Annotated in this window: 54 protein-coding genes (2 of these 54 only partly in view); 22 read left to right on the top strand and 32 right to left on the bottom strand. The window is 43.4% G+C overall.

Going from position 1 to position 57,671, the window contains the following annotated elements; genetic code table 11:
- Window positions 1–2,073 carry the 5' portion of an alpha-2-macroglobulin family protein gene (locus GJV22_RS16715; protein WP_163716457.1) on the bottom strand. 3,489 nt of this gene lie to the left of the window's left edge, so 2,073 of the gene's 5,562 nt are visible here — the first part of the coding sequence; the start codon lies at window positions 2,071–2,073; the stop codon falls past the left edge of the window.
- A gap of 141 nt (window positions 2,074–2,214) precedes the next feature.
- Window positions 2,215–3,753, bottom strand: a complete 1,539-nt coding sequence (locus tag GJV22_RS16710; protein ID WP_163716454.1) for a YifB family Mg chelatase-like AAA ATPase — start codon at window positions 3,751–3,753, stop codon at window positions 2,215–2,217.
- A gap of 150 nt (window positions 3,754–3,903) precedes the next feature.
- Here GJV22_RS16710 and GJV22_RS16705 point away from each other — a divergent pair, with 150 nt between their 5' ends.
- The 5 genes from GJV22_RS16705 (at window position 3,904) to GJV22_RS16685 (ending at window position 8,793) form a co-directional block, all read left to right on the top strand.
- A complete protein-coding gene (locus tag GJV22_RS16705) occupies window positions 3,904–4,710 on the top strand; it encodes an ion transporter (protein WP_163716451.1) in 807 nt (268 codons plus the stop codon).
- A gap of 119 nt (window positions 4,711–4,829) precedes the next feature.
- A complete protein-coding gene (locus GJV22_RS16700) occupies window positions 4,830–5,126 on the top strand; it encodes a hypothetical protein (protein WP_163716448.1) in 297 nt (98 codons plus the stop codon).
- Window positions 5,127–5,135: 9 nt separating this feature from the next.
- Window positions 5,136–7,013: a DNA mismatch repair endonuclease MutL gene (gene mutL / locus GJV22_RS16695; RefSeq protein ID WP_163716445.1), complete on the top strand. Its 1,878-nt coding sequence runs from the start codon at window positions 5,136–5,138 to the stop codon at window positions 7,011–7,013.
- A 79-nt stretch (window positions 7,014–7,092) separates the two neighbouring features.
- A complete protein-coding gene (locus tag GJV22_RS16690; RefSeq protein WP_163716442.1) occupies window positions 7,093–7,833 on the top strand; it encodes a rhomboid family intramembrane serine protease in 741 nt (246 codons plus the stop codon).
- 87 nt (window positions 7,834–7,920) lie between these two features.
- Entirely contained in the window at window positions 7,921–8,793 is an 873-nt protein-coding gene (locus GJV22_RS16685) for a rhomboid family protein (protein ID WP_163716439.1), read from the top strand.
- A 17-nt stretch (window positions 8,794–8,810) separates the two neighbouring features.
- Here the strand turns inward: GJV22_RS16685 and GJV22_RS16680 are convergent, their stop codons facing one another.
- Window positions 8,811–9,815, bottom strand: coding sequence for a YihY/virulence factor BrkB family protein (locus tag GJV22_RS16680; protein WP_163716436.1), 1,005 nt, complete (start codon window positions 9,813–9,815; stop codon window positions 8,811–8,813).
- Window positions 9,816–9,817: 2 nt separating this feature from the next.
- Window positions 9,818–10,210, bottom strand: coding sequence for a DUF4783 domain-containing protein (locus GJV22_RS16675; protein WP_163716433.1), 393 nt, complete (start codon window positions 10,208–10,210; stop codon window positions 9,818–9,820).
- A gap of 211 nt (window positions 10,211–10,421) precedes the next feature.
- Here GJV22_RS16675 and rlmH point away from each other — a divergent pair, with 211 nt between their 5' ends.
- Together rlmH and GJV22_RS16665 are read left to right on the top strand one after the other, a co-directional pair.
- A complete protein-coding gene (rlmH, locus tag GJV22_RS16670) occupies window positions 10,422–10,895 on the top strand; it encodes a 23S rRNA (pseudouridine(1915)-N(3))-methyltransferase RlmH (RefSeq protein ID WP_163716430.1) in 474 nt (157 codons plus the stop codon).
- A gap of 9 nt (window positions 10,896–10,904) precedes the next feature.
- Window positions 10,905–14,567, top strand: coding sequence for a sensor histidine kinase (locus GJV22_RS16665; protein WP_163716427.1), 3,663 nt, complete (start codon window positions 10,905–10,907; stop codon window positions 14,565–14,567).
- Between the two features lie 30 nt (window positions 14,568–14,597).
- Here the strand turns inward: GJV22_RS16665 and GJV22_RS16660 are convergent, their stop codons facing one another.
- The 5 genes from GJV22_RS16660 to GJV22_RS16640 form a co-directional block, all read right to left on the bottom strand.
- Window positions 14,598–15,263, bottom strand: a complete 666-nt coding sequence (locus tag GJV22_RS16660; RefSeq protein ID WP_163716424.1) for a hypothetical protein — start codon at window positions 15,261–15,263, stop codon at window positions 14,598–14,600.
- A 113-nt stretch (window positions 15,264–15,376) separates the two neighbouring features.
- Window positions 15,377–16,018, bottom strand: a complete 642-nt coding sequence (locus GJV22_RS16655; protein WP_205461918.1) for a YiiX/YebB-like N1pC/P60 family cysteine hydrolase — start codon at window positions 16,016–16,018, stop codon at window positions 15,377–15,379.
- Window positions 16,019–16,022: 4 nt separating this feature from the next.
- Window positions 16,023–16,439 (bottom strand): alternative ribosome rescue aminoacyl-tRNA hydrolase ArfB, encoded by a 417-nt coding sequence (gene arfB, locus GJV22_RS16650; protein ID WP_163716421.1) that lies wholly within the window; start codon window positions 16,437–16,439, stop codon window positions 16,023–16,025.
- A gap of 55 nt (window positions 16,440–16,494) precedes the next feature.
- Complete coding sequence (locus GJV22_RS16645) at window positions 16,495–18,387, bottom strand: DUF294 nucleotidyltransferase-like domain-containing protein (RefSeq protein WP_163716418.1); 1,893 nt, start codon at window positions 18,385–18,387, stop codon at window positions 16,495–16,497.
- Window positions 18,388–18,447: 60 nt separating this feature from the next.
- Window positions 18,448–19,149: a 3'-5' exonuclease gene (locus GJV22_RS16640; RefSeq protein ID WP_163716415.1), complete on the bottom strand. Its 702-nt coding sequence runs from the start codon at window positions 19,147–19,149 to the stop codon at window positions 18,448–18,450.
- Between the two features lie 332 nt (window positions 19,150–19,481).
- Here GJV22_RS16640 and GJV22_RS16635 point away from each other — a divergent pair, with 332 nt between their 5' ends.
- Complete coding sequence (locus GJV22_RS16635) at window positions 19,482–20,249, top strand: TIGR00266 family protein (RefSeq protein WP_163716413.1); 768 nt, start codon at window positions 19,482–19,484, stop codon at window positions 20,247–20,249.
- 65 nt (window positions 20,250–20,314) lie between these two features.
- On the opposite strand, the gene GJV22_RS16630 is transcribed toward GJV22_RS16635, so the two are convergent.
- From GJV22_RS16630 to era, 3 genes are all read right to left on the bottom strand, one after another.
- Complete coding sequence (locus tag GJV22_RS16630; RefSeq protein WP_163716410.1) at window positions 20,315–21,913, bottom strand: SulP family inorganic anion transporter; 1,599 nt, start codon at window positions 21,911–21,913, stop codon at window positions 20,315–20,317.
- Window positions 21,914–22,180: 267 nt separating this feature from the next.
- The gene (der, locus tag GJV22_RS16625) at window positions 22,181–23,491 is read right to left on the bottom strand and encodes a ribosome biogenesis GTPase Der (protein WP_163716406.1); all 1,311 of its coding nucleotides are present in this window, start codon (window positions 23,489–23,491) and stop codon (window positions 22,181–22,183) included.
- Window positions 23,492–23,685: 194 nt separating this feature from the next.
- A complete protein-coding gene (gene era / locus GJV22_RS16620) occupies window positions 23,686–24,570 on the bottom strand; it encodes a GTPase Era (protein WP_163716402.1) in 885 nt (294 codons plus the stop codon).
- 201 nt (window positions 24,571–24,771) lie between these two features.
- On the opposite strand from era, the gene GJV22_RS16615 reads away from it, so the two are divergent.
- The 5 genes from GJV22_RS16615 to GJV22_RS16600 all read left to right on the top strand — a co-directional run bounded on the left by GJV22_RS16615 (window position 24,772) and on the right by GJV22_RS16600 (window position 29,347).
- Window positions 24,772–25,440: a metal-dependent transcriptional regulator gene (locus tag GJV22_RS16615; RefSeq protein WP_163716400.1), complete on the top strand. Its 669-nt coding sequence runs from the start codon at window positions 24,772–24,774 to the stop codon at window positions 25,438–25,440.
- A gap of 132 nt (window positions 25,441–25,572) precedes the next feature.
- Window positions 25,573–26,613 carry a metal-dependent transcriptional regulator gene (locus GJV22_RS16610; protein WP_163716397.1) on the top strand — a complete coding sequence of 347 codons (1,041 nt, stop codon included), beginning with the start codon at window positions 25,573–25,575 and terminating at the stop codon, window positions 26,611–26,613.
- A 4-nt stretch (window positions 26,614–26,617) separates the two neighbouring features.
- Window positions 26,618–27,409, top strand: coding sequence for a FeoB small GTPase domain-containing protein (locus GJV22_RS22200; protein ID WP_205461917.1), 792 nt, complete (start codon window positions 26,618–26,620; stop codon window positions 27,407–27,409).
- Between the two features lie 10 nt (window positions 27,410–27,419).
- A complete protein-coding gene (locus tag GJV22_RS22195) occupies window positions 27,420–28,853 on the top strand; it encodes a ferrous iron transporter B (RefSeq protein ID WP_205461916.1) in 1,434 nt (477 codons plus the stop codon).
- A 239-nt stretch (window positions 28,854–29,092) separates the two neighbouring features.
- Window positions 29,093–29,347, top strand: a complete 255-nt coding sequence (locus tag GJV22_RS16600) for a hypothetical protein (protein WP_163716395.1) — start codon at window positions 29,093–29,095, stop codon at window positions 29,345–29,347.
- Window positions 29,348–29,354: 7 nt separating this feature from the next.
- On the opposite strand, the gene GJV22_RS16595 is transcribed toward GJV22_RS16600, so the two are convergent.
- The 7 genes from GJV22_RS16595 to folK form a co-directional block, all read right to left on the bottom strand.
- A complete protein-coding gene (locus tag GJV22_RS16595) occupies window positions 29,355–30,011 on the bottom strand; it encodes a hypothetical protein (RefSeq protein ID WP_163716391.1) in 657 nt (218 codons plus the stop codon).
- A gap of 1 nt (window position 30,012) precedes the next feature.
- Window positions 30,013–30,501, bottom strand: a complete 489-nt coding sequence (locus GJV22_RS16590; RefSeq protein WP_163716388.1) for an RNA polymerase sigma factor — start codon at window positions 30,499–30,501, stop codon at window positions 30,013–30,015.
- A 38-nt stretch (window positions 30,502–30,539) separates the two neighbouring features.
- On the bottom strand, window positions 30,540–31,358 hold the full coding sequence (locus GJV22_RS16585) for a pseudouridine synthase (RefSeq protein ID WP_163716385.1): 819 nt from the start codon (window positions 31,356–31,358) through the stop codon (window positions 30,540–30,542).
- 110 nt (window positions 31,359–31,468) lie between these two features.
- Window positions 31,469–32,227, bottom strand: coding sequence for a hypothetical protein (locus tag GJV22_RS16580; protein ID WP_163716382.1), 759 nt, complete (start codon window positions 32,225–32,227; stop codon window positions 31,469–31,471).
- Window positions 32,228–32,359: 132 nt separating this feature from the next.
- Window positions 32,360–32,971: a MarC family protein gene (locus tag GJV22_RS16575; RefSeq protein ID WP_163716379.1), complete on the bottom strand. Its 612-nt coding sequence runs from the start codon at window positions 32,969–32,971 to the stop codon at window positions 32,360–32,362.
- A gap of 85 nt (window positions 32,972–33,056) precedes the next feature.
- Window positions 33,057–34,286, bottom strand: coding sequence for an LL-diaminopimelate aminotransferase (locus GJV22_RS16570; RefSeq protein ID WP_163716376.1), 1,230 nt, complete (start codon window positions 34,284–34,286; stop codon window positions 33,057–33,059).
- A 122-nt stretch (window positions 34,287–34,408) separates the two neighbouring features.
- Window positions 34,409–34,897 (bottom strand): 2-amino-4-hydroxy-6-hydroxymethyldihydropteridine diphosphokinase, encoded by a 489-nt coding sequence (gene folK / locus GJV22_RS16565; RefSeq protein ID WP_163716373.1) that lies wholly within the window; start codon window positions 34,895–34,897, stop codon window positions 34,409–34,411.
- A gap of 91 nt (window positions 34,898–34,988) precedes the next feature.
- Here folK and sppA point away from each other — a divergent pair, with 91 nt between their 5' ends.
- The 5 genes from sppA (at window position 34,989) to GJV22_RS16540 (ending at window position 40,076) form a co-directional block, all read left to right on the top strand.
- The gene (gene sppA / locus GJV22_RS16560) at window positions 34,989–36,755 is read left to right on the top strand and encodes a signal peptide peptidase SppA (RefSeq protein ID WP_163716369.1); all 1,767 of its coding nucleotides are present in this window, start codon (window positions 34,989–34,991) and stop codon (window positions 36,753–36,755) included.
- A 141-nt stretch (window positions 36,756–36,896) separates the two neighbouring features.
- Window positions 36,897–37,994, top strand: coding sequence for a tetraacyldisaccharide 4'-kinase (gene lpxK, locus GJV22_RS16555; RefSeq protein ID WP_163716366.1), 1,098 nt, complete (start codon window positions 36,897–36,899; stop codon window positions 37,992–37,994).
- Window positions 37,939–38,751 carry a purine-nucleoside phosphorylase gene (locus GJV22_RS16550; protein WP_163716363.1) on the top strand — a complete coding sequence of 271 codons (813 nt, stop codon included), beginning with the start codon at window positions 37,939–37,941 and terminating at the stop codon, window positions 38,749–38,751. The genes lpxK and GJV22_RS16550 overlap by 56 nt, the downstream gene beginning before the upstream one ends.
- A 24-nt stretch (window positions 38,752–38,775) precedes the next feature.
- Complete coding sequence (locus GJV22_RS16545) at window positions 38,776–39,063, top strand: putative quinol monooxygenase (RefSeq protein WP_163716360.1); 288 nt, start codon at window positions 38,776–38,778, stop codon at window positions 39,061–39,063.
- Window positions 39,064–39,119: 56 nt separating this feature from the next.
- The gene (locus GJV22_RS16540; protein WP_163716357.1) at window positions 39,120–40,076 is read left to right on the top strand and encodes a pyridoxal-phosphate dependent enzyme; all 957 of its coding nucleotides are present in this window, start codon (window positions 39,120–39,122) and stop codon (window positions 40,074–40,076) included.
- Window positions 40,077–40,109: 33 nt separating this feature from the next.
- Here the strand turns inward: GJV22_RS16540 and rimI are convergent, their stop codons facing one another.
- The 3 genes from rimI to cls form a co-directional block, all read right to left on the bottom strand.
- Window positions 40,110–40,565, bottom strand: coding sequence for a ribosomal protein S18-alanine N-acetyltransferase (gene rimI / locus GJV22_RS16535; RefSeq protein ID WP_163716354.1), 456 nt, complete (start codon window positions 40,563–40,565; stop codon window positions 40,110–40,112).
- The gene (locus GJV22_RS16530; RefSeq protein WP_163716351.1) at window positions 40,562–42,034 is read right to left on the bottom strand and encodes a RimK family protein; all 1,473 of its coding nucleotides are present in this window, start codon (window positions 42,032–42,034) and stop codon (window positions 40,562–40,564) included. Before GJV22_RS16530 ends, rimI begins: the two co-directional genes overlap by 4 nt.
- Before the next feature lie 259 nt (window positions 42,035–42,293).
- A complete protein-coding gene (gene cls / locus GJV22_RS16525; protein WP_163716349.1) occupies window positions 42,294–43,760 on the bottom strand; it encodes a cardiolipin synthase in 1,467 nt (488 codons plus the stop codon).
- 91 nt (window positions 43,761–43,851) lie between these two features.
- Here cls and GJV22_RS16520 point away from each other — a divergent pair, with 91 nt between their 5' ends.
- Window positions 43,852–44,256, top strand: coding sequence for a DUF6146 family protein (locus tag GJV22_RS16520; RefSeq protein WP_163716345.1), 405 nt, complete (start codon window positions 43,852–43,854; stop codon window positions 44,254–44,256).
- A gap of 12 nt (window positions 44,257–44,268) precedes the next feature.
- On the opposite strand, the gene ribD is transcribed toward GJV22_RS16520, so the two are convergent.
- Window positions 44,269–45,309 (bottom strand): bifunctional diaminohydroxyphosphoribosylaminopyrimidine deaminase/5-amino-6-(5-phosphoribosylamino)uracil reductase RibD, encoded by a 1,041-nt coding sequence (gene ribD / locus GJV22_RS16515; protein ID WP_163717008.1) that lies wholly within the window; start codon window positions 45,307–45,309, stop codon window positions 44,269–44,271.
- Window positions 45,310–45,348: 39 nt separating this feature from the next.
- On the opposite strand from ribD, the gene prmC reads away from it, so the two are divergent.
- Both prmC and GJV22_RS16505 read left to right on the top strand, forming a co-directional pair.
- Window positions 45,349–46,206: a peptide chain release factor N(5)-glutamine methyltransferase gene (gene prmC, locus GJV22_RS16510; RefSeq protein WP_163716342.1), complete on the top strand. Its 858-nt coding sequence runs from the start codon at window positions 45,349–45,351 to the stop codon at window positions 46,204–46,206.
- A gap of 106 nt (window positions 46,207–46,312) precedes the next feature.
- Window positions 46,313–47,374, top strand: a complete 1,062-nt coding sequence (locus tag GJV22_RS16505; protein ID WP_163716338.1) for an endonuclease/exonuclease/phosphatase family protein — start codon at window positions 46,313–46,315, stop codon at window positions 47,372–47,374.
- Here GJV22_RS16505 and GJV22_RS16500 read toward each other — a convergent pair whose 3' ends face one another.
- The 5 genes from GJV22_RS16500 to GJV22_RS16480 form a co-directional block, all read right to left on the bottom strand.
- Window positions 47,375–48,307 carry a DUF58 domain-containing protein gene (locus GJV22_RS16500; RefSeq protein WP_163716335.1) on the bottom strand — a complete coding sequence of 311 codons (933 nt, stop codon included), beginning with the start codon at window positions 48,305–48,307 and terminating at the stop codon, window positions 47,375–47,377.
- A 117-nt stretch (window positions 48,308–48,424) separates the two neighbouring features.
- Window positions 48,425–48,961 (bottom strand): dihydrofolate reductase family protein, encoded by a 537-nt coding sequence (locus tag GJV22_RS16495; RefSeq protein WP_163716332.1) that lies wholly within the window; start codon window positions 48,959–48,961, stop codon window positions 48,425–48,427.
- A gap of 69 nt (window positions 48,962–49,030) precedes the next feature.
- Window positions 49,031–49,348: a thioredoxin gene (gene trxA / locus GJV22_RS16490; protein WP_163716329.1), complete on the bottom strand. Its 318-nt coding sequence runs from the start codon at window positions 49,346–49,348 to the stop codon at window positions 49,031–49,033.
- Window positions 49,349–49,477: 129 nt separating this feature from the next.
- Entirely contained in the window at window positions 49,478–53,116 is a 3,639-nt protein-coding gene (dnaE, locus tag GJV22_RS16485; protein WP_163716326.1) for a DNA polymerase III subunit alpha, read from the bottom strand.
- A gap of 250 nt (window positions 53,117–53,366) precedes the next feature.
- Window positions 53,367–53,840: a regulatory protein RecX gene (locus GJV22_RS16480; RefSeq protein ID WP_163716323.1), complete on the bottom strand. Its 474-nt coding sequence runs from the start codon at window positions 53,838–53,840 to the stop codon at window positions 53,367–53,369.
- A 68-nt stretch (window positions 53,841–53,908) separates the two neighbouring features.
- Here GJV22_RS16480 and GJV22_RS16475 point away from each other — a divergent pair, with 68 nt between their 5' ends.
- The gene (locus tag GJV22_RS16475; RefSeq protein WP_163716320.1) at window positions 53,909–54,703 is read left to right on the top strand and encodes a class I SAM-dependent methyltransferase; all 795 of its coding nucleotides are present in this window, start codon (window positions 53,909–53,911) and stop codon (window positions 54,701–54,703) included.
- Window positions 54,704–54,751: 48 nt separating this feature from the next.
- Here GJV22_RS16475 and upp read toward each other — a convergent pair whose 3' ends face one another.
- The 4 genes from upp to GJV22_RS16455 form a co-directional block, all read right to left on the bottom strand.
- Complete coding sequence (gene upp, locus GJV22_RS16470; RefSeq protein ID WP_163716317.1) at window positions 54,752–55,414, bottom strand: uracil phosphoribosyltransferase; 663 nt, start codon at window positions 55,412–55,414, stop codon at window positions 54,752–54,754.
- Window positions 55,415–55,552: 138 nt separating this feature from the next.
- The gene (locus tag GJV22_RS16465; protein WP_163716314.1) at window positions 55,553–56,590 is read right to left on the bottom strand and encodes a GNAT family N-acetyltransferase; all 1,038 of its coding nucleotides are present in this window, start codon (window positions 56,588–56,590) and stop codon (window positions 55,553–55,555) included.
- Between the two features lie 26 nt (window positions 56,591–56,616).
- On the bottom strand, window positions 56,617–57,561 hold the full coding sequence (locus GJV22_RS16460) for a polysaccharide deacetylase family protein (RefSeq protein WP_163716312.1): 945 nt from the start codon (window positions 57,559–57,561) through the stop codon (window positions 56,617–56,619).
- Window positions 57,558–57,671, bottom strand: the end of a protein-coding gene (locus GJV22_RS16455) for a hypothetical protein (RefSeq protein ID WP_163716309.1). It continues 795 nt past the right edge of the window; only the last 114 of its 909 coding nucleotides appear in the window; its start codon lies off the right edge, out of view; its stop codon occupies window positions 57,558–57,560. The genes GJV22_RS16460 and GJV22_RS16455 overlap by 4 nt, the downstream gene beginning before the upstream one ends.

Below are 57,671 nucleotides of genomic sequence, written 5' to 3'. Positions count from 1 at the left end.
CGCTTCAGGTTCGGTTGCTGTGGTAAAACAATAGAACCCGCTGGTGCCGGAGGTTTTCACCTGCCGGCTAATTGTTTGTCCTTTGGGGTTGATCAGCTCAAAAATGACCGGGTGACTATCCGGCAAATTATTTTGTTTATCTTCTAAAATGAAGGTGAGAAAAATCTGATCACCGGGACGCCAAACACCCCGTTCACCATATACATAGCCTTTAATTCCTTTCTGAACCACACTTCCGGTCACATCGAAATTACTGAGCGACAACGAAGAACCATCATCCAGTCGCAGATAGGCAAACTGTCCGTTTCTCTCGGCGACCAACAAGAAGGGCTTGTTTTTCAATTTTACTTTAGCCAAACCATTCGCGCCAGTTGTCAGCGTCTCCATCAGCTGCTTCTGAAAGTTGTATATCTTGAGCGTAACGCCGGATTCCGGCTCAGTCGTTTTCAAGTTGGTCACTGCGAAGTTCATCGTTTCATTTGATCCACTCTTAGCAATCACTGCCAAGTTGGTCGCAAACAGATTTCGGGCAACAAACCGACGCGAATTGAAATATGAAACGTGATCCGGATTTTCGCGTTCGCGCCATTCATAGCCATCCGGGTAATAATAATCCGAGTACCATCCCGGTTGATCCCACTCTGCCATCTCCTCATTCTGCTCCTGCTCCGCCTTCCACTGGTCAACCGGCGAAACCTGTGTAGCTTCAGACATTTGTTCCAAGCCATATAGCGAATAATCTTTATTGAAACGCAACTGCACCCGGTAGATGGCTCCCTGTTCAATCTGGATGAGTTTGGTCAGATCAACATGATAGGTACTCCAGTTTTTCAGTTCGGCGAACGATGCAACATTCAAATCAATTCGTTGTTGGTAAACCAACCGCCCAACCTGTTTAAGTTCCGAATTCTCGCCGTAATTATTTTGCTGAAAAAACTGGTGGATATTATTGGTGAAAATCTTAATAATACGAAGATCAACGGCTTTCAGATTGACAGCTTCAAAAGGAAAAATTAACTCATTCGATGACGGCACGATCGTTCCCTTGCCAACAAGGCGAACAGCAGGGTTCAAATCTTCGAACCGTATTTGCATGCTGGTCGACTCCTTCAACTTAAAGTTTAAGGCATTGCGAATTCCTCCCGAAATATAGACTTCATGATCGCCTGCCAACCGCGAAGGCAAATATACTTTCAGTTCGTTGTTTTCGAGTTGGAAACGTAATTTGTCAATCTTATCAATAGTAACCAGTCCTTCCATATTCTGATTAGCCAACAGCGGATCGGAAAAGCGCACCAACAGATATTGCTCGGGTTGCTGAATTACCCGAACGTCCACAACTTTAAAAACATCCAAAGCCGGCAATTCGACTTCTTCTTCACCTCGCTTATCATCTCCAATCGATTGACCATCCCACTTCACCAAAAGCTTCTGAGCATTAGCTGTTCTAACCAGACTATCCGCCCGAAAAGTATGTTTCTTTCCGTCGGCATCATGCTCCCAAATTACCGGTATTGACTGACCGTCCTTTTTAATCCGAACAATTGATTCAATGCTTTTTTGATCGCCATAATCTGCCGTGTACACAACACCAGACAAATATTGGATTTTAAGATTCTGATTATCATATGCCTTAACACCCAGACTGTTTAAACTGAAAGACTGCTTGATGGTTTTCACAACAAATTGCATTGCCTTATATTTTTCGGGCACCGCCAGCACTTTGCTCAGAGCAACATTCACGGTATATTCAGCATCCGATTTCATTCGTTCATCGGGCAGGAAAGCCAGCGTATGATCATCAACCCACTGAACCCGCCCCTTCACGTTCGGTGAAAGACTGATTAAATCGCCTGATACATCGACACCCGGCTGCTCCGGATGTAATGGATCTTGATTAAACTCGACCAGAATTGGAGCTTTGCACGAAATAACCCCGCTCGTATAACTCCGAACAAACTGTGTGTAGCCACTATCAACCGTCGCAGATTGCTTTGATTTTTTCTCGCCGCAAGAGGCAAATAAGATTAAAAAAATGGATAAAATAAGGGGATAGCGAATGATACGATTCATGGCAATTTTATTTGGCTTGGGTGATACTATTTTTTAGATGCACTAAAATATAAATATTAACAATGATGTAAACTAATTACTATCAAAAATTAGACCGAATTGGAAATCTCGCTCAGCTGCTTTTCACATAGCACTGAACGACTAACTTCCCCAGCTCTCCCTGTCAAGACTGCGATACTGAATTGCTTCGGAAATATGCGGGCTTTCGACTGTTTCGGAATTCTCCAGGTCGGCTATGGTCCGGGCTACCCGTAAAATGCGATCGTAAGCACGAGCCGATAAGCCAAGTCGCTCCATCGCATTTTTCAACAAAGTATTGCTGGTTGAATCCAAGTGCACATAGTCCCGAATTTGGCGCGACGACATTTGCGCGTTGCAAAAAATACCGTCCATTCCGTTATAGCGTTCTGATTGAATTTGACGGGCATGAATAACCCGCTCCCGAATAACCTGACTCCCTTCCGTCTCATTAAGTTCAGACAACTTTTTAAACGGAACGGGCACTACCTCCAGATGAATATCGATTCTGTCCAACAATGGACCCGAAATTTTATTCAAATACTTTGGAACCATGCCGGGGCCGCAAACACATTCTTTGGTTGGGTGATTGTAATAGCCACAAGGGCAGGGATTCATTGAGGCGACCAACATCAGGCTGGCTGGATATTCCACTGAAAACTTCGCTCGTGAAATGGTTATCTTCCGATCTTCCAAAGGCTGTCGCATGACTTCCAAAACCGTTCTCTTAAATTCCGGCAACTCATCTAAAAATAACACTCCATTATGAGCCAATGAAATCTCCCCCGGCTGCGGATAAGTGCCGCCACCAACAAGCGCAACGTCTGAAATCGTGTGGTGCGGGCTTCTAAATGGCCGTTCAGTCATTAGCGAAGTCTCCTTGTCTATTCGCCCAACCACCGAATGAATTTTGGTTGTCTCCAATGCCTCATGAAGCGTGAAAGGCGGCAAAATGGTTGGTATCCGTTTTGCCAACATGGTTTTCCCCGCACCAGGAGGCCCAATCATGATCACATTATGCCCACCGGCAGCGGCAATCTCCAATGCCCGCTTAACATTCTCCTGCCCTTTCACATCCGAAAAATCAACATCAGATGCATTCAACATCTTGTAAAACTCCTCCCGGGTATCGACGACCGTCTCTTCCAGTTCGCTTTCCTCATTGAAGAAATCGACAACCTGCGTAATGTTCTCAACTCCATAAATCTTAAGTTGATCAACGACTGCTGCTTCGCGCGCATTTTGCACCGGCAGGATAAATCCTTCAAAACCCTCTTCCCGTGCTTTTATCGCGATTGGCAAGGCACCTTTAATGGGTTGGAGCGTGCCATCCAGCGACAATTCGCCCATCAACACAAACTTTTCCAATTTTTCGGAAGATATTTGCTCTGAAGCAGCCAAGACGGCAATGGCCAGCGGTAAATCGTACGATGATCCTTCCTTACGCAAATCGGCAGGAGCCATGTTGATAATAATTTTTTGACGTGGCCATTTGTAACTATTCAAGCGCAGAGCTGCTTCAATGCGTTGCTGGCTTTCCTTGACGGCATTATCGGGTAGCCCGACAAGCGAAAACCGGATCCCTTGAGAAACGTCGGTCTCAACCGTAATAGTAGTCGCATCAATCCCGTGAACGGCCGAAGCAAAAGTTTTGATCATCATGAGTTTAGGAGTTAGGTTGAATCAGTTTATTTAAATTTACGTCGATTAACAATAAATAGCAAGTCCTTCGCCAAAAGAAGCTTTTTTGCTGATCTCTAATTTTAGAGCTGATTTCTTATCTTTAAGCATTCAACCCGATCCAATCTATCCATGAGTCTCAGAAAAAAACTTTACGAAATTATTTTTGAAGCCGACACACCTGCCGGAAAAGCATTCGACGTAGTGCTTTTACTCATTATTTTAGCCAGCATCGTTTTGGTTATGCTCGAAAGTGTTGTCGGTATTAATCAGCAATACGGTGAAACCCTGCACATACTGGAATGGGTCATCACTATCTTTTTTAGTATCGAGTATATTTTACGGATTGCAGTTGTTCGAAAACCATGGACTTACATCCTCAGCTTCTATGGTATTATCGACTTGCTTGCTGTTTTACCGACTTACCTGAGTCTAATCGTCGTTGGCAGCCATAGCCTGATGGTGATCCGTGCAATTCGTTTGTTGCGGGTGTTTCGGATTTTAAAGCTCAGTCGTTTCACGCAAGCCGGTCAAAACCTGGGCAAAGCACTCTGGTCTAGTCGCGAAAAAATATTTGTCTTCTTCTTTTTCGTGGTCAATCTAGTCATTATTGTTGGAACACTGATGTATCTGATTGAAGGACCAGAACACGGTTTTAAAAGCATTCCAGCGAGTATCTACTGGGCTATTGTAACCATGACAACGGTTGGCTACGGCGATATATCTCCCGAAACCCCGACAGGACAATTACTGGCCAGCTTCGTTATGATTGTTGGATACGCTATAATTGCCGTCCCTACAGGCATTGTAACCTCTGAGATCATACGGGGTTCCCGTGATACAAACACCCAGGTTTGTCCGCACTGTTTGTACGACCAACATGACAACGACGCCCTCTACTGTAAGAAATGTGGAGGCAGGCTGAACGAAGATAACTGATTGCCCGTAAAACCATTTGAAGGACAACAGGTAAAAAGTTGACATCCTTTAACAATTAGGACTTCTTGATCTGTTGTGATTTTTGTACTTTTGCGGGTCACTCTAATAAACTAGAAACTATGATTGGAAAGTTTTTCCATACACCCAGGGCCAAAAGGTTTAATATCACCACGCGGTATTATGACCAGGAAAAGGAGGAGCTGAAAGATCGGGAAGATCGCATTAAGGCTGAGTTGGGAATGAATGAAAAAAAAGAATGGGATCCGAATCACCGGGCTAATATCCGCGGTCAATTTCGTAATACCATGGGCGGTTTTTCAAAATCAGCGGAAGAATCGCGTCGCAAGTCGAACACACGGCTGATTTTCTTTATTCTGATTCTGTCGCTTGCTGTTTACCTGATTTTAAAATTTTAAAGCAACTCTGTGCCTGATATTATTCAACTGCTCCCCGACGCGGTAGCCAACCAAATTGCAGCGGGTGAAGTAATCCAACGACCTGCGTCTGTAGTCAAAGAATTGGTTGAAAATGCGATCGATGCCGGAGCAACCCAAATAACCATAAATATCAAAGATGCCGGCCGCACACTAATTCAAGTGAGCGACAACGGCTGTGGCATGTCTGAAACAGATGCCCGAATGGCTTTTGAACGCCATGCAACCTCAAAAATACGGTCAGCAAACGACTTGTTTTCAATTCGGACAATGGGATTTCGTGGCGAAGCACTCGCTTCGATTGCCGCCATTGCCGATGTTGAAATACATACCAAACAACACGAAGCTGAAGTTGGAACTTACATCAACATTGTCGGTTCCAAAGTTTTGAAACAAGAGCCAACCCAAAGTGCCAACGGAACAAATTTCCTGGTGAAGAACTTGTTTTTCAATGTTCCCGCCCGCCGGAAATTCCTGAAAGCCAATTCAACAGAACTAAAGCACATTATCAATGAAATTCAGCGCATTGCAATGGCCAATGCGGAGATTGGCATTTCATTGATTCATAACCACGACACCATTTACGAAATGGCTAGTGGTGACAATACCCGGAAACGAATTGTCGCAATTTTTGGCAAAGCCATCAACCAAAACCTTGTTCCGGTCAATACCGAAACAAGTTTGGTGAAAATCAAAGGATTTATCGGCCAACCCAAGTATGCCCGGAAAACTTACGGGGAGCAGTTTTTCTTCGTGAACAACCGCTTTATGAAACACCCGTTTTTCCACCGCGCCATTATGCAGGCCTACGAAAAAATTCTGGCTCCGGAAAGTTACCCATCCTATTTTCTGTACCTGGATGTCGATCCGGATTGCATTGACATCAATATTCATCCTACAAAAACGGAGATCAAGTTCGAAAACGAGTCAGCTATTTGGCAGATTATTCAAGCCTCGGTTCGGGAGGCTTTGGGCAAGTTCAATGTTATGCCTTCCATTGATTTCGATCAGGCGGGAAGCATTGATATTCCAATTGCCCCAAAAAGCAGTGAAGGTATCGAAATGCCAAGGATTCATGTTGATCCGTCCTACAACCCGTTCAATGTTGAAGTGAGAAATATCCCCGGTAGTAGCGGAGGTGGCCCGATTCATCCTCATTCAAGCAGTAAGCACGAACAAGTACAACACTGGGAAAAGCTTTACCGTGACTTCGAAAACCCAAATCATGAAACCAGCATTCAACCTCCGGCTAAGCAAGAAGAAGAAGAATCTGAAAATCTGCAAATCAATCAGGCTGATTTCTTCTCCGGGAGAACATGTTTTCAGTTTAAAAATAAATACATCCTCACACCGGTTAAGTCGGGCTTGATGGTAATTGACCAGAAACGGGCACACGAACGCATTCTTTTCGAGAACTTCATGGCCATGTTGGCGAACCAGCAAATAGCCAGCCAGCAAATTTTATTTCCGCACAACTTCGAACTGGAAGCATCGGATGCAGAACTTTTGCGCTCGGTACTGAGTGACTTGAGAGCTTTGGGTTTTGAGGTGAAAGAGCCCACTGCCAATAACTTTGTCATCAACGGAATTCCGGGAATCCTCGAAAACCTGTCTCCAATGGAAATTATTGAAAGCCTTTTGGATGACCTGAAAAATACCGCCGTTGATATGCAGCTGAAAGCAAAAGAACAGATTGCAGCTTCGCTGGCAGGCGCTTCGGCTATTTCATACGGACATGTTTTGAAAACTGAAGAGTTGAACCAACTTATTGACCAGTTGTTTGCGTGTACAACACCTAATTTTTCCCCAACCGGGAAACAAGTGTTAACAATTATGCCAGTCGAGCAATTTGAAAAACTGTTAAAGTGACATTTTGGCCTGTATTCATTTTCTTTGTAAGAAATAAGCTTTTGGCAAGGCTCTTGTAACATCCACATAAATTTTGACTATGAACAACATTCGATCCCCGTTTGCCAACATACCACCAGTAGTAAAAAACCTGATCATTATTAATGCACTGATGTTGCTGGCCACCTATATCCTTCAAATGCGCGGCATTAATCTGACCTCCATACTGGGATTGCATTACATCGGATCTCCGGCTTTTAAACCCTACCAATTAGTGACCCACCTGTTCATGCACGGTGGAGTTATGCATTTAGCTTTCAACATGTTTGCCTTGTGGATGTTTGGCCGTGTATTGGAAAGTGTTTGGGGGCCGAAACGATTTTTCATCTATTATTTTGTAACCGGTCTGGGTGCTGCGGCATTGCATACTTTCGTTAATTATATCGAATTTAGATCTGTCGCGTCCCAAATGAGCCAGGCAAATATTGACCTTGTGATGCAACAAGGTGTTGAAATATGGCAACAAGGGAAAAACTATACCGACCCGTTAATGGGACAGCTAAATGCGATTTTAAATGTCCCGACCGTTGGTGCATCCGGTGCTGTATTTGGTGTTCTGCTAGGCTTCGGAATGCTTTTCCCCAATACGCAATTGATGTTACTTTTTCCACCAATACCAATCAAAGCCAAGTACTTTGTTATCGGTTACGGTTTAATTGAATTATACTTGGGATTAGCTCGTCCGGGAAGCAACGTTGCGCACTTTGCACACCTGGGTGGAATGTTATTTGGGTACTTGTTGATTAAGTACTGGAATAAAAACAGCAGCCACTTTTATTAAGATTTCAAACCTACTGAATATTGGAAAAAGATCTGATTGAGGAATAAGAAGAGTAAAATTGAGAACAAAAAGTTTAGTTAGCGGATTATGAGCATTACTGATGAAATAAAAGAATCGTTTCGAAAGGGATCAGTACTCACAAGATTGATTTATGTGAACATCGGCGTTTTCGTACTGATCCGTTTAATCAATGTGGTTTTCTTCTTGCTTGGCAAAGATCTTCCGATCCTCCCATGGTTGGCACTTCCGGCCGATGTGAGCGTACTGGCGACGAGGCCATGGACGCTTTTTACTTACATGTTTCTGCACTTCGATTTCCTGCATATACTTTTCAATGTCCTTTGGTTGTATTGGATGGGACGGATTTTCCTGACCTATTTCGACCCGAAAAAATTATTGGCTATTTATATCTTGGGAGGTTTGGCTGGAGGAGTCTTCTTTTTGCTCGCCTACAACCTATTCCCGGCTTTTAGCGACATTGTTCAGTTTTCACGTTTGCTGGGTGCTTCGGCCTCGGTATTGGCCATTATTGCAGCTGTCGCAACCTATGCGCCTAATCACCCAATAAATCTGCTGTTTATTGGGCAAATTAAGATGAAACACCTGGCTTTATTCAGCATTGTGCTGTATGTCATTGGTATTGCCGGCTCGAATGCGGGTGGAAATCTGGCCCATTTAGGCGGAGCATTCCTGGGTTTTATTTTCGTTGTTTTTCTTCGGAAAGGGACAGACATCACAACGGGATTTAGCAAATTAGTTACCGGCGGAGAAAAACTATTAAAGCCCAAACAACACGTTAAGGTTAGCTACCGCGGATCATCCGACCCGGATATTGAATACAACCGCAAGAAAAATGTGAAACAGGAAGAAATTAACCGGGTGTTGGACAAAATCAGTAAATCAGGCTATGATTCGTTAACAAAGGAAGAAAAAGAATTGCTCTTCAAAATGGGGAAATAGCGGCGATCAAAAGAATTTCACGATTCGTGTATCTTCCTCTTCTTCAAACCTAAATGATAACGCAATCGGCTTTTCCCTTTCTTTTTACTACGGCGAACAATTCGCTTTTTACCTTGTCTGCGCGCAGCGTTCAAACTGGCATTCAACTCGAAGCCAAACAACAGTACCAGGGAAAATAAATACAACAACAACAACACCACCAGCAAAGCTCCAATTGAGCCGTAAAGCTTATTGTATTGGCTAAAGCGGGTAATGTAATAGTTGAATCCGGCTAGAATTATCAAACTCAGAATGGTCGACATGGTGCCACCAACCGAGATAAATCGCCAACGGGTCTTTTTGGCTGGTGCCAGGTAGAACAAAAAGGAATAGGCAAAGAAAAACAGGGCAATAATAACAATCCATTTACCGAAGGTTAGCAGGTAATAGGTAAAATCACTTCCCAACAGATCTTTGGCATCGAGGTAATTAATCATCACTTGGCCGATGGTTATCAAACCGACTGCAATCGTCAGCAAAAAAGCCAAAATGATGAGCAATACGATAGCCATCAGGCGCTGCATATACCAGGGACGACTCTCGAAAATATGCAACGACGCATCAAAAGCATTCATCATCGACACCAGCCCGTTAGTCGAGAAAATAAGCCCCATGAAAAAACCAATTGACAGCAAACCGCTACGAGGCTGTGTCAATACTTCCTTGATTGTCTCGTCAACAGCTTGAAAAGTATGTGGCGGTAAAACTCCCTGGATCAACAAAAAAAGCTCTTCCTGAAAATTTTTAATCGGCACATATGGAATCATGGTGAACAGGAAAATCAGCGTCGGAAAGACCGCCAAAAAGAAACTAAAAGCAACTGCCGACGCACGGGTCGTTATCGCTCCGTTTTGAATACTCCGAAAGAAAAACAACATCACATCGTACAACGGAATTCTATCGAACCCCGGAAGGGTAACCTTCCTTGCACGAATCATCCAGCCCAGAAAAAAGCGCTTTAACCGATGATACCGGTTGTTCATCCTTATTGTTTTTCAATTCTCAATTGATGAATGACAGGTTTGCCCTTGTCATTTTTTACTAAAAAAGAAACCCGGTAAACGCCCTTATTGGTCGTTAATTTACCAATAGCATACTTCGTATCTTCCTTTCCACTTTGGTGAATAATGGAAAATCCGCTTGCCTTATTCTGATTGAAAAAATTAGACACGATTTGCTGGGCCTGGGCCCGACTGTACACATCATCCTGATCGACAACAAACAGTTCAATATTCTGATTGAAGTAGCTTGACAATGTTGAAGCATTTCCGGTTTTAAAACTTAAAATAAGCTCATCGGGAATTTGAGCCATTCCCAAATATCCTGTTAATACAAAAGCCAGTGAAACAAGTAACGTTTTTATAAAATTCCGTTTCATTTAATTTCTAATTACAATTAATCACCAGATGTTGCTTCTTTAAATTATTCAAGATAATCGCCAAACATCACTATTGAATAAACTCCCTTAGAATCGCTTCATCCGTGATAATACCACGCAGTAGAAACATAAATTGTACCAAATAGCCGAAAAATACTAATTTTGGACATATAACCTTGTAAAGTTAACAATTTTCCAACGCGAACACCCTATGAAGATTAAGCTGGTGGTTATTGGTAAAACCGATAAAAAATATTTACAGGAAGGGCTTGAACTGTTTCAAAACCGCATACCACACTATCTACCTTTTGAATATCAAATCATTCCGGATATAAAAAACACGAAAAGCCTGTCGGAAGAACAGCAAAAAGAAAAAGAAGGAGAATTAATCTTAGCCCAGCTAAAAGCAGGTGACGAATTAATTTTGCTGGATGAACGTGGAAATGAATTCCGATCGGTTGATTTTGCGGGATTCCTGGAAAAGAAGATGCTTGGTGGCATTAAAAATCTCATTTTCTGTATTGGTGGCCCCTACGGATTTTCGGCCAAAGTGTACCAAGCAGCTAATGGGAAAATCAGTCTGTCGCGGATGACCTTCTCCCACCAAATGGTTCGGCTCATTTTTTGTGAGCAGCTCTACCGGGCACTAACCATCCTGAAAGGTGAACCCTATCATCACGAATAAAGCGCCATTATGAAGATTCTGAAACACTATGCTTTTTTACTGTTATCTCTTGTCCTGATTTCAATGGGCATTTTAACCGAAAGCATTGCTTTTCAGAAAGATCATGAAACAACACTTGAACGGAAATTTGAGAAAGTTTTCCAGGAAAAACAGGCAAAACTGCAACAGTACCTCGATGGAATCAGTGAAACCATTGAGTCGCCCGATTTTGACGGGAATTTCCAAAACAACTTCAACGATCTGTTCCCGACCTATCAGGAACAAGGACTTGGCTTTTTGGTCACCAATCAAAGAGAGTTAGTTTTTTGGACTGGAAATCACTTTGCGTTTTCAGGCATCTTTGCAGAGGACCACAACACAAACCTGGTTTACCTTCCGAACGGAATTTTTTATATTGAAAAAAGGGAATGTGCGCCATACACCATTTATGGCTTAATCCACTTAAAGGACAATTACGCACTCGAAAATGAATTCATTCAAAATAAGTTTGATGACGATTTTGACGTACCCGATGATTACTTCATAAAGACAATCAAAACATCGGTTGGCCTCCCGGTTCACGACAAAAATGGGAACTTCCTGTTTTCACTCGTTCCCGGAAACGCCAACTTTATCCGAAAATCGACCTTGATCTGGCCGTCTGTATTTTATGGTCTGGCCCTTTTGATGTTTTTAATTTTCGCCCGGATAGTCTTTAAACGTCATCAACACGAACATTTCATCCTCCGGGTGCTCATTCTGGGAATGGTTTTATTCGCCCTCTACTGGATCAGAATACTTTTTCATGCTCCCGGATTTTGCATGTTTTTTGAACTATTCGGCCCTTCGCTTTACGCCTATTCCTACTGGCTTCCATCACTGGGTGATTTACTGTTGCTCACTGTTTTTATCTTTTTCTGGAGCTTCAATTTCTCCAAGGACTTTGTGCTCAGCAAGCAGAAAAAGCCCTACGAGTTGATTTTAGCATTCAGCTTTATCATGACGTTTTATCTGACGATCAATTTTCTGATCCAGAACCTGATCCGAAATTCCAGTTTTTCGTTTCAACTCAACCGGATTGACGACATTAATATGTATAGCATTATTGGCTATGTCATCATCGCTTTACTTTTCTTTTCCGCCTTCATTATCAACCTGAAAGTTGTTGAAACTGCCGATCGATTTATCCGTCGCCGCATGTTCTTTTTGATTCACATTTCGTCGATTGCGGTGATGGTCCCCTTGTGTTTCTTTTTCAAAAACACCAACCTGTTTATGTTTACGCTATACCTGGTAACCAATTTATCGGTATTCGTTTTACAGAAAACACAACTAAAGCGGGTTTCCCTGTCCTTCATCATCTATTTTGTATCCTTGTACACGTTCTTTTCGCTCGTCATCATCCAGTCGAATAATAATGCCAGGCGCTTACAGGTCCAAAAGTTGATGGCCATTACACTTTACTCCGAGCACGACCCCGCCGCTGAAGTTTTCTTAAAAGAGATGCAACAGCAAATCAGTGTCGATTCGATTATACCGGCACTATTGGAAGCCAAAGAATACGAGCGCGTAGAGGACTATATCAACCGGAACTATTTCGGCGGTTATTTTCGAAAATACGACAGTTGGGTGACCGTTTGCGACGGAGGCGACAGCCTGTTTGTCCAACCCGACAACCAGCTGGTACCTTGCTACCCTTTCTTCGAGCAAATGATTGAAGAATCGGGAACTGAAATTCCGGGCACCAGCTTTTACTACATGGACAATATGAACGGTAGAATCTCCTATTTCGGGCGATTCACCTACCCGCTCGTGTCCAATCCGTTGGGACAATCGGTTTTCATCGAATTAAAGTCGAAACTGTTACCTGAGGGGGTCGGATTCCCGGAACTTTTACTGGACAAATCGCTGCAGGAGCCAACTCGCTATCGCTATTTTTCCTACGCCAAATATTATAAAAATGAGCTGGTCTACCTGAGTGGCGACTACCAATACAATTATTATATCAGTACCTACGACATTGGAAGTAGAGAACGGGGACTAACCGAAAAAAGCTGGGACGGTTACGACCATTTGATTTATAGCCTCGGGAATGACAACTACATCATTGTGAGCACCAAATCGTTCAAGTTTGTTGCCTATCTTATTTCCTTTCCGTACCTGTTTGTTTTCTACTTCGTTTTTATTTTGCTGATTGTTTTCATCGGCAATGCCAACTACCGGACACAGGCGCTTGTTTACGACCTGAAATTCCGCATTCAGGTTTCAATTATTGCGATCGTCCTCTTTTCGCTTTTGCTGGTTGCCTCGGGAACAATTTATTACAACCTGCGCGAGTACGAAAACAAGCACCAGTTTGACCTGAACGAGAAAATGAAATCGATCGCCGAAGAAATCAACCTTCGCCTAAAAGATGTCGACGCGTTTACGCCTGACATTCTGGACTGGCTCTGGCAAGATCTGGGTGAGCTCTCTAATATCTTCAGAACAGATATTAATATCTACAGTTTTAATGGTGAATTAATTGCTTCGTCAAGACCGGAGGTTTTCAACCGGGGCATTATTTCGACCCGAATGAATGCGCAAGCTTTCTATGAGTTAACCGAGAATTACCAGATCAGCATCATTCAACCGGAGAAGATCGGCAACCTTTCGTTTCTGTCTATCTACGAACCGATTATTAACAACCGCGGAGAATACCTGGGCTTTATCAACCTGCCTTATTTCACCCGTGGCGATGAGCTGCGTCAGGAAGTAACGACCTTCATTGTTGCCTTCATCAACCTGTATGTGTTGCTCTTTTTTATTAGTGTAGTTGTGGCACTTTTACTGGCTAACCAGATCACCCGCCCATTGACCCTGATTCGGGAGCGCCTGAAAGGGATGCAGCTTGACAAGCAGAATGAACAAATCAGCTACAATGCCGATGATGAAATTGGCGCTTTAGTGCGTGAATACAATCGTAAAGTGGAAGAACTGGCCGACAGTGCCGACATGCTTGCCCGAACACAGCGTGAGATGGCCTGGCGCGAGATGGCGAAGCAAATCGCCCATGAGATTAAAAACCCACTCACGCCGATGAAACTGCATATTCAACACCTGCAACGGGCGAAAGAAAGTGATAGCGATCAATACGACGAGATCTTCAAGCGTGTGACCGCTACGCTGATTGAACAGATTGATAACCTCTCGAATATTGCAACTGAGTTTTCGAATTTTGCCAAGATGCCGAATGCTCAAAATGATGTCTTCAACCTTGTTGATCGTCTGAAGCAGGTTGTTAATCTTTTTGAGTCGTCGAAACAAATGAAAGTTGAATTTGCTTCGTGTACCCAAAATGAAGTTGCCATTTATGCCGACAAAGAACAAATATCGCGGGCAGTTATTAATTTGATTAAAAACGCAATGCAATCAATCCCTTCGGGGAAAAAAGGGCTGGTCGTTGTACGCTTAAATTGCACCGACACGCATGCAACCATCGCGGTGAAAGATAATGGAAGCGGAATTTCGGAAGACATCAGGCAGCAGCTTTTTCAACCCAATTTTACGACTAAAACAAGTGGTATGGGGCTCGGTCTGGCCATTGTGAAAAAAATTGTGGAATCGTCAAACGGTAAAATCTGGTTTGATTCCGAACTCAACGAAGGAACAACCTTCTACATCGAGATTCCACGCTACATCGATGTTGAATAAGATTCACCAAAGAACAATTGCCCTAAAAATTTAAGGCATGACTACAGTTCCCGCACCAATCATCAAGCTGTGGATCTGCTCGGCTTGGTAGTAATATTTGCGTTTATACTGCAAATATTTCTCGTTGGCTTGCGATTCGTGAAAAACATAGTCGGCAAAAGCTGCCAATTGATTTCCTAATCCCCGATGAATGGTAATCTCATCAATCTGGTTTTCCAGTTGATGGCGGTAAGCCGGGAATAAGTACCCAAATCCTGTTCCAATCAATCCCCAAATACTTTTCCCTTCGTAGTCGATCACATGCCCCAACTCATGCCCAATCACACCAATTTGCGCATTGAAAGGCACATCAGCTAACAATACTCCTTCGTTGTTTTTTAGTTTATTGTCAATTCGGATAACGTAAGTCCGGTTTGCCTTTTTCCGAAACAAAAAATCCCATCTTGGGATGCAGGACATGGTCGTCTTCTGGTTCTTAAATTTGAATTTTAGCTTTTTGCCTTTTAGCTCCGGGTAATACGACAAAGCAACATAAGCTTGCTCCCGAAATTCATCCGGGATTTTATAGACTGTCGTATCTACTCCTTCCAAATATTTTGAGACGTTGTTTTTGTTGAATGAATCGACTGGAATCGGATCATTTGAAAGGGCTGAAAAACCGACTAAAACGAATGGGATAAAAAAAATTGACTTCATTTCACCCAAGTTATAAAATCCAGGAGGAGCATTGCCATTCAACTGAATAGCTGATCAAGATTTAAAACAGAGGAAATATTCGTATAAAAAATAGTGCATTTGAGAAGTCGGACCTAGTCTTCGACTATCCCCAAACATTCCAGTTTGTCGGATGCTGCCATGCCATTCGGATTACACCCCAGCTCCCCCTCCGGAATCTCAATGCCTTGCCTCTGATAATAGTCAACCCATGTCGGGAAAAAATCACCCGTTACAGGATCCTTGAAGGTCATTGGGTTCAGCCTGAAAACGGAATCCTGTTCAAACGCTCTGTAAATAAATTCCGAACAATAATGCGTCGAATCGGACAATACATAGCTGAAGTTATAGGGTTTCCCCAGCATTTCCTTTGCAACGGCGATTGCAGCCGGAATGGTATTCTGCCAAGGTTGTTTTAATCGGTAAGCAACAGTCTGAATGGAATCTCCTTCAGGCTTGAGAAAATCAGTCAAAGGAAGGCGGCAAGTCCCCCCTTCTGAGTCCGCATGCAATACAAACGCGACGCCGTCTTTTTCAATTTCAAGCAGCCCGACATGCGAGAAGTGGGTCGCTGAATCTGTCTGGGTAACCTTATCAATAGCCTCTGAAAGCTTGGTTGAACTCACGCCCTGAAAAAGCAGGTCGCCCGATTGCAACTGTAGAGGTTTCTCCTGACTAGCACAAGAAAAACAAAGAACACTCAGAAGCATAACTGTTATTTTTTGTTTGAATTTCATCCGATTAAAAGTCTATTTTCCCCCTTGATGATTTGCGTTCCGCCCTGATTTTTTTGGACTGAATTCGACGTTCAACAGAACCTTTGGTTGGCCTCGTTGCTCGCCTATTCTTCTGTGGTTTCAATGCATGAGCCAGCAACTCATAAAAGCGTGCAATCACCAGTTCCTTATTTCGCAGTTGCGAGCGATTTTCCTGACTTGCCAAAAGCAGCACGCCTTCCGTTGTCAGTCGACTCGCAAGTTTCCGGCAGATAATTGCTTTCTGTTCCTCGTGTAGCAGAGCCGAATTTATGACGTCAAAACGAAGTTCCACCCGCGAATTCACTTTGTTCACATTTTGGCCTCCGGGGCCGCTGCTCCTCGACGTTTGAAATACAAATTCACTGCTTAGGTCCGGAATATTTTGTTGCCAACTGTCCATAGGCTTCAAAGTTAATCGAATATTCTTCTTGAATACAAATCACAGAGCAAGTCGATTACACTTTAAACTCCATTTTAATTGTAGTCTGGAAGTCTTTGATGAATTTGAAAATCTCGCGCAAGGTCATCTGTTCAACCTTCGTCAGATTCTGTGGTTCTACTAAATTACTCGGTTCAATAAACTCATGCAGAATATGATTGGTCTGTTGTTTCAGCCGCATCCCCATCAAATAATAATAGGCGTGCATTAATTCTTTATATTGCTTGTCGGTCAGAAAATTCCCTTCCTGCAGTTTCTGCATTCGCCTACCGGTATTCGTTTCAATTACCCTGTTCTTCAGCGCAAGCATCCGAACCAAATCAACAATAGGAGTCATGCTTTTCTTAATGTCGAATACCTTTCGCTCGTCGCGCGAAAACGTACGAATGGAATTAAATAAAGTCAGCTGTGGCTCGAAGTGGAGTGCGTTTGAGGCCAGACTGTATAAGAATTTCGAGGTTGATTTCCCCAGGCATTCCACCATATATTCTTTCAATTCGTTGAAGAGCTTCTTCTCGCCATACACAAAGCGACAGTCAAAAAAAGTGGAAAATTTAATCACTGTATCCGGTATCGATTCATTGATCCATTGGTCGTAATTGCCCTTCCAGTGCGATAGCGAGTGGGTCCATTTCGGATTTTTGGCCATGAAACCGCCATCGCAATAACTAAATCCAATTTCGTTCAGATTGGTTGAAATCCGGTTCGCAAAGTCGAGGAAGTATTCGCGCACTTCTTCCCGATGCTCATTCGCTTTATCTTCGTAAATAATCGCATTATCCTGATCAGTAACCAAAGTCTGTTCCTGCCGTCCTTCACTTCCCATTACCATAAACGCGTAACGAGCCGGAGCCGGAGGCATTTCATTTTTGACGCCTTCAATGACCTGCAGCAAAATCTCATCGTTGATTGTTGTCACAATTCTGTTGACAATTTCAGCATTCACACCACGTTCCAACAACTTCGAAATAAGTGCCGGGACTTTTTGCCATTTATCCTTCAGTTCGTCAACGGTATTCGACAGTTTGACCGACTGAATAAACACCAAGGGAGATTGGGCATGCTCTGTGAGCAAACGATATCGGCTGATATAACCCAGATTTCGTTCACCATCGGTAACCATTACAAATTCAAGTTTGCTTTGGAAAATTGCCAGTAAAGCCTCGTAAAGCAACGCGTCTTTATGGATGGTTACGAACTTTTTACGAGCTACCTTCCGCACCGGAACCGATCCTGGCTTACCGGCAGCCAACACTTTTTTTATTAGAATATCTTTGGTGATGATTCCCTTAATCTCTCCTTCATCTTCAACAAACATGCAGTTCAACTGCTTTTCGACCATCGTGGCAGCGACTTCATGAACCGGGGTTTCCGGCGGACAGGTGACCAATTGCCGGGGAAAAATTGTACTCAGCCGGCGTGTAAAGATCAAGTCCGCATCAATGAAGTTTCCTTCGCGCGTACTGTTCCGTTTGACAAAATGAGCATACTCATCGTTCATCATTTTTTGGCCAAACTGCTCTGTAAAATGATGAAAAAAATCGTCATAGCTTCGACATAAAGCTTTGAACTCCTCTTTGTCTAAACTTAAAACTACAGTGGCTGTTTTTGCAACTACCGTCCGGATTGACTTCTTCTTATTCAGCAATGCCGAACTCGCACCGTAAATAGATCCGGGATCGTAATGTTCCTGCAGCTTCAACACCTTCTCCGAATCGTAGAAACAAGCATCGTACTGACCTTCAACGATCACGTCGATACTTGTCACATCCGAATGATCCTGCGTGTAAACTGTTGTCCCGGGGCCAAGCTCTTTCCGCTCCATCATTCGGGTAACGTCACCCAAAACTGTTTCGGGTAATAAATCAAAGGGACTAACTGTCCTCAAAAATGCTATTTGGTTTTCCATTCCTGCTCTTAATTGGAGCTTAGGTGAAGTTCAGTAAGTGTTAGTAAAGCGATGTCGTTCTTAAATGAGAAACACCAAAAGATAGAATAATCCGCCACCTATTAAAATGGAGAACAGGACGACCATCCATATTGGCAGCTCCCACCGTCTGCCAGTTATTCGTTTCTGCTTGGCAATAGTTTGATCGGTAACTTCCCCCCGCTTTACCAACTCAAAAAAGCAATCTTTTGTGGCTTCGGCATCAGCAAGGGCATTGTGTTGATCGGATAACTTTTCCCCAAATAAGGATTGGTACAGTTCATTCAACCGCATATACGATCCTCCTCCAAAAATATCTTTGGGCTTGCGGGTGTAAAGCATGGTACAAAACCGGGGTAGCTGATCGAAATTACGAACGATATCCTCACGCGAAAAGCCAACTTCGAGCATCCGTTTGTCGAATTCCAAAAAATGACCGACAATCATGGGCTTATACAGTTCAAGATCGGCAGCAAGGGTGTTCAACACAACTCTTCGTTCTTCACCTTTTTCTTCCAAAACGTCTACTGTAATTCCGTGCAATCGGGAAGCTACTTCGCCAATCGGTATATCTTTCTGCTTCACATAGAAATCTCTCTTTGCAATAAGCTCACCACCTTTTTTACAAACCACCCAGGCAATTTGCAGTATAAAAGGCCATTCGTCCACTTTTGCTGTTGGAGCATTCCAGCGTTTTGGCATATCCGACGTCTCAATATCAATGAACAAAATGTAATTATTCATAGTCATCCCTTTTCATTATTCACCTAAAGTACAAAGTATCAAACTGCCTAACACGTGCCTGCATCATATTGATTGCAATCGATAGCCAAACGTAAATTTTTATTAATATTTGCCCTTTTGCGATGAGTATTTGTTCACATTTTATTTACAAACGAGTCAAAACGTAATCGAAATCTGTTCAAAAATCGTGATTGTTGGACTCATTCAGAATATATTTTCACCCTCTAAAAATTCCGTTCACCTGTCTGTTACGTACATTTATCGAAAACAACGAGACAACGAAAGCTGTTTTTGTAAATTCGTCGAAAGAAAACATCAAAATTTCAAATATCATGCAATCACACGAAATTGACTACAAAATTATCGGACACGATGTCCAGCTGGTAGAAATTGAACTTGATCCCGGAGAAACTGTCATCGCGGAAGCGGGCGCGATGTTGTATATGGAAGACGGTATTAGCTTTGAAGCAAAATTGGGAGACGGTTCAAATCCACGGGCCGGATTTTTTGACAAGCTACTTAGTGCCGGCTCCAGAATAATAACCGGAGAATCGCTATTCCTTACGCACTTTGCCAACCAGGGATGGGGGAAAAAACATGTTGCGTTTTCGGCTCCTTATCCCGGAACAATTATTCCGATTGATCTGGCTCAGAAGGGAGGACGCATCATTGTGCAAAAAGACGCGTTTCTATGCGCAGCACTCGGGACAAAAATATCAATCACCTTCAACAAACGGCTCGGTGCCGGATTTTTCGGCGGTGAAGGTTTCATTATGCAGCAATTACAAGGCGATGGCAAAGCATTTATTCATGCTGGCGGAACGGTGATTGAACGACAGCTGAACAACGAAGTATTGCGTGTCGATACCGGCTGTATCGTTGCTTATGAAACAAGCATCGATTTTAGCGTGGAACAAGCCGGTGGATTGCGATCGATGGTGTTTGGCGGCGAAGGAATTTTTCTGGCAACATTACGTGGAACCGGGAAAGTTTGGTTGCAATCAATGCCAATTCGGAAACTCATTGCGGAGCTTTCTCCCCGGGGCGGTAACCAACGAAAAGAGTCGGGTGGTTTGCTGAACCAATTTCTGCAGGATTAGAACCTTGAAATAAAAAGCCCGGCCTGTCGAACGATAAGCCGGGCTACAAAAATATTTCTTAATAACTATGATACAGCCTTTTGGCCTGTTAGTTTATTGTAATTGTCGATCGCCACAAAATAATTCGGGTCCTCAATCATATTCACATCACAAATTTTTTCTGCTTTCTGAATCAATCGGGTACAGTCTCGGCTTAAGTGACGAATGTGGATATTTTTACCTTCTTTCTGGTAGCGCTCAGCCACTTTATTAATCGCTTCAATAGCCGACTGGTCCATAATACGCGACTCCTGGAAGTCAATAATTACCTCATCCGGATCGTTTTGCACGTTGAACTTCTGATTGAACAGGGTTGTAGATCCAAAAAACAGCGGACCTACAATTCTATAGTGCTTAATGCCGTGCTCATCAACCGATTCGTTGGCACGGATACGTACTGCATTTTCCCAGGCAAATACCAAAGCTGAAACAATGACTCCGGCAAATACAGCAATTGCCAGGTCGAAAATCACCGTCAAGGCCGTCACTAAAATAATGACAATTAAATCGGCCAACGGAATCTTATCCATAATTCGGAACGTGTTCCAGGCGAACGTACCGATCACCACCATGAACATCACACCAACTAAAGCCGCAATTGGAATCATTTCAATATAAGTTGAAGCAAAGAGGATGAAAACCAGCAGACAAACGGCAGCAACAATACCGGACAAACGGTTACGACCGCCGGATTTAATGTTGATGATACTTTGACCGATCATCGCACAACCGCCCATTCCACCAAACATACCATTCACAAAATTAGCTGCTCCCTGAGCCGCACATTCCCGGTTACCGCTTCCGCGGGTTTCGGTCAGTTCATCCACCAGGTTCAGCGTCATTAGTGACTCAATCAACCCGACAGAAGCTAAAATTACAGCATAAGGGAAAATAAATTTCAGCGTTTCAAAAGTCAATGGAATCATGGGAATATTAAAAGTTGGCAAACCAGCTTTGATCCCCGTTCCACCACCGGCTTGAATAAACGACTTCACTGTTTCTGTTTCAACGCCACCAAAAATAACAACAGCTGAAACCACCAGAATACCAACCAATGCAGCCGGAATCGCTTTGCTCACTTTAGGTAACAGGAACATGATCGCCATGGTTCCTCCAACCAACGCCAGCATGGTCCACATTTGCGGCCCTGCAATCCATTCACCCCCTGATTTAAACATATTTAGCTGCGAAAGGAAAATCACAATCGCCAACCCATTCACAAAGCCCATCATTACGGACGCAGGTACCAAACGAATAAACTTCCCCAGTTTCAAGAAACCTGCACTCATTTGCAGCACGCCAACCAACAGAAGGGTGGCAAATAAATATTGCAAGCCCATTTGATCACCGGGCACTCCCATTTCGTTACCTTGCTGGATCAGACTCACCATCACCACTGCCGTTGCGCCGGTTGCTCCCGAGATCATTCCCGGACGTCCTCCCAAAATGGAAGTTACCAGCCCCATCATAAAAGCACCGTAGAGACCAATAATTGGTGACACGCCGGCAACAAAAGCAAAAGCAACAGCCTCAGGCACCAAGGCCAGTGCAACTGTCAATCCAGAAAGAACATCATCCTTGACACTCCCTTGGTTCTTATCGATAAAATTGAACTTGTATTTCATAAACAAATCTTCACAGGATAATTTGGTTGAACGGCAAAAATAGACTTTCTCCTTTCAAATATGCCCAACGGCATATTTCGTTGAATGATGTTAATAAAGGCTTAACGCGGAGAAGTAGAATTGCCAATGATTTTCATTGATAGTCTTTTAACTGAATCAATGTTAAACTTTACGCCTCACCAACAGGATACCAAGCGCTAAGTTGAAAGCAAAAAAGATCCGACCTCGTATGCGAAGATCGGATCTTTGACGGACTGCTAATTCAGTCTATTTCTTACGGAAGTACACCTGAATGGGAACCCCTGAAAAACTGAAGTTCTCCCGAATCTGGTTTTCGATGTACCGTTTGTAGGGATCTTTAATGTATTGTGGCAAATTGGCGAACAAGGCAAACGATGGCGTCGGACTTGGCAACTGCGTCACATATTTAATTTTGATGTATTTGCCTTTAAGTGATGGTGGTGGATATTTTTCAATCGCACTAAGCAGCACCTCGTTCAGCTTCGATGTTTTAATGCGTTGCGATTTATTCTGGTACACTTCAACTGCAACTTCCAGCGCTTTAAAAATACGTTGTTTTGTCAATGCTGAGATGAAAATAATAGGCACGTCGACAAAGGGCGCAATGCGTTCGTGAATATGCTCCGTGAACTCGTTCACCGAATGGTTATCCTTTTCCATCAAGTCCCACTTGTTCACCAGTATAACTATTCCCTTTTTATTACGAACAGCCAGGTTGAAAATACTCACATCCTGCGCTTCAACACCGCGGGTCGCGTCAATCATCATGATACAAACATCGGCTTCCTCAATGGTACGTACCGAACGCAAAACAGAGTAAAACTCAACGTCTTCTTTTACTTTCGCTTTTTTACGCAATCCAGCCGTATCGACCAAGTAGAAATCGTGGCCAAATTTACTATATCGGGTGTTGATGGCATCACGGGTTGTTCCAGCTATGTCGGTAACAATGTTGCGTTCCACGCCAATCAGCGCGTTAATAAACGACGATTTTCCAACGTTTGGACGCCCTACCACTGCAAAGCGAGGAATACCCTCTTCAATGACTTCTTTTTCTGTTTTTGGAAAGGCAGCAACAACATCATCCAGCAAATCGCCGGTTCCGCTACCGTTCATGCTCGAGATACAATACATTTTATCTCCTAACCCCAGGCTGTAGAATTCGTGCGCATCCATTAGCCGTTGGTTATTGTCAACTTTGTTTACAGCCAGGAAAACCGGCTTTTTCACTCTCCGAAGAATGTTGGCTACTGCCTGATCGAGATCGGTAATTCCGCCTTCAACATCTACGGCAAAGATGATCACGTCGGCCTCATCAATGGCCAGCGCTACTTGTTTTCTAATTTCTCCTTCAAACACATCATCCGAATTCACCACGTAACCTCCGGTATCAATCACCGAAAACTCGACCCCATTCCACAGCGATTTTCCGTAGTTGCGGTCGCGGGTCACCCCTGCAGTTTCGTTTACGATGGCCTGACGGGTTTCAACCAGGCGATTAAAAAAGGTTGATTTGCCGACATTCGGTCTTCCTACTATTGCTACAATATTGCTCATTGCTTTCTTTATTTCTATATGTTCCGGGTTAAGGATTGTTCCTTTACCCTCCTCTAAAATTAAAATTCAAAATCCCTGGCTTCAAATTTCAAAACGGCAAAAAACCATTTCTCATCGACTATCGTCCGTTGTTGGGATTTCTTCTATATCCTCAATTCTTCATACAAAGAACTGAGACTGAATAGTGCGATTTGCTACTGATTATCGTACCCGAAGTTACCTAACTGACGGTCTTTATCGCGCCAGTCTTTAGTTACTTTCACATACAACTCCATGAATATCTTCTTCTGAAAGAATTCTTCCAAATCCATTCGGGCTTCAGTGGCCACTCTTTTGAGCGCTTTCCCCTGATGTCCGATGATAATCCCTTTTTGGCTATCTCGCGCAACGTGGATCACACATCGCAAGCGCAACAACTTGGCCTCTTCCTTAAATTCCTCAACCTCAACCTCAACGGAATAAGGAACTTCCTTTTGGTAGTGAAGTAAAATTTTCTCGCGGACAATTTCTGTCACGAAGAAACGTTCGTTGCGGTCGGTCAACTCATCTTTCCCAAAATAGGGCGGCGCCTCCGGCAACAACTCCAAAATACGGTCAAAGATCGGGGCAATATTGAATTTCTCGGTTGCTGAAATGGCAAACACATCGGCAGCCGGCAGCAAATCCTTCCAGTAAGTGTACATATCCATCACCTCCCCCTGACTCGACAGGTCAATCTTATTGATCAACACAATAACCGGTGCATTCGACTTCCGGATCCTCTCCAGATATTCACTGTTTTTGTCAGCTTTCTCCACCACATCAGTCACATACAAAATCACATCAGCATCAATCAGAGCAGTATTTACAAAGCTCATCATCGATTCCTGCAACTTGTAGTTGGGCTTCAAAATCCCGGGGGTATCCGAGTATACAATTTGGAAATCCTCACCATTCACAATCCCTTTGATCCGATGACGTGTCGTTTGCATCTTTTTAGTAATAATTGACAAACGTTCGCCCACCAAGGCATTCATGATAGTTGACTTCCCGACATTCGGGTTCCCGATAATATTGACAAAACCTGATTTATGCGCCATTTAATTATAAATGAATGATTTAAAAACGCCGCAAAGATAATCAATAAATTGAATTCAAACAGCCCCCTGATAGAAAAGCGGTTCTACCAGACCGGATGTAAAATTTAATCGAAAATTTATCCGAACATTCACGTCCGCAAAACTATTTTTCAATACATTTGCTTATATTTTTAAGCATACTTAAATTTAATTTCAAGCATAATGTACAAGGCTTCCATCGCAACTGAGAATTTCATTAAAGCCATTTACAAGGGCGAGCAGGGAAACTCCATGGATACAAAACCGGGCACAATAGCCAAAGAGCTTGGTATTACAAATGCTGCAGCTACCGACATGGCCCGAAAATTGGCCATGAAAAAGCTAATTGATTACGAGAAATACAAAGAGTTGAAATTGACTCCTGATGGTACGAAAGTCGCACTTGACGTTCTTCGAAAGCACCGGTTATGGGAAACATTTCTTCATCAGGTTCTTGGATTGACGATGCATGAGATACATCGTGAAGCGGAATTGCTGGAACATTTGACCTCTGATTTCCTTGCAGAAAAAATTAGCGACTTCCTTGGGAACCCGGAAACTGATCCGCATGGAGATCCGATTCCGACAGATGATGGTGAGATTCCCGAAACAGATCACAGCATAACCTTATCCATGGGCGAACCGGGAAATACTTACAAAATCAGCCGGCTTTCAGGGTCCGACAAAGAGTTTTTCGATTTCTGCCATTCAAATAAACTTGAAATAGGAACATCACTCACAGTTCAAAAACATTACATCAAAACCCGAATGATTGAAATTGAAATTCAGCATACAAAACTCCTGCTGAACATTGACTTGACAAATACCATCTATATCAAAAAAGCAGATTAATGTATGCAACCAATTTCAGCCTTGATAGTGATGTTTTTATCGGTTCACAGCCGGGCGCAGGATACAATGCAGAAATTGATTACTAACAGTCTCAATTGACTGAATGATGAATTAACAAATTAAAGACAACCAATGAATACACTGTTTATTTTAAGCATTCAACCTGGGTTGCTGCTGCTTTCCGGGTTAATTATCATAGCCATTTTGGCTTGGATCCTATGGCCCCAGAAAGGCGGGCTCGCTCGGTTTAGCCGAATGAAAGCAAGATCACAACGCGAGTTGCTGGAGGATTCACTAAAGTATATGTTCGACTGTGAATACCGGAAAGCTCCCTGCGATATGCACAGCATTGCCGGAAACCTGGACATCTCTGTAGACAGAGCAAGTCTGCTGTTGGAGCATTTGTTTTCCAAAGAACTGATTACACTGGATGACCAGGCCGTCAGCTTAAGCGATACAGGAAGATCATATGCGCTTCGAGTTATCCGGGTGCACCGTATCTGGGAGCGCTATTTCGCTGACGAAACGAGCATCGATCAGGCAGACTGGCATAATGAGGCCTGCCGGATTGAGCACAATGTGACAATGGAAGACACCGAAAAACTGGCTGCACAAATGGGACACCCTGTTTTCGACCCACACGGCGACCCGATACCGACAGCTGAAGGAACATTGCCCGAACCAACCGGCGTAACGCTTAATCATCTTAAGGAAGGACAGCTTGGTCGGGTCACCCATATGGAAGATGAGCCGAAGAGCATTTACGAGCAACTTGTCGTTTTGGGTTTATACCCGGGCATGCAGATCTATATAACCGATGTGGCCGAGAACAAAATAAGCTTTGTGGCCGATGGAGACGAATGCTCGTTAACTCCACTTTTCGCGGCGCACATTACCGTCGAACTTGTTTCCGCCAAAGAACCAGTGGTTTCAAAAAATGAATTGCTTTCATCGCTTCAAGTCGGAGAAGAAGCGGAAGTTGTGGCAATTTCGCCCAATTGTCGCGGCCAGCAGCGCCGCCGACTGATGGACATGGGTATTGTTCCGGGAAGCCTGGTTTCTGCCGTTATAAAAAGTGCATCTGGTGATCCGGTTGGATACCGGGTTTTAGGAACCACTGTTGGCATCCGTTCGCGAGAAGCCGACTTAATCTTTATTAACCGCAAAAAATAACACGATGAATACGCCAACAAATTGCGAAAGCTGTGCCATGCACAATAAAGCAAACCTTGTAAAACTGGGAATCAACCTGGACGAGGTGGACTATGTGATTGCTATGGCCGGCAACCCAAATACCGGTAAAAGTACGGTGTTCAATAACCTCACAGGCTTGCGTCAGCACACCGGAAACTGGCCCGGCAAAACAGTCACCCGTGCCGAAGGCGGTTTTGTTTTCAATGACAAACGTTACAAGATGGTCGATCTTCCGGGAACCTACTCTCTGTTGTCGACCAGTACTGACGAAGAAGTGGCCCGCAACTTTATCCTGTTTGGGCAACCCGACGTGACAGTTATTGTCGTTGACGCCACCCGACTGGAACGCAACCTGAACCTTGTTTTACAGATTCTTGAAATTACAGACCGGGCAGTACTTTGTCTGAACCTTATGGACGAAGCCAAACGCAATAACCTGGAAATTGATGTCCGCGTGCTATCAAAAGAACTGGGCATTCCGGTTATTCCGGCCTCGGCACGTCGCCGGCAGGGAATGACCGAACTGCTGCAGGCTGTTGAAGAGGTGGCCACCGGAAAATATGTTTGCCGCCCGCATAAAATCAAAGGCCGTTCTGCAAAACTGAACAACGCTATTTCAAAATTAGAAAACTCACTGGCGAAACAATTCCCCAATCTGACTAATACCAAATGGGTAGCACTGCGTTTGCTCGAAGGTGACGACAGTATCATTGAAGCTGTACGAACCGGAGATCTGGGCAGTATTAGTGCAGGCGAATCAGGAATTCAAGCTTAAACAAGAACCAATGGACAAAACAACACACCACAATAGAGAAGAGATTTTGACGGCTGCCAATACAGCACGATGGGAATTGGGCCTCGATTTTCACGATACAGTCATTGAATCGATCTACTCCGACGCCTCCCAAATTGCAAGAAAAACCGTCAAGCTAAAAGGAGACAAAGAAGCCTATGCGACCGACATAACCATCGATAAAATAGTAACCAGCCGGTGGTTGGGCTTTCCGCTTATGTTTTTGCTGCTTGCTCTCGTATTCTGGCTAACCATTGCCGGTGCCAATTACCCTTCGGGACTTCTGTCTTCCGTGTTAATTGACTATTTACACCCACTATTGAAGCAGGCTGCAACCTTTATTCACATGCCCTGGTGGATGAGCGGTATACTAATCGATGGCGCCTACATGGCAGCAGCGTGGGTTATTGCCGTTATGTTGCCTCCCATGGCCATTTTCTTCCCGCTCTTCACCCTTCTCGAAGATTTGGGCTACTTACCGCGCGTTGCTTTCAATATGGATAACCTGTTTCGCAAAGCCGGCGCCCACGGGAAACAAGCGCTGACCATGAGCATGGGGTTCGGTTGTAATGCTGCCGGGGTTGTTGCCGCCCGGGTAATCGATAGTCCTCGCGAACGCTTGATTGCGATCATCACCAATAACTTTTCGTTGTGTAATGGACGTTGGCCCACGCAGATCCTGATTGCGACGATTTTCATTGGCAGCATGGCCTCACCACAGCTGGCCGGTGTCGTTTCGGCCGGAGCGGTTGTAGGTATTGCTGTGCTGGGAATCTTTTTTAGCCTGGTTGTTTCCTGGGGACTGAGCAAAACTGTTTTACGCGGCGAAGCCTCAGCCTTTACACTGGAACTGCCGCCTTACCGTCCGCCTCGTATTTGGCAAACGTTATATACTTCGCTAATCGACCGAACCATTTTTGTGCTATGGCGAGCAATCATATTTGCCGTTCCGGCGGGTATCGTCATTTGGTTAGTAGCCAATGTCCATATCGGCGACCTCAGCCTGGCAGAATATTTTATTAACTGGTCCGACCCTTTTGCCCTGTTTTTTGGGTTGAATGGCGTAATTCTACTGGCTTACATCATTGCTATTCCAGCCAACGAAATTGTCATCCCAACAATTCTCATGTTGACTGTTCTGAGTAGTAAAATGGCCGGTGTGGGAGGCGGATCGGGCGTGATGTTCGAACTGGACTCAACAGCTGATATTGCCGGAGTGCTGCAAACCGGAGGTTGGACCCTGCTAACCGGACTCAACCTAATGCTGTTTAGCCTTTTGCACAATCCTTGCTCAACAACGATTTACACGATTTACAAAGAAACCAAAAGCCTGAAATGGACGATGGTATCGACTTTTTTACCGATTGTACTCGGTTTTGTGATTTGCTTTTTCACCACCCAACTTTGGCAATTCTTTGGTTGGTAATCGTTCAAAAATAGACAGACAAGCCGGTTAGTTTCACTATCCGGCTTTTGCTTTTGGTGGAAATGGCATTAACATGCGACTAACATGAAAAAAATATCCCCCCATTGCGATGAATCAATTACTTATTGTCAAAACACAATTTAACTAAAATCTTTTTTCTGTACTATTTACTATTCAACTGATTTGTCATATCTTGCTGGACGAAATAAAACAGCTATCCGGTAAAGCTTTGATCATTCATGAAAAGTGACATCAAATATTTCGTCATCAGCACGCTGATCACCATGTTCACACTCACCGTGGCTTTTGTCCTATTCGACTTGTATGCGCCGCTTGAAGATGTATTTGCAGGTATTCCGTTTGGTAAGATCGATTTTTGGAGTGCTGTTCACCTTCAGCCTAAGCTACCGGTTATTGTGGGTGTTGGCATTGCTCTAAATTACCGCAAGCTAAAAGCAAAGAAGCAGGAAGCCGGCAATCCATATCGGGGATAAATAAGCTTTATTCAATTTCGTCCAATTCAGTCAGCGTCTCTTTAAGCTGCTTGATGTAACGCCCGTAAAGCCGTCGAAATCCCCAGTGAAAGACAACGAATATCAGCCCAAGAACACCCAACAGAACAGCAAAACTGCCAAAGACAACCAAGTGGTTTCGTTCGGCCAGAAACTCCTCGCTATGGACATTCGGGTTGGCAAAAAATCCGGCCATACTAGAAATAGCAATAACTAACAGGAATCCGCACAAAGCCCAATAGAACAAGCGACGATAAGTGGTTAACAGCTGAATAGAAGAACTCAGAACCCGTTTCATATCGCTGTTTTGAGAATAATTCGCTTTAACGTTGCGGTACTGCAACCAAAAATAAAGGAATGTTCCAAACAAGAAAAGCGTGTTCAGCGCATCCATGAGATAAACCCAAAGAGGCACCTCAACCTTTTCTTCCATACTAGGCGTCAGATAAAAATCATCGACTACAAAAAACAGTACCAGGGCAAGGATAACAACAAAACCGACACGAACGTTACGATCAATGCGATCCATCAACCCATTGGTTCGACGTTTCAACATGCGCTGGAGTTCGGTCTCATCAATCCGATGCTTGTCGGCGTCAGAGCTGGTATAGCTATTCCATGCACTTTTAAGTTGATCCAGTTCCATCTTAGCCTTCTGTATTCATTAATTTCTTCAACTTGTGTTTGATGCGGTTCATCTTCACACGAACATAATTCTGCGTAATGCCAGTAATTTCGGCGATCTCCTCGTAACTCTTGTTTTCCAAAAATAACAAGATGATCGATTTCTCAATACCACTTAAACGAGCAACAGCTTTATGCAGCATTCGCATTTGCTCCTCAGTAGTTGGGTCGTATTCTTCTTGCACCAGCTGAACATTGTCAATGGTTAACCCATTTTGATCGGGCTGGCGCTTGGTTTTCTTAAAACTGGTGATGGCGGTGTTCAGAGCTACCCGGTACATCCAGGTAGAGAACTTGGCTTCCTTTCGAAAGGAAGGAAATGACTTCCACAATTGAGTCAGAATTTCCTGAAAAAGATCTCGCCGGTCTTCTTCCGAGTCACAATAAACAGAACATACCTTGTGTATGATTCCCTGATTTTCTGTAATTATTTTGACAAATTCTTTTTCCAACTCGTTGCTATTAGTCTCGGAAAATCAAAAATATTACATCAATTCATTTTCAGAAATGAAATTTCCCGGGGACTAAGGAAGCGCCACTTTCCACGAGGCAGATTTTTCTTGGTCAGGCCTGCAAAGAATACGCGGTCTAATCGCGCAACTTTATAATTGAAATGCGCAAATATACGACGCACGATCCGGTTACGTCCCGAATGGATCTCGATGCCCACCTGCTTTTTATCAGCCGGATCGACATAACTGATTGAATCGGCTTTGATGAAACCATCCTCCAGTTCAATACCTTGTCTGATTTGCTCCAGGTGATCTTCGGTGAAATCTTCATTCAGGAAAACATGATAGATTTTCTTCTTCTCATAGCTTGGGTGGGTCAACTTTGTCGTCAGTTCGCCATCGTTCGTGAACAACAACAAACCTGAAGTTTCTTTATCAAGGCGACCTACCGGGTAAATGCGTTCGGGACAAGCGTTTTCGACCAACTCCATCACGGTATGTTCGGCATGCGGATCGTCCAGAGTAGTTACGAAGCCTCGTGGTTTATTCAGCAACAGGTAAACTTTTTTCTCCACACTCAAGGTTTGGCCGCGATACTTCACCTGATCGTTTTTGGTTACTTTGGCACCCAACTCGGTAACCACCTCGCCGTTAACCTGAATCTCACCATCTGCAATCAACTTATCAGCTTCCCGACGCGAGCAAATGCCTGCATTGGCAATATAGCGGTTCAGACGAATCTCTTCGTCACCTTTTTTGACAATTGATACTTTTTTCTTTTCAGAATGAAATGTTTTGTCTTCGTGCGGCTTCCGGTCAAATTTCTTTCCACCGGATGTATTTTTCATATTTTTCATAGCTTCTTCGGGTTACGTTTCCCCCTCTCGCATTGTAATTTGTGGCAAAGGTCGGAAAATTATGCGAATAAAAAACAGGTGGGATGTAGACAAGTGCTTGCGATCGGAACCTAGTTCGATTTCTCGTCGTCTCCAAACAACTTTTCCTGCATGTAAAGTTCATATTGTTTCAGAATGGCTTCACGCACATCATACTCGCGCGAATGAGCGGTGAGCACACTTTTCTGGTTGAAAAAAATCATGAAAGTATCCGCTTCAGCTCCATTCAGTCCGGTCAGATTCATGACAACATCCTTATTGTAATATTGGGACAGCCGCTCCCATTGAGCATCGCTAATCATCGCTGCCCGAACATCGCGCTTTTGCTTTTCGCGCTTGCTAAGGTGATACTGTAAAAATGAAGCCGGGGAAAATAGTGCAGCTAAAATGGAAGGTTTTTTATTGAACGCGTCGCCTCTCAACTCCGGATCAATAGCATCGGGTTTACCGGTACTAACACCGTCCATGTTCACTTTCATCCCTTGTCCGGTAACTTTAACCTCACCAATCGCAATGCGAAGCGGGCGGGCATAAATCGTCAACAAGCTATCCTCGTTATAGTAGGGTGGAATATGAATATACTCTTTCATATAACTCATAGCGGTAATTCCCAAGCTGTCAACATTCAGCATTTCCATGGAAAAATAGCCATTGACATCGGTTGTTGTGCCACCACGGGTGCGCATATTGACCACGTGCGCATAACCAACCGGCGAACCGTCATCCTTATCGACCAAGCGCGCTTTCAGGAAGATCAATACCGGATCGATTATGTCTTCATCCTGAGCCTGCACTCCCCGGGGAAAGCCGATAAAAAGTAATATGATCAAACTAAAAACAATTCGCATAGACCACAAAAATAGAGATTTCAACATTCGAAATTAAGAACAAACGCTATGTATGCTGATATTTAACAAGATTTAAGGGATTTGCAACTTTTCTGGTACACACATCGCCGCCACTTATAGGTTGAACGACAATTTAATTCCTTCCACAATCATCCCTGTCCCGATAATTGCAATGATTAATCCCATCAACTTGCCAATTACTGCAATCAGGCTATTACCCAATTTCTCCAAAATTTTATCGCTCAAGGTAAAAGCCAGGTAAGTCAGAAAAGTCATCAAGCCAAAAACAGCAATCACAATCCCTATATGAATAAAGTTTGCATTAGTTACATTGTTCATGGCCGTAACTATTGTTCCTGGTCCTGCTAATATTGGAATGGCCAACGGAGAAATGGCAATGCCATTGTCCGCCTCTGAATCGCCGGTTGTGTGCACCTTTGATTTTCGCGACATCAACATCTCGAATCCCACGAAAAAGATCAGAATACCTCCCGTAATTTTAAAGGCAGGTATCGTAATTCCAAATAACTCGAAAATGTATTTCCCCACAATCACAAAAAGTGCCACAATAAGAAAAGCCGTTAACGTTGCTGTTTTGGCAATCGTTTTCTTCGTCTCCGATTTTTCGCCGTCTACCAATCCCAGGAAAATCGGGGTATTGGCAATTGGATTCATAATGGCAAAAAAGCCTGTAAAAACCGTTAGTGTGTAGGTAACTAATTCCATTTTCGTGTTTTTTTTATTTTCAGCTATCCTAAAAATAAACCCCGGCAAAAGGCCAGGGTTCATCAAATTGTTATGTGTTTTGAACTTAGCTCAAATTTTTAACGCGCTCCATCGCATCAACAACATTGGCACGATCAGCAAATGCTGAAAAACGGAAATAACCTTCACCGGCAGGTCCGAAACCAGAACCGGGAGTACCAACAACATTCGCTTCATTCAGCACTTTATCGAAGAAATCCCATGACTTCATACCGCCTTTGGTTTTTACCCAGATATATGGAGCATTTACACCACCAAACACCTGGTAACCGGCGGCCGATAAACTTTCGCGCATGATACGGGCATTTTCCATATAATAAGCCACGACTTCGTTCACTTCTTTTTGTCCTTCTTCGGTATAAACAGCAGCGGCTGCTTTCTGTACCGGGTAAGAAACACCATTGAATTTTGTCGTATGACGACGCAGCCACAATTTCTTCACCGAGTGTGCATTGCCTTCGCTGTCATAGGCTTTCAACTCCTCAGGAATAACAGTAAAAGCACAACGAGTTCCGGTAAATCCGGCAGTTTTAGAGAAGCTGCGGAATTCAATCGCTACTTCTTTTGCTCCTTCAATTTCGTAAATTGAACGAGGAATACCAGCCTCCGTAATGAAAGACTCATAAGCAGCATCGAAAAGAATGATGCTCTTGTTGTCTTTCGCATACTTCACCCATTTTGCCAATTCCTCTTTGCCAGCCACTGTTCCTGTTGGATTATTCGGATAGCAAAGGAAGATCAGGTCAGGACGCTCTGTTGGCAATTCTGGAATAAATCCGTTGGCATCGGTACAAGGCATGTAAATAATACCAGAGTAGTACCCATTGGCTGCACATTCGCCGGTTTTACCGCTCATGACAGTCGTATCCGAATAAACCGGGTAAACCGGGTCGCAAATGGCAATCTTATTGTCAGCACCAAAAATTTCCTGAATGTTTCCGGTATCACATTTCGATCCGTCAGAAACAATAATATCATCCGCTGAAATATCGATACCACTAGCCTGGTAGGCATTTTTCGCGATCGCTTCGCGCAAAAAGTCGTAACCTTGTTCCGGTCCGTAACCACGGAAAGTTTCAGCTTTTCCCATTTCTTCAACACCCGCATGAAAGGCTTTCAGTACTGTTGGAGTTAAAGGTTGGGTTACATCACCGATTCCCATGCGGATCACTTTTTTATCCGGGTTGGCATCGGTAAATTCTTTTACGCGACGTCCGATCTCAGGGAATAAATAGCCGGCTTTCAGCTTCAAATAGTTTTCGTTAATTAATGCCATGTATTTTGTGTATTTGATTAAATAAATTCAATAAAGAACTGGATGTTGCCATTTGGCGGCACAAAGTTACAAATCGCAGGGAAAAAGAAAAACGGGAAAGGCAAATTTGATCATTCGAAATACTAATCAATCAAACGTTTAACCTGAAGTTGATCGCCACAATCCTCCAGTAGGCTGACGATGTTCTGTTTAAACACCGGGTGAAGAAAATCAGCGGCGACCTCTGCCAGTGGCTCCAGCACAAACCGACGGTCAATCATTCTCGGGTGCGGCAATTCCAGGTTGGGCTCGTGCAACACCAAATCGTCATAAAAAAGCAGGTCAATATCAATCAGTCGGGAACTATAACGGGCTGCTTTGCGGATGCGGCCCAGCTCCAACTCAATTGCCTTGGTGTGAACTAAAACTTCTTTGGGCATCAAGGCCGTTTCGATTACGACAACCTGGTTCCAAAACAAATCTTCGGACTCGAATCCCCACGGTTCAGTTTCGTAAACTGAAGACAGCTGACTAATAGCGCCCAATTCTTCCTGCAACCTTTTTCTCGCCTGACTAAAAATCTGTTCTTTGTTTCCCAGGTTGCCTCCCAGTAGTAAAAAAAGCTTCGCCATCTTGTAAACAAAATTGTAATGAAATTAGTAAATTCGTGTCCAATAGTATATGCGCCACAAAGCTACAAACACAAAACAATAATTCACTAATATGAAAGACTTTTTAAAGTACACGCTGGCAACAATCGTCGGAATGTTAATTGCCGGTATTGTAGGCTTTTTTCTTTTGATGGGTATTTTTTCTGCCGTGCTGTCTTTTTCGGACAAAGCTGTTGAAGTAGAAAAGAACTCTGTGTTACTACTCGATTTAAAAAATGAAATTGTCGAACGGTCTCCCAATAATCCGTTTAACGACCTTTCACTTCCGGGTTTCAGCACATCCGGCCAAACCGGGCTGGATGATATTCTGGAATGCATCGAGAAAGCCAAGACTGATGACAAAATCAAAGGCATATACCTTTGTCCAAGTGGCATAAGAGCTGGTATTGCAACCGTCGAAGAAATTCGCAAAGCTTTAATTGATTTCAAAGAATCCGGTAAATTCATCTATGCTTACGGCGATGTTTTTTCTCAGAAAGCCTATTTCCTGGTTTCGGTTGCCGATCAAATTGCATTGAACCCTCAAGGAATGCTTGAACTAAAAGGGCTGAGCAGTGTACGAACTTTTTACAAAAATGCCTTGGAAAAACTGGGTATCGAAATGCAAATTATTCGTCATGGAAAATTCAAGGCTGCAGTCGAGCCGTTTATCCGGGAAGATATGAGCCCTGAAAACAAACTTCAAACGCAAACTTATTTAAACAGTATCTGGGCCGCGATGGTCGGTGACATTGCTGAATCACGTGGATTGACTCCGGAGGTTATTAATCAACTCGCCGATTCAGTTACCTTCTTTTTACCTTCTGACGACTTAGTCAGCTCCGGTTTGGTTGACACGTTGATGTATAAAGATGAACTAATCAACGAACTCAAAGGAATGACAGGGGTTGCAGAGAAAGATGATATTCCGGCAATAGGAGTGAATAAATACGCCAGAGTTCCGGCCGAAACATCCGGCAAAGGATTGATTCGTGATAAAATCGCGATCATTTATGCGGAAGGCGATATCGACGGAACAGACGCGCAGGGAATTAAATCGGAAAAACTTTCGAGAACGATTCGCGAAGCTCGTCGCGATTCATCCATTAAAGCCATTGTGCTTCGGGTGAACTCTCCGGGTGGAAGTGCGTACGGATCAGAAGTTATCTGGCGCGAGGTGAAACTTGCTAAGGACACTAAGCCTGTCATTGTTTCGATGGGCGACGTTGCAGCTTCAGGTGGTTATTATATCTCGGCTGCCGCCGACACAATTATGGCCGACCGTACAACCATTACCGGATCTATTGGTATTTTCGGTATGATCCCCAATGCAGGCGAACTACTGAACGACAAATTGGGTATTACCGAAGATGTGGTTTCAACCAATGCTAATTCTGATTTGCTATCAGTTACCCGTCCTTTAACATCCTTTGAACGAAACAAGATGCAAGCTTATATCGAGCGTGGTTACGACACCTTTATTGGTCGCGTTGCCGATGGCCGTTCCATGACCAAAGAACAGGTTGACGAGATCGGACAAGGCCGTGTTTGGGCTTCAGCAAATGCCAAAGAAATTGGCTTGGTCGATTTGTACGGAGGAGTCAATGACGCCGTGAAATTAGCCGCCGAAATGAGTCATCTGGAAGATTACAGAATTACCAAACTCCCAAAATTGAAAGACCCGTTTGAAGAGCTTCTGAAAGATTTAACCGGAGACGCCCGATCATTCTTCATGGAACGGGAGCTTGGCGATCAATATGAAATTTACAAAAAACTAAAAAACGTTGTTCATTCGAAAGGAATCATGGCCCGAATGCCTTTTGATGTTACAATTGAATAAAATATCCGAACTCAAAATCCCGCTAACATCTACACAAATAGGAGTTTAAGACAATAAACTACGTTAAAAAGAAGTTACCTTCTCGGGGTAGCTTCTTTTTTTTGGAACGATTTGGTTAAATTCGCCTAGCAAAACAGGTTTATGCTAAAAATTATTCTGTATCCACTTTCTATTCTTTACGGTTTTATTGTTTACATCCGTAATATGCTCTATGATTCGAATATTTTCAAATCAACCGAATTTGAAATACCAGTCATCTCAATCGGCAACATTACCGTTGGTGGAACAGGAAAAACTCCGCACACCGAATACTTGGTTAAATTGCTGAAGAAACACGTGAACGTAGCTACCCTTAGCCGCGGATACAAGCGGAAGACCAAAGGGTTTTTTCTTGTACAGGAAACATCAAACGTCAAAAACGTCGGGGACGAACCACTTCAAATTAAACAGAAATACCCGGAGGCGACTGTTGCTGTCGATGAAAACCGGGTTCACGGGATTGAGAAGTTGATGGAGGACAAAAACAATGCACCGGATGTGATCTTACTGGACGATGCCTACCAACACCGAAAAGTAACGCCGGGAATTAATATTTTGCTGATTGATTACAACCGACCGATAGAGGAAGACCACCTGTTGCCAATGGGCAGACTGCGGGAACGCGTATACCAACGCCGTCGGGCCAATGTGATTATTTATACCAAATGTCCCGACGAGATTACGCCAATCACCCGGCGGATTATCATGAAAAATGTGAATCTTCGCCCGTACCAATCGCTTTATTTCACCACCATGGCTTATGGGAATCCACAGCCTGTTTTTCCGAATCAGGCAGCTGAAGCTCCGGATTTCGAAAGTAAAAAAACAGCTAGCATCATGCTTTCCGGCATTGCCAATCCAACTCAGTTCCGAGATTATCTGAAATCGAAATCAAACCTAATTGACGAAATCGTGTTTAGTGATCATCACAACTTCACTAACCGCGACTTCAAACAAATTGAACAAATATACCTGAGAGGAAAAGCACGGCAGCCCGTCATTCTGACGACTGAAAAAGATGCTGTCCGTTTGCGTTTCGCCAAAGAGCTAAGCGACGAGGTAAAATCACAGCTGTACTATATTCCAGTAAAAATTAAGTTTCTGGATAGTGAAGGAAAAAGTTTCGATAAAAAAATTGTAGGTTATGTTAAAGACAATAGAAGCAACCGCAGATTACATCAGCGAACAAATCAAATGTAAGCCGGAAATTGGCATCATCCTGGGATCAGGACTTGGTGGCCTGGCCACAGAGATAGAAGTGGAACTGGAAATTCCTTACAAAACCATTCCTAATTTCCCGGTTTCAACCGTCGATGGTCACAACGGACATTTAATTTTCGGGACTTTGGGTGGCAAACAAGTGCTGGCCATGCAGGGGCGCTTTCATTACTATGAAGGATACAACATGAAGGAAGTAACCTTTCCGGTTCGGGTGATGAAACAACTGGGCATTAACTACCTGTTTGTATCAAATGCAACCGGAGGGCTGAATCCTGACTTCAAAATCGGGGATCTGATGATCATCAACGATCACATTAATATGTTTCCGGAACATCCGCTGCATGGCAAAAATGTGAATGAGTTAGGCCCAAGATTTCCCGATATGAGTCAAGCCTATTGCAAGGAACTTCGACAAAAAGCGAAATTCATTGCCTTGAAAAATAAAATTGAAATAAAAGAAGGCGTTTATGTCGGTGTTCAGGGACCCACTTTCGAAACGCCGGCCGAATATAAAATGTTCCGTATTCTGGGTGGCGACGTGGTTGGCATGTCAACTGTACCCGAAGTCATTGTTGCCCGTCAAATGGATATGAAAGTTTTCGGAATTTCAATTGTCACCGACAGTGGCGTTCCCGGCGAAATTGTTGAAATATCGCACGAAGAAGTTCAGGAAGTAGCCATGAAATCAGAACCTTTCATGACGCAAATTCTGAAACAATTAATTGAACAAATTTAAAAACAACCCATAAATACACCTCATATGCTTCATGTTGTCGCAATGTTTTCTGTTCCGAATAAACAAACAGATACTTTCCTTAAATTAGCGGAAGAACTAGTCGCTGAAACGGTTAAAGAAGCCGGATGCATCAGTTACGAACTTGTTCAGGATATGCAAAGTAAGAACACCTTTATGATGCTCGAAAAATGGGAAAACAAAGAAACCCTGGATATCCATTCCAATTCAGCGCATTTTCAACGCATCATTCCTCAAATCAGTCAACTGGTTGACCAGGAGATAACCGTTAAAGTTTGTCACAAAATATTCTAAAGCCAAACATTCTGCATGCCGATAAGAATTGAACGCTTTTCACTTAAGTTTGAAAAATGAAACTACCCGAATTTGCCGATATCGAACAGGCCCATGAACGGATCCGTTCGTATGTACACCACACTCCGGTTTTAAGTTCATCAACAATGAACCGCATTTTGAACTGTGAGCTGCATTTTAAATGTGAGAACCTGCAAAAAGTTGGAGCATTCAAATTCAGGGGAGCTTGCAACGCTGTGTTTTCGCTGAGTGATGAGGAAGCAGCCAAAGGTGTTTGTACACACTCATCGGGAAACCATGCGGCGGCATTAGCTTTGGCTGCCTCCATAAGGGGAATTCCGTCCTACATCGTGATGCCCAATAACGCGCCGACCATCAAAAAGCAAGCGGTGGAAGGTTATGGCGGACAAATTACCTTTTGCGAGCCAACACTTGAAGCACGCGAAACAACCCTTGCCAGAATCGCCATGGAAACCGGTGCGATTGAAATTCACCCGTACAATAACTTCAACGTCATTTGCGGACAAGGGACAGCAGTGAAAGAGTTGATTGAAGAAAAAGGTTTGTTCGACGTGATTATGTGCCCCATTGGTGGTGGTGGGTTACTCAGTGGCACTTCAATTGCGACACGCGCCCTCAACCCCAAAGCCTTGATCATTGCCGCAGAACCCGAAGGTGCCGATGATGCTTACCGCTCTTTTCACGAGAAAAAACTGATCCCTTCGATTAACCCGAAAACCATTGCCGACGGTCTGCTCACTTCAGTGGGTGAACTCAATTTCCGAATTATTCAACGAAAGACAGACGAAATTGTCACCGTCTCGGAACGCGGCATTGTTCGGGCGATGAGAATGATTTGGGAACGCATGAAAATTATTGTTGAACCTTCGTCAGCAGTTCCACTGGCAGCTATTCTCGAAAATAAGCTGGATGTCAGAGGAAAGAAAGTGGGTATTATTTTAAGCGGCGGAAACGTTGACCTGGAAAAACTGCCTTTTCACGAGTTTGTGTAACAGCTGAAGATTGCCTAAAAAAATCTGGAAAAATCAGAGATTGACAACTTTGCGCATCAATAATGCTTTGCTCCCGTCTTTGTAATAAGCCCGGCGTTCTCCAAAAACCTCAAACCCTTGCCGCAAATATAAATTAACAGCCGGTTTATTTTCTTCACTAACCTCAAGCGTGAGGTATTTAAAGTTTGAACTTGCTGCTCGTTTTAGTGCCTCATTCAACAAAAGCTGCCCCAACCCGGCCCCCCTGAATTTTGGAGAAACTGCAAGCGAATACAAACGCATCCCAAAACTATTTTGTTTTTTCAGCAGGATCATAAATGCACTGATTTCACCATCGTGGCGGGTCACCAGAAATTCGCTTTTCGCTTCGTTTAAAAGGTAGCGCAATTGTCTACGATTGAAGGCTTCCGCATCAAAGCAAAGCTGTTCCAATTTAAAAATTTCTTTTAAATCAGTCTTCAACGCCGCTTCTATGGCTACCACACTCATGACTTTCTGCCTTTTTGTTCCATTCGGTTAACAAACTCACGCAAAATCTGTCGATACAAAGCATCACCAAGGATATCATCTTCCACCCCTTGATCAATCGATGGGTTGTCATTCACTTCAATAATTAATGACTTACCATCAATCTCCTTCACATCAACCCCATAAAGCCCTTTTCCAATTAATGAGGCAGCTTTCACGGCATTTCGAACAACATGCTTCGGTACTTTCCCGATTGGGACAGACTCGAAAGCTCCGGATTTAGGCTTTCCGCTATCCTGGTGGTTGTATATCTGCCAATGCCCGCGCGCCATAAAATATTTGCACGCATAAAGTGCTTCGCCGTTAATAATCCCGATTCGCCAGTCAAAAGGAGTAGGAACAAACTCTTGTGCTAAAAACACCGAGGTTTTTTCCGACAGTTGTTCCATGGCTGTTTTGTATTCGTCTTCGGTAGTTACTTTATACATGCCGATAGAAAACGAACCGTCCGGTATTTTCAGCACGACAGGATTACCCAGATATTCTGTAAGCTCCGAAAACGAAATCAGGTTGTTTTTGAAGATCAATTTGGACTTCGGAGTAGCGATTCCTTCACGATCGAGTAATTCTTTTAAATAGACTTTATTGGTGCAACGAATTATCGATAGCGGATCGTCGATAACCACCATATCGGCCTGATGTGCTTTTTGCGACAAACGATAAGTAATATGGTTTAAAGCGGTGGTTTGCCGAATAAACAAACCATCGAACTCCAGCAAACGGGTTGTGTCATCTTCAGTAATCAGCTCTGCATTGATATTCATCTTTTTTGCCTGGCTGATGAATTTGTTCAAAGCGGCCTTGTTGCTCGGCGGAAGCTGCTCGGCCGGATCATGCAAAATCGCCAAATCGAAGCGAAAGGATTTATGATGACGGGGTTGCCGCCAAATGCGTTTATTAAAGTTGTCGAGTGCCGTTGCAAACAGGTCTTCCTCTGTGTCACCCAGTTCTTTCAAATTCAATATTTTAACCGAATCAATCTGGTTTTTAGGCCGGTTGGCCAGGGTAACGCGAATGAGCGGGCAAGGCAATTGTTCGAAAATGAACCGGGCAATCTTGCTTAACTCAGGATCTTTCGTCAAACCAAAATAAACATCAATATCAAATGTTTCTGCCGAAGTATCCTTCGCTTGCATCCATTTATAACAGATCTTTTGCAGCGAATCGTCCATTCGGGGCAATGCGCCGTTATCAATCCGGTTCAACACATCAACGTCGGGAAGCACCTTATGTCCCCTGGCTTGGGCCAAAAGCGAACAGTAATATCCTTCAGTGTGGTAATCGAGCGTACTGCAAAGATTGATTACTAACAATGGCTGTTTGCTCAACTCTTCTTGTTGCAGGTAATCTGCTGCAGTAATAAGCGTTTCAGTCTCATAATAAGGCTTCCATTGATCCAACGAATCGACCAGGATGAGTGTTGATTGCATTTCAGTATTAAAAAAGAATAAGAATAAAAAATAAAACAATCTCAATTAGCCCTGCAATCCTGTCTAAAACACCTTAACAAACACCACAGAACACTATATTTCAGAAACTTACAAACCCATATGTTTGACGACTTCTATTTTACAAGTGTACACAATTTCTTGACAGGTTATTCAATCTCGCAATTATTTTTCTATTCTTAGAAGAAGATTCTTATCCCTGACAACCATCACACCCATCGGACTAGATATCAACACCTTACTACAATGCGGGGCTAAGAAGGCGGGCGAACGATTCTTTCGCTTTTTCCGTCCGGGAACGTTTCTCCCAATCTTCTGCAATAACCTGCCGGCTTTGATCCAAATCGGCGAAAAATTGACCTTCCAGTTCAACGGCTAATTCCTCATCATAAATCATAGCATTCACTTCAAAATTGGTCTCCAAACTCCGAAAATCGAAATTGGCCGTTCCGACTGACGAAAATACGCCATCAACAATAATTAACTTGCTGTGTAAAAAACCAGCCCGGTAAAAGTAAATTTTCACCCCGGTCTCCAGCAATTCTCCGATAAATGAACGGGTGCTCCACTTCGGCGTAATCGCATCCGACTTAAAGGGAAGAAGAATCCGAACATCCAGACCTCCCATAGCAGCCACTTTCAACGCATTCAATATCTCCGGAGTCGGAATCAGGTAGGGAGTGGTTATATAAACGCGTTCGCGAGCTGAGGCAATTGCTGAAAAATAAGCTTGTCCGATGCTTTCCCAGTCCGAATCAGGTCCACTGGCTACTATCTGAACCAACTTGCCGGCTCCATCTTTCACTTGAGGTAAATAAACATCGCCTTGAAAAATCTCCTTCGACACAAAATACCAATCGGCCATAAAAACGATTTGAAGCATAGTCGCTGCCCCACCTTTAACCATCAAGTGCGTATCGCGCCAAATGCCCAGGTTTTTAGTGCCGTTCAAATACCGGTCTGCAACATTCAACCCACCAACAAAAGCGGTGCGACCATCAACAACGACAATTTTTCGATGGTTCCGGTAATTTGCTCGTGAGGTAAGATGCGGGAAACGGACTTTCATAAAACAGTCGATCTTCACGCCGGCTTCCTTTAGCGAATTAATGTACTTACGTGGTAGTGCCCAACTTCCAACATCGTCATAAATTAACCTCACCTCAACACCTTCGCGTGCTTTCCGAATCAAAATGTCTCTCAATTGATTGCCTAAAATATCGTTTTCAATGATATAAAACTCAACATGAATATGGTGCTTTGCCATTTCAATAGCCTTAAAAATAGCAGGAAAAGTTTGCTCACCGTTCCTCAAAATCTGCACTTCATTGTCGCTTGTCAGCAGGGCATTCGAGTTATTCAACATCAAACTCATCAAATGCTTTTTACTGACAATAGCCCGATCAAAACTATTGAAAGCCAGAGGCATTTTCACCAACTGGTTCTGCGTCATTTTCCTAAGCCGCTCCAGGCCCTTCAGCCCCTTGCGCGAGAACATCTTCTTTTTCCGGTACTCCTGCCCAAAAAACAAATAAAAGACAATACCGGCAAAGGGCAACAATACCAGCACCATCACCCAACTAATTGTTTTTAGCGGGCTGCGGTTTTCGAGCACAATGAGAATAGCAATAAAAATCATGGTCAGTAAATACAGACCACTTAAAACGGTTGTGAGGTTTTCCTCCAGATAGGAAAGCAAACTATCCATGGTGAAATTTTGGTTGCTTCATTAAAATTCGATAATTTATTATTGATTAACAAACTATTTTATATCTCGTAAAGAATAAAAAAAAGCAATCATGAAATATTTTTCAATTTTAGCAATCGTGATTCTTACAATTATTGCTTGTACCAGCAAAAAAGAATTAACTATTCAGGAAAATGAAGAGATCAACAATGAAGACAGCGTCAGCTATGAACTGATCGTTCTGGATCCGGGTTTTGAGAGTTGGTTTCTGTCGCGTTCTAAACCGGCTAATTTTCACTCGCAAGCTTATTACGAAAGCTGGAACCAGCGCTATGTAAATGCCTGGAATTACCAACGAATGGGCTATCGGTATTCGCAACTGATTTATGGTAATATTGATTACGATTTCAACACCAACTATGGACTTGAACTTAACCACAAGCTTTTTTACTATTTTATATATGTTGAAAATGTATTGGATATTAAGCTCATCCCGGATGGTCCGAAAACCTACTGAGAAACCCCGTGGTTAACGAACAAATACCTGAAGTTGCGTATCGTGAAGCAGTTCACTTTTTACAGGAATCGCATTGAGCTTCGGTGCTGAAACGCCGCTCCCAAACCAGCTGTGCCCAATATAAACATGCGCTTCGTCCCACTTTTCCTGATCGATAAATGCTTGCAGCAACTGCCGGCCACCTTCCACGACTACCGACTGCAAATTCTGATCGTACAACCAAGCCATTATTTGCGGAACAATATTTTGCCTGAAATTAAGCTGCACGTATTCCAGGTTTTCAGACGCCTCAACCGGATCTTGCGTGAAAACTACGGTTCTACTCCTCCCGTCTTTTAAGTGAAGGTTACCCGGGAGATGATTCTTCCGGTCAAGCACCAGGCGTAAAGGCTGCCGACCGACCCATTCACGAACAGTCAGCGATGGATTGTCTTTCCAGGCCGTATTGGTTCCGATTAAAATCGCATCAACTTCGGTGCGTTGTTTATGCACCATGCGCCGGGCAAGCTCATTACTGATCCAGGTTGGTTGACCAAATTCAGGGTGGGAGCGATCAATATCCAGGAAACCATCCAATGTTTGCGCCCATTTCAGAAATACAAAAGGCCGTTTCTTTTGGTGAAAAGTGAAAAAGCATCGGTTAAGTTCCAGGCAAGCTTCATTCAAAACGCCAACCTCAACTTTAATTCCAGCCTTCTCCATTTTTTCGATCCCTTTCCCGGCTACTTTCGCAAAAGGGTCAACAGATCCCACAACAACATGCGGAATTCCACTTTCAATAATCAGGTCCGAACAAGGAGGGGTTTTCCCAAAGTGAGCACAAGGCTCCAAGCTGACATAGATGGTTGACTCTTTCAACAGCTCTTTGTTTTTGACTGATGCTATGGCATGAACCTCGGCATGAGGCCCTCCACACTGCCGATGATAACCTTCACCAATAATTTGGCCGTTATGCACAACGACTGCGCCAACCATCGGGTTTGGTGCTACTTCTCCCCTGCCCAACAAGGCAAGTTCGACGCAACGGTTCATATATCTTTCTGCTTGAGTCAACAATGAGAAAAAACTTAACTTTGCCAAAAATACAAATAAATGCAGGCAAGCATCCAATTTATCCGCAAAGAATTAAAAGATCTCTATCCTCCTGAAGAAATCGAGAGTTTTGTTCGATTGATTTTCTCCTGGCTGAAAAACTACACGGCAACGGACATTCTGTTAAAAAGGAATGATCAGCTCAATGAAGACGATCGGGACAAACTGATCTCAATTGTTGAGCGGCTTAAACGACAGGAGCCGATCCAATACATTTTGGAAGAAACGGAATTCTACGGCCTAAACTTCCGGGTTTCTTCAGATGTGCTCATTCCCCGGCCGGAAACAGAAGAACTGGTAGACTGGATCATCAAGGATTCGCCGGCTCCCGGTGCACGAATCCTGGATGTCGGAACCGGAAGCGGATGTATTCCAATTAGCTTGAAAAAGCAGTTGGAACACACCATTGTTGCTGCCTGCGACATTTCGCCCGGCGCACTGAAAATGGCCCAAACAAATGCGACCTTCAATCAAGTCGATGTCCGGTTCTTCCAACTGGATATCTTAAATCCAACCCGGCAATATTTACCGGATAAACTAGATATTTTGGTCAGCAATCCGCCTTACATCACCAATTCTGAGAAAAAGCTTATGCAGCCCAATGTCCTTGATTTTGAACCACACCTGGCCTTGTTTGTCGAAGATGACAGCCCACTGCTTTTTTACAGGGCGCTAGCCAAATTTGGCATTCAAAACTTGAAAGCAGGCGGGGTCATTTATTGGGAAATCAATGAAGCTTTTGGCCCGGCATGTGTCTCTCTTCTAAAGCAAAATGGGTATATTGACATCCAACTACGCAAAGATCTGAACGGCAAAGACCGAATGATTAAAGCCCGATTTTTGAATACAGCGATGTAACGGACATTTTAAGCTTTAAAAAAATCTTGTTCATTGCAGGTGTTGTAATTGGCAGATCCTTGCGGTTTTCTATCTTTACAACGAAACACAATTAAACAGACTGTCATTGAAGCGCTTTTTTAAGAACATTGTTGTTTTTCTGAACTTGATCGTAGCCATCACTTTGGCTATTATTTTGTTGTCGGTCAAAATAAGCCCTGCTGATTTTTGGGCTCCGGCGCTTATCGGTCTGGCCTATCCCTATGTTTTATTCATCAACCTCCTGTTTGTTTTGTACTGGCTGTTTGCCTCTCCAAAATGGGCACTGCTGTCGCTAGTTGTTATTTTAATTGGCTTCAATCATCTGGAAAACTATTTCCAATTCATTCCGAAGAAAACCGAAGAGAAAGGGATTGTTGTTTGTAGTTATAATGTGAAAGGTTTTTCTGAAAAGGGTTATAAAAAAGCGCAAGAGAATGCACAGGATATCTTAGATTACCTGAAAGAAAAGCACCCGGATATTGTCTGCTTTCAGGAGATGAGTTTTATCTCTTGGAAAGGATATCCCTGGTTTAAGAAAAATCTCAATCTGGATGGAATTCCGAAATATGCCGACGCCGATCGTAAATATGGACCGGTTACTTTTACCAATTTTCCGATCGTTCACAAAGAGGAAATACATTTTGACGGAACCGCTAATATGATTGTCTTGACTGATGTTGTAACGCCCAAAGATACCGTACGCATTTTCAACTGTCATTTAGAGAGTTACCGATTTACTCCGGGAGACATTCGTTCTTTGGATTCACTTTCAATCAATAAGAAAAAAGAGAGTATCAAAGAATTCCGGCTTTTTGGATCGAAACTGAAAAAGGCCTTTATCAAGCGTGCTGAACAAGCTAAAGAATTACGCAAACAAATTGACCTGTCACCCTACCCGGTGATTGTTTGTGGCGATTTTAACGACACACCTGTTTCCTATTCGTATCATACCGTTCGTGGCGATTTAAAAGATGCTTTTGTGGAGTCGGGAGCGGGAATTGGGAATACTTATTTGGGGAAATTACCTTCGTTCCGAATTGATTACATTATGCACAGCTCTGATTTTACAGGCTACAATTTCAAAATTGACCATGTCGATTACTCTGATCACTACCCCGTTAGTTGCAAGCTTATTCCGACAGAATAATTAAAACAACCTTTTTCGTTTCAACAGAAAATTCAATAATACATCCGAAAAATCCTGGTGGATATCCACCTCAATCAAGTCAATTTGATACTGTCCGCACTTAATTTTAAGTTCCTCGAAGTAACTGCGAACCACTGTGCGATAACGCTCTTTCAGTTCTCCCGGAGTTAATTTTAAGTGCTGGCCGGTTTCCAAATCAACAAAGCGATAAGGGCGGTTGATAAAGTCGAGTTCGCGTTCCTGTTTGTGATCGGTAACATGAAAGAGAATGACCTCATGTTTGTTGTAGCGCAAGTGTTGCAAGGCCGAAAAAATCTCTTCGTCCGTTCCCTCGTCCAGCATATCAGTGAAAAGAATGATTAGCGAACGCTTATGAACCTGTTCTGCAATTTGATGAAGTGCGTCGACTGTATTAGTGGTTTTGTTCAAATCTTGTTTCCCAGCCATCAGTAATCCGGCCAACTTCCCATAAAGCCTTTCTGCATGAACGGACGACAATCGGTTCTCAGTCTGAAACTCAATATAATTGGAAAACAAAGTCAAGCCTACAGCATCGCGCTGTTTACGCAACAGGTAAATAAGTGCAGCCGCCGAATAGCAAGAAAAAGCAAGTTTATTGTGCAATCTATTTTTTCCACTATTGTCGAAAGGGAAGAGCATTGATGACGAAGTATCGATAACCAACTGGCAACGCAGGTTGGTCTCTTCCTCGTATTGTTTCACATACAGCCTGTCTGACCTAGCAAATAACTTCCAATCGATGTGTTTCGTTGATTCGCCTTGATTGTACTGACGATGCTCAGCAAACTCAACCGAGAAGCCATGGAACGGACTACGGTGCAGCCCGGTAATGAACCCCTCAACCACTTCGCGGGCAACGAGCTCCAGGTTGTCGAATTGTTGAAATTGCTGAATGTCGAAGAGGTTGTTCATGATTACAAAAATAAACCCGCCGGACGGAACGACAAGCATTCCTTGTTTTAAAAATTCGTTCTCACCACACAAAAGCTTCCTTGAAGTCTGAACACAAAGAAAAGGCTCCAATAAAAATCAATCTTTCCTAAAAACGTATTTTTTGCAAATAACGCCCGATGTATAGGTGCTCACCTCGGCCAGCTTGAGCTGTGTTTCGTTCACCCGGCCGGCAAACAACGGAATTCCCTCGCCCAATGTTATCGGCATGGTAAACAAGTGAATTTCGTCGATCAGGCCAGCGTTAAAAAGAACCGTATTGATTTCGCTCCCTCCAACCAACCAAATATTTCGTCCCTCCTCCTGTTTGATTTCTCGAACAAAAGCAGCCACGTCGTCACCTATAAATTTTGCATATTCGGTATCCTGCTTTCCTTTTTGTAGACTGAAGACGTAGTTTTCTTTTTCGGCATAAGGAAATTCAATTCCGAAAGAAAGGATTTTCTCGTAGGTTCGGCTACCCATGAGTGTAGTATCGATCGAAGCGTAAAACGCAGGATAACCGTAATCTTCGTCCTCCGGATTATGGATCTTGTCTAACCAATCCACATCTCCGTTCTGACGGGCAATTTTCCCGTCCAAACTTTGAGCGATATACAAAATAACCTTGCGCATGTGCGTTTAAACTTTGACCAAAAAAAGGCATGAATAATTTCACACCTTTTACTTTCATTTATATTGCTACTATAAAACAGCGTCAACTTTACTGGCTAAAGCCGATTTTGGAGCAGCTCCAACATGCTTATCAACAACCTCGCCATTTTTAATAAACAAGATTGTAGGGATGTTGCGGATACCAAATTTCATTGCAGTGTTCGGATTGCTGTCCACATCTACTTTGGTTACTAAAAGCTTACCATCGTAATCTTGTGACAACTCTTCGACAACCGGGGCAACCATACGGCATGGTCCACACCATTCAGCCCAAAAATCTACCAATACCGGGATTTCAGACTTCAATACAACTTCTTCAAAGTTTGCATCATTAACTTCAATAGCCATAATTCAATATTTTTTTGATTTGAAATTCAATTTAGGTCATCGACCCATTTTCACTTTATAATCAAGCATCAGCAACTCGAACAAATGTCGGATTAACGAAATTCCTTCGTATTCATTTCCAATGCAAAACTAATTAATTTTAAACGAGAGATTTTCGTTATCTCTCAAAAAAGTTTCAATTTCCCGGTTCATTTCTATCCGAGTGTTCCTTGAAAACAGATTGACGACTGTTTTTGTTTCGGTATCCCACAAATTAAACTTCAGCAATGCGGTTCCCTTGTTTTGCCGACTCAACGTCTCAATATTCTGGATCAATTCCGGGGTGACTGACTGAACAGCCATTTCTACGGTCACTGTTTTTACCTGGTTTTTGCGAACTTCCTCAAGCATCTCAACATGCCGAACCTTAAACTCCAGTCCTCCCCGAAAGCTCTCCTGAACAACTCCCTTGACCATGATAAAAATATTGGGTTTGCAGTATTTTCCAAACTCCACATAATCCTTTCCAAAGAAGAAAATCGTGTAGGAATCGTCATAATCCGTCAATGTCAGTTTACTGTATGGTTTTCCGGTTTTGCCAACCGTTTCAAAAGCTTCGGTTACCATACCGGCAAAAGTAATCTCGCGTCCCTGAAGCGCATTAATATTGTTATTCAGGTCTTTTAAGCTAAACTCACGGCTTACAAAGTTGTCGAGCTCCAGTTTGTACTCATCCAGCGGATGCGATGATAAATAAATGCCGATCAATGATTTTTCTTTTTCAAGTAAAACCAGGTTTGCAAACTCCGGGACATTGGGAATATCGGGTTTTTTAACGGCTTGCGCCGACATGACCTCTCCGAACAGCGACTGCATCGCATTGTTACTTTCTGCCTGGATCTGATGCCCATACTTCGTCAACTTCTCCATAAACGGCGCATCATTTTCATCCGCCCCGGCAAAAAACTGGCTGCGTTTCAGCCCAAAACTGTCGAAAGCCCCGGCACTGGCCAGTCCTTCAATGTTTTTCTTATTAACGGACTGAAGGTTGACACGCTCAACAAAGTCGAAAATATCTTTAAATGTACCTTCTTTCCGGGTATTGATAATATCGGTTACAGCGCCTGCACCAACCCCTTTGATGGCTGCCATTCCAAAACGAACGTCGCCGTTTTTATTTACCGTAAACTTGAGGAAACTTTCGTTTACATCGGGGCCAAGAACATTAATTCCCATCCGCTTCGACTCCTCCATCAGCTTGGTAATATCTACAATATTACTCAGGTTTCGACTCATGTTGGCCGCCATAAACTCTCCAGGAAAGTGCGCTTTCAAATAGCCCGTCTGGTAAGCAATATAAGCGTAACAAACCGAGTGCGACTTATTGAACGCATAACTTGCAAAAGCCTCCCAGTCTTTCCATATTTTATCAACCAGCTTATCAACTTCGTTCTCCTTGCCAATCTCCTTACAGCCTTCCATGAACTTCGGGTTCGCCTTACAGCCTTCCTTAAACTTCACTTTCAACTTATCCATCATGGCAATAATTTTCTTACCCATTGCTTTACGCAGCGAGTCGGAGTCACCACGGGTAAAACCGCCAAGGTGACGCGACAAAAGCATCACCTGTTCCTGGAACACGGTAATCCCGTAGGTGTCGCTCAAATATTTTTCCATCATCGGGTGGTCATATTCCACCTTTTTGCGACCATGCTTCCGTTCAATATAATCGGGAATGTATTCCATTGGTCCCGGACGGTACAAAGCGTTCATCGCTACCAAATCTTCAAAACGGTTTGGTTTCAGGTTGCGCAAGTGCTTTTTCATCCCCGGCGATTCAAACTGGAAGATCGCGGTTGTATCGCCTTTGCTAAATAATCCGAAGGCTTTCTCATCGTCCATCGGGATTTTATCGATATCGATTTCAATTCCCCTGGAAAGCCGGATATTCTCTAATGTTTCTTTTATAATTGAAAGGGTCTTCAACCCCAGGAAGTCCATCTTCAGCAAACCAATAGCTTCCACAAAACGGCCGTCATACTGCGTTGTATATAAACGCTCTTCCTTGGTTGGCATAATCGGGATGTGATCGGTCAGCGGATCGCGACTAATCAAAATTCCACAGGCATGCACCCCTGTTTGACGAACAGAGCCTTCCAAAGTCCCGGCATATTTTAAGGTATCGCGCACCAACGGATTGTCAGAATTCTTTTCCGCGGCAAGTTCCGGGCTTTCCTTGTAGGCTTTTGCGAAAGTCATTTTTGGCGCTTCGGGCACCAACTTTGCCAAGCGGTCGGCGTCGGGCAGCGGAAGTTTTAAAACACGCGCCACATCCCGGATGGCTAGTTTAGTAGCCATGGTTCCGAAAGTACAGATGTGAGCCACTTTATCCTGTCCGTATTTGTCGGTTACCCAGTCGAGTACCATTTGGCGCCCATCATCATCAAAGTCGATATCGACATCGGGCATTGAAATACGATCGGGATTTAGGAAACGCTCAAACAGCAAATCATACTTAATCGGGTCGATGTTAGTAATTCCCACACAGTACGAAACAGCAGCCCCTGCAGCCGATCCACGTCCTGGACCAACCAATACACCCATATCCCGGGCAGCCTGAATAAAGTCCTGCGTGATTAAGAAGTATCCGGGGAAACCCATCGTCTTAATGGTGTCGAGCTCGAAGTCTATTCGTTCTTTTACATCGTCCGGAATCGGATCACCATAGCGTACTTTAGCTCCGTCATAGGTCAGATGTTGTAAATAATCGGATTCGAGCTTTACCCGGACCGTTTTTTCGTAACCACCATTCCGGTTCATGGTCGCCTCGGTAAACTCTTCAATGATGGATGCCTCATCAAATTTCTGCAGGTAGTCGTCCATCGTCCCGAACTCCTCAGGAATGGGGAAGGGAGGCATAATCGGCGACGAGTTCAATTCGTACTCTTCAACCTTATCGACAATCTCCTGGGTATTGAACAAGGCTTCCGGAACATCGGCAAACAGCTGGTTCATTTCCGCCTGGGTCTTGAACCATTCTTGTTTGGTATATCGCATCCGGTTCGGATCATCAAAATCCTTTCCGGTATTCAAACAAATCAACAAATCGTGTGCATCAGCATCTTCAGCATTGATGAAGTGTACATCATTCGTACATATCACTTTTACATGGTGTTTTTTTGCTAATTCCAGCACACGCTCGTTAACCATCACCTGGTATTTATATACTTGTTCGTTCAGCTCGGGCATTTCCGATTTATGCCGCTGCAGTTCCAGGTAATAGTCGTCGCCAAAAACAGATTTGAACCAGCGAATCGTTTCCTCAGCCTCCTCAACAGTCGTTTTCATGATGTGCTGCGGAACTTCTCCCCCCAAACAGGAAGACGAAACAATCAACCCCTCGCTGTGCTTCTTCAACACTTCCTTATCGATACGAGGTTTGTAGTAAAACCCATCTGTTGATGCGAGTGAAATAAGTTTGATCAGGTTGATGTATCCGGTTCTGTTTTTAGCCAGTAAAATCAAGTGGTCACCGGAGCGATCGACCTTATCATTTTTATCGGCGATGGTGCGACTGGCAACATACGTTTCGCAACCAAGAATCGGTTTGATTCCTTCTTTTTTACAGGTATCCCAAAATTCTTTAACCCCGTACATCATCCCGTGATCGGTAAGAGCCAGCGCGGTCATCCCGTCCTTCTTTGCTTTCGCCACCAGTCCTTTAACACTGGCCGCTCCGTCCAAAATAGAATATTGCGAGTGAACATGTAAATGCGTAAATGGAATCATTTTATGTCTTTTAAATCTTTTTCACGAGCCTCTAATAAGGCAAAATCTTTCTCTTTAAAATTACATTTTTCAATCCGGTCGGGGAAACCTTTGTTGATTAAAAGTGAAAAAAGAACAAGCTTAAAAATTAGCCGTGCTCTCTTTTCTACAACCCGGATTCAATCATTGTAGTTCAATCGGGGAACCAGATTATTTGATCTTTTTTTGTGTCAACAAAAGTACCAAATTTGAATTGAAAATAAAGTCAGGATTATGCCTTGGTAAGCTCTTCAAAGACCGAAAATACCAGATCAGTCTCGAAACCACGACTTTGTGCAAAACGAAAAACTTTAGCTTTCAAGTCGTATTGATTGGCGGCTTTTGTTTTGCGGATTTTCTCGCTCATCAGACCTCGAACTGTTTCCCGATAATCAGCTTCATCAATTTCGTCCAAGGCCATTTCAATAACTGACGCTGCTATTTTTTCAGTTTTCAGCTGAAACGCGATCTTCACTTTTCCCCAATGGTTAAACCGAAATTTGTCGCGCACGTAACTCCGGGCAAATCGCTCTTCGTCGAGGTATTTCTCCGCAAACAACCGCTGCATCACCGGGTCAGCTTCTTCCTCTGAAAGATCCCACTGAAAGAGTTTCTTCTGAATCGCTCCCGGACTTTTTTCCGCTCGGCTGCACAAAGCTGCTAAGCGTGCAAAAGCATCTTTTTGTTTTTCGTTAAATTGACTCATGCTGGTTAGTTGCATTCATTGTGTAAAGTTAATACCTTGTCGTTCCTTTCAAAATACTGCAATTCAACATGGACAAAAATTATCTTGATATCAACCGAAAACTCTGGAATGCTCGCACAATCATCCATTTCGAGTCTAATTTTTATAAGGTTGATGATTTCCGACAAGGAGGAACTTCGCTACAAACAATCGAACTGGAGCGAATGGGAGATATTAACGGCAAGAGAGTGCTTCATCTACAATGCCATTTCGGACAGGATAGTATTTCTTTGGCCCGTATGGGTGCTCAGGTTACAGCTGTTGACTTGTCGGACGAAGCTATCCGAAAAGCGAAGGAATTAGCTAAGGATTGTAGGGTTGATGTCCGGTTTATTTGCTGCGACCTTTACGATTTACCCAACCATTTGGATGAGCAATTTGACCTCGTCTTCACCAGCTACGGCGTAATTGGATGGCTACCTGATCTCGACAAATGGGCTACTGTCATCTCCCGCTTCCTTGAACCCGGAGGACAACTGCTACTGGTTGAATTTCACCCATTGATTTGGATTTTCGACAGCCAGTTCGACCACATTAAGTACCACTATTTTAACCGCGAAGCGATTATTGAATCGGAAGCCGGAACTTATACCGATCGTGATGCACCAATTGAATTGCAGTCTGTTGGCTGGAACCACCCAACCAGCGATGTAATTAACAGCCTGCTGAAAAACGGGCTCACTATTTTAGCTTTCGACGAATTTGACTACTCTCCCTACAACTGTTTCAACAAGACAATCTCCTGCGGTGAAAACAAGTTCAGGATAGAACATCTAGACGAAAAGATTCCGATGGTGTTTGCCATTCGAGCAGAGAGAAAATAAAAAAGCCGGGCAAGAACCCGGCTTTGTATAGTGGTTTCAAACAATGCTCTAATGCGAATCAATTTTGGGGCCGAACGCCAAATCACCGGCATCACCCAAGCCCGGAACGATGTACGATTTCATCGTCATCTCCTCATCAATTGCTCCAAGCCAAAGTGTTACGTTCTTTGCTTTAACTTTGCTTTTCACATAATCAACACCTTTGCGACTCGCAATAATTGATACTAAATGAACATGGCTTGGCTCTCCTTTTTGCATCATCGCTTTGTATGCAATTTCCATCGAAGCTCCTGAAGCCAACATCGGGTCAGTGATCATGACAACTTTTTCATTCAAATCGGGTGTCGCCAGGTACTCAAACTCAATATGAAATTCGCCCTCTTCGTCATACTTCCGATAAGCTGAGATAAATGCATTTTCTGCCCTGTCAAAAACATTAAGCAGCCCTTGTTGCAAAGGCAGTCCTGCACGCAGGATAGTTGCCAAAACCGGCTGTTGCTCCAATACCGGAACTTTGGCAATTCCAAGAGGTGTTTTTACATCGGCCAATCTGTAATCCATCGTTTTACTGATTTCATATGCAAACAATTCACCCAAACGTTGCAGGTTTCTGCGAAAACGCAAAGGATCTTTCTGAATCGCTTCGTCGCGGATTTCAGACAAATAATGATTAAAGATTGAAGTTGACTCGCTGAGGTTGTGAATTTTCATGTGTCTATAATTTATTCTTTACTGCCACATGGAACTCACCAAAGCATTCATACCCATACGTATGATTTTAGCTTTCATAGCTCGCTCCATAACAAAAAATTTTGCCGAAAATACGCAATTTTTCCCGGAGGAGGGAACTCAAGTCCACATAAAATCACCTTCACCCGCCTGAATTTTACTGTTTTGCGGCAAACGCTTGATACTCGAATAAATGTGGTGTTGGAATTCTTTAGAAAACAAGAATGGATTATTCTCCCCGGCGATCCGCTCAGCCAATTCTGTATGAAGAATGGTAAGCATCTCCACTCTCTTCGCAACAGATTCGTTGATGAAAAAATGAGCCACAGCCTCCTTACAATCCACCGTAAAATGCTGATCCAACAATTTTAAATGCCCATCGCGAAGGGAGTAAATCAGCAAACCCAGAAACTTTTCCTCCCGATAAAATTTGACGGTATAAACTTCAAACTGTTTTGCATAGGAGCTAAATGGGTAGCTTTGCTTAAAAGTACGATCGTCTGTTGATAGCCAGGGATATGACAAGATCCACTTCAACTCAACCTCTCCCCTTTTGAACAAGTAATCGCTTTGCTGCTGATTAACCATCTCCATACACTCGCGATCCGGGAAAGCATGTTTCTCCCATCGGATGTTCGGATGTTTCTCGAGCCTGTGCTTTCGCAGTTTGTTGCGTGCCCATAATCGAGCAATATTATCGATAACCGGCCATAGAAAAACCAAGTTTCCCATCCGACCTTCCAGTAACTTTCTACTATTGACAAACAAATAAAATCGCCTTCCGCTCACTTTACAAAAAGGCTTCAATAAGGTCGATCTTTCGTAAAGGCGCCTGGAGTTGGGTGAAAAATTCGTTGCAGCCAAACGACCATCCCAATCTTTGTATATTTCGTCCAATAATCTGAGCGACAGTCCTCTTTTCCTAAAATCAAGTTGGGTCCATGCACCACTTAGCCAGGCAAAACGTTCTTCCTCATGATTAAAAGCTGCTGGAAATACCGACCGAAAAGAAACAATCTTATCTTCTTCGTCCCAATAGTATATTAGCGGATCATCTGGCAACGCGTGAGGATTAGCGAGATAAGATTCAGCGCGATACAAACTAATCGGCTTCACCGGCAGGCGCTGAAACCAATCGCTTTCAACAAATGCGCGCAATTCTCGCAGGCGGACTTTTTGAAGCTTCACTTAAACCTCCTGGCTACATGTTTACCCAACAACTGTTTTAACCGATAGGCCATATACTCTTGTTTCAGTCGGATTTTCGGACTCAGCTCGATACGGTGTTCCATCGGGAAACGCTGAAAATGAAACGGGAAACGTTCCTTTTTGATTCCGGCTGTACCGAAACTAATATCATAAACATTTTCACGGTGACAGGTCTCGAAAACTTCATCCGAAACACCAACATCTGTAAACGGGAAAGCAAAAGCTTTGATTTCAGGACTCAGTTTTTCGTTCACCCACTCCATGCTTTCACGGATTTCCTCCAGCTGGGTTTCCTCATCCAGCAACTCAAATTCTGGATGATCCATCGTGTGGGAACCAATGGTGAACCCATCAATCTTCAAAGTTCGGATTTGCTCCAATGTCATGTATGGCTGTTTTTCCTGTAGCCACTCCTCCCAGTTCAGGCCAATTTCTTCAGCCATCTCATCTAAAGTCGCCAAATCAGCGTAGGTCCGCTGCAATTTGATATGAATATTTTTCGCCTTCAACAAAGCAGTAATCTCAGATGCTTTATACCGATGAAACAAATCACGGTTGTCAACAAACGACGGATTGATAAAGAAACTGGCAGGCACGCCTTTTCGCTTAAGCATGGGAGCAATTACCTCTGAACACTCTCTTAAGCCATCATCAAAACTCAGATGGAAACATTTCGACAGATCATCTTTCTTCAATAAATCCCCTAACCCGATCGGCTTAAAATACTTGAGCAAAAAATCGAGGTCGGTTTCAAACTGCTTCAAATTAGGATAGTCATAATTCGAGCGCCACGGCAAATCTTCATTGCTAACTAAATGATAGAAAGGGAGCAAAACCGGCAGTTTCCGACCGGATGTCAGTAGATTAAACGGCGTTATCGCTGCCAATTCTGATATAAGTTGTTGTGAAAAATCGTTCATCGTTTTAACCATTTTACCCAAGCCGGAAGGTTATTCCAAGCCAGGAAATAATAGGTTTCAGGACTCGCACCAAAACCTTTGTACAACTGAGCAACACCATCAATCATTGA

It is taken from the genome of Mangrovibacterium lignilyticum (assembly GCF_010882175.1).
Taxonomy (GTDB): domain Bacteria; phylum Bacteroidota; class Bacteroidia; order Bacteroidales; family Prolixibacteraceae; genus Mangrovibacterium; species Mangrovibacterium lignilyticum.
The sequence above is the reverse complement of the archived record's forward strand: the minus strand, read 5'-3'. Positions and strand labels throughout refer to the sequence as shown.

What these genes read in the sequence shown, in the direction of transcription:
- GJV22_RS16610 (WP_163716397.1), top strand. Translation starts at nt 25,573, where the DNA reads ATGAATACACTGTTTATTTTAAGCATTCAACCTGGGTTGCTGCTGCTT.
- upp (WP_163716317.1), bottom strand. Translation starts at nt 55,414, where the DNA reads ATGAAAATTCACAACCTCAGCGAGTCAACTTCAATCTTTAATCATTAT.
- prmC (WP_163716342.1), top strand. Translation starts at nt 45,349, where the DNA reads ATGCAGGCAAGCATCCAATTTATCCGCAAAGAATTAAAAGATCTCTAT.
- GJV22_RS16495 (WP_163716332.1), bottom strand. Translation starts at nt 48,961, where the DNA reads ATGCGCAAGGTTATTTTGTATATCGCTCAAAGTTTGGACGGGAAAATT.
- GJV22_RS16690 (WP_163716442.1), top strand. Translation starts at nt 7,093, where the DNA reads ATGAACAACATTCGATCCCCGTTTGCCAACATACCACCAGTAGTAAAA.
- GJV22_RS16500 (WP_163716335.1), bottom strand. Translation starts at nt 48,307, where the DNA reads ATGAACAACCTCTTCGACATTCAGCAATTTCAACAATTCGACAACCTG.
- GJV22_RS16645 (WP_163716418.1), bottom strand. Translation starts at nt 18,387, where the DNA reads ATGGAAAACCAAATAGCATTTTTGAGGACAGTTAGTCCCTTTGATTTA.
- sppA (WP_163716369.1), top strand. Translation starts at nt 34,989, where the DNA reads ATGAAAGACTTTTTAAAGTACACGCTGGCAACAATCGTCGGAATGTTA.
- GJV22_RS16615 (WP_163716400.1), top strand. Translation starts at nt 24,772, where the DNA reads ATGTACAAGGCTTCCATCGCAACTGAGAATTTCATTAAAGCCATTTAC.
- GJV22_RS16700 (WP_163716448.1), top strand. Translation starts at nt 4,830, where the DNA reads ATGATTGGAAAGTTTTTCCATACACCCAGGGCCAAAAGGTTTAATATC.
- era (WP_163716402.1), bottom strand. Translation starts at nt 24,570, where the DNA reads ATGGCGCATAAATCAGGTTTTGTCAATATTATCGGGAACCCGAATGTC.
- GJV22_RS16680 (WP_163716436.1), bottom strand. Translation starts at nt 9,815, where the DNA reads ATGAACAACCGGTATCATCGGTTAAAGCGCTTTTTTCTGGGCTGGATG.
- GJV22_RS16585 (WP_163716385.1), bottom strand. Translation starts at nt 31,358, where the DNA reads ATGAAAAATATGAAAAATACATCCGGTGGAAAGAAATTTGACCGGAAG.
- GJV22_RS16520 (WP_163716345.1), top strand. Translation starts at nt 43,852, where the DNA reads ATGAAATATTTTTCAATTTTAGCAATCGTGATTCTTACAATTATTGCT.
- arfB (WP_163716421.1), bottom strand. Translation starts at nt 16,439, where the DNA reads ATGGACAGTTGGCAACAAAATATTCCGGACCTAAGCAGTGAATTTGTA.
- GJV22_RS16655 (WP_205461918.1), bottom strand. Translation starts at nt 16,018, where the DNA reads ATGAAATTCAAACAAAAAATAACAGTTATGCTTCTGAGTGTTCTTTGT.
- GJV22_RS16685 (WP_163716439.1), top strand. Translation starts at nt 7,921, where the DNA reads ATGAGCATTACTGATGAAATAAAAGAATCGTTTCGAAAGGGATCAGTA.
- GJV22_RS16550 (WP_163716363.1), top strand. Translation starts at nt 37,939, where the DNA reads ATGTTAAAGACAATAGAAGCAACCGCAGATTACATCAGCGAACAAATC.
- der (WP_163716406.1), bottom strand. Translation starts at nt 23,491, where the DNA reads ATGAGCAATATTGTAGCAATAGTAGGAAGACCGAATGTCGGCAAATCA.
- GJV22_RS16635 (WP_163716413.1), top strand. Translation starts at nt 19,482, where the DNA reads ATGCAATCACACGAAATTGACTACAAAATTATCGGACACGATGTCCAG.
- GJV22_RS16475 (WP_163716320.1), top strand. Translation starts at nt 53,909, where the DNA reads ATGGACAAAAATTATCTTGATATCAACCGAAAACTCTGGAATGCTCGC.
- GJV22_RS16705 (WP_163716451.1), top strand. Translation starts at nt 3,904, where the DNA reads ATGAGTCTCAGAAAAAAACTTTACGAAATTATTTTTGAAGCCGACACA.
- GJV22_RS16595 (WP_163716391.1), bottom strand. Translation starts at nt 30,011, where the DNA reads ATGGAACTGGATCAACTTAAAAGTGCATGGAATAGCTATACCAGCTCT.
- GJV22_RS16630 (WP_163716410.1), bottom strand. Translation starts at nt 21,913, where the DNA reads ATGAAATACAAGTTCAATTTTATCGATAAGAACCAAGGGAGTGTCAAG.
- lpxK (WP_163716366.1), top strand. Translation starts at nt 36,897, where the DNA reads ATGCTAAAAATTATTCTGTATCCACTTTCTATTCTTTACGGTTTTATT.
- GJV22_RS16570 (WP_163716376.1), bottom strand. Translation starts at nt 34,286, where the DNA reads ATGGCATTAATTAACGAAAACTATTTGAAGCTGAAAGCCGGCTATTTA.
- GJV22_RS16530 (WP_163716351.1), bottom strand. Translation starts at nt 42,034, where the DNA reads ATGCAATCAACACTCATCCTGGTCGATTCGTTGGATCAATGGAAGCCT.
- GJV22_RS16540 (WP_163716357.1), top strand. Translation starts at nt 39,120, where the DNA reads ATGAAACTACCCGAATTTGCCGATATCGAACAGGCCCATGAACGGATC.
- GJV22_RS16545 (WP_163716360.1), top strand. Translation starts at nt 38,776, where the DNA reads ATGCTTCATGTTGTCGCAATGTTTTCTGTTCCGAATAAACAAACAGAT.
- GJV22_RS16675 (WP_163716433.1), bottom strand. Translation starts at nt 10,210, where the DNA reads ATGAAACGGAATTTTATAAAAACGTTACTTGTTTCACTGGCTTTTGTA.
- GJV22_RS16660 (WP_163716424.1), bottom strand. Translation starts at nt 15,263, where the DNA reads ATGAAGTCAATTTTTTTTATCCCATTCGTTTTAGTCGGTTTTTCAGCC.
- dnaE (WP_163716326.1), bottom strand. Translation starts at nt 53,116, where the DNA reads ATGATTCCATTTACGCATTTACATGTTCACTCGCAATATTCTATTTTG.
- GJV22_RS16600 (WP_163716395.1), top strand. Translation starts at nt 29,093, where the DNA reads ATGAAAAGTGACATCAAATATTTCGTCATCAGCACGCTGATCACCATG.
- GJV22_RS16575 (WP_163716379.1), bottom strand. Translation starts at nt 32,971, where the DNA reads ATGGAATTAGTTACCTACACACTAACGGTTTTTACAGGCTTTTTTGCC.
- rlmH (WP_163716430.1), top strand. Translation starts at nt 10,422, where the DNA reads ATGAAGATTAAGCTGGTGGTTATTGGTAAAACCGATAAAAAATATTTA.
- folK (WP_163716373.1), bottom strand. Translation starts at nt 34,897, where the DNA reads ATGGCGAAGCTTTTTTTACTACTGGGAGGCAACCTGGGAAACAAAGAA.
- cls (WP_163716349.1), bottom strand. Translation starts at nt 43,760, where the DNA reads ATGGATAGTTTGCTTTCCTATCTGGAGGAAAACCTCACAACCGTTTTA.
- rimI (WP_163716354.1), bottom strand. Translation starts at nt 40,565, where the DNA reads ATGAGTGTGGTAGCCATAGAAGCGGCGTTGAAGACTGATTTAAAAGAA.
- GJV22_RS16665 (WP_163716427.1), top strand. Translation starts at nt 10,905, where the DNA reads ATGAAGATTCTGAAACACTATGCTTTTTTACTGTTATCTCTTGTCCTG.
- GJV22_RS16480 (WP_163716323.1), bottom strand. Translation starts at nt 53,840, where the DNA reads ATGAGTCAATTTAACGAAAAACAAAAAGATGCTTTTGCACGCTTAGCA.
- GJV22_RS22195 (WP_205461916.1), top strand. Translation starts at nt 27,420, where the DNA reads ATGGACAAAACAACACACCACAATAGAGAAGAGATTTTGACGGCTGCC.
- GJV22_RS22200 (WP_205461917.1), top strand. Translation starts at nt 26,618, where the DNA reads ATGAATACGCCAACAAATTGCGAAAGCTGTGCCATGCACAATAAAGCA.
- GJV22_RS16640 (WP_163716415.1), bottom strand. Translation starts at nt 19,149, where the DNA reads ATGAATAATTACATTTTGTTCATTGATATTGAGACGTCGGATATGCCA.
- GJV22_RS16460 (WP_163716312.1), bottom strand. Translation starts at nt 57,561, where the DNA reads ATGAACGATTTTTCACAACAACTTATATCAGAATTGGCAGCGATAACG.
- GJV22_RS16710 (WP_163716454.1), bottom strand. Translation starts at nt 3,753, where the DNA reads ATGATGATCAAAACTTTTGCTTCGGCCGTTCACGGGATTGATGCGACT.
- trxA (WP_163716329.1), bottom strand. Translation starts at nt 49,348, where the DNA reads ATGGCTATTGAAGTTAATGATGCAAACTTTGAAGAAGTTGTATTGAAG.